This is a genomic window from Chromobacterium aquaticum (assembly GCF_021129195.1).
In the GTDB taxonomy this organism is placed as follows: Bacteria; Pseudomonadota; Gammaproteobacteria; order Burkholderiales; family Chromobacteriaceae; genus Chromobacterium; species Chromobacterium aquaticum.
Window position 1 is genome coordinate 1 of sequence record NZ_JAJOHW010000136.1, and the last position, 44,172, is coordinate 44,172.

At 60.7% G+C, this 44,172-nt stretch carries 60 protein-coding genes and 1 pseudogene; 43 read left to right on the plus strand and 18 right to left on the minus strand.

Going from position 1 to position 44,172, the window contains the following annotated elements:
* The 29 genes from LQT98_RS19260 to rplQ form a co-directional block, all read left to right on the plus strand.
* The coding region (locus LQT98_RS19260) for an EF-Tu C-terminal domain-related protein (protein WP_456237134.1) at positions 1 to 349 on the plus strand (349 nt) is incomplete at its 5' end.
* 15 nt (positions 350 to 364) lie between these two features.
* Entirely contained in the window at positions 365 to 676 is a 312-nt protein-coding gene (rpsJ, locus tag LQT98_RS19265; RefSeq protein WP_011137734.1) for a 30S ribosomal protein S10, read from the plus strand.
* 158 nt (positions 677 to 834) lie between these two features.
* Positions 835 to 1,479, plus strand: a complete 645-nt coding sequence (gene rplC, locus LQT98_RS19270) for a 50S ribosomal protein L3 (RefSeq protein WP_107797928.1) — start codon at positions 835 to 837, stop codon at positions 1,477 to 1,479.
* Positions 1,479 to 2,099, plus strand: coding sequence for a 50S ribosomal protein L4 (rplD, locus tag LQT98_RS19275; RefSeq protein WP_048413700.1), 621 nt, complete (start codon positions 1,479 to 1,481; stop codon positions 2,097 to 2,099). The genes rplC and rplD overlap by 1 nt, the downstream gene beginning before the upstream one ends.
* Positions 2,096 to 2,404, plus strand: coding sequence for a 50S ribosomal protein L23 (rplW, locus tag LQT98_RS19280; RefSeq protein WP_019100830.1), 309 nt, complete (start codon positions 2,096 to 2,098; stop codon positions 2,402 to 2,404). Before rplD ends, rplW begins: the two co-directional genes overlap by 4 nt.
* 11 nt (positions 2,405 to 2,415) lie before the next feature.
* Positions 2,416 to 3,249: a 50S ribosomal protein L2 gene (rplB, locus tag LQT98_RS19285; protein ID WP_231464410.1), complete on the plus strand. Its 834-nt coding sequence runs from the start codon at positions 2,416 to 2,418 to the stop codon at positions 3,247 to 3,249.
* A gap of 6 nt (positions 3,250 to 3,255) precedes the next feature.
* Positions 3,256 to 3,534 carry a 30S ribosomal protein S19 gene (gene rpsS / locus LQT98_RS19290; RefSeq protein ID WP_019099947.1) on the plus strand — a complete coding sequence of 93 codons (279 nt, stop codon included), beginning with the start codon at positions 3,256 to 3,258 and terminating at the stop codon, positions 3,532 to 3,534.
* A gap of 9 nt (positions 3,535 to 3,543) precedes the next feature.
* Positions 3,544 to 3,873 carry a 50S ribosomal protein L22 gene (gene rplV, locus LQT98_RS19295; protein WP_019099946.1) on the plus strand — a complete coding sequence of 110 codons (330 nt, stop codon included), beginning with the start codon at positions 3,544 to 3,546 and terminating at the stop codon, positions 3,871 to 3,873.
* 10 nt (positions 3,874 to 3,883) lie between these two features.
* Entirely contained in the window at positions 3,884 to 4,585 is a 702-nt protein-coding gene (gene rpsC, locus LQT98_RS19300) for a 30S ribosomal protein S3 (RefSeq protein ID WP_043594108.1), read from the plus strand.
* A complete protein-coding gene (gene rplP / locus LQT98_RS19305; protein WP_019101458.1) occupies positions 4,569 to 4,985 on the plus strand; it encodes a 50S ribosomal protein L16 in 417 nt (138 codons plus the stop codon). Before rpsC ends, rplP begins: the two co-directional genes overlap by 17 nt.
* A complete protein-coding gene (gene rpmC, locus LQT98_RS19310) occupies positions 4,985 to 5,173 on the plus strand; it encodes a 50S ribosomal protein L29 (protein ID WP_011137725.1) in 189 nt (62 codons plus the stop codon). Before rplP ends, rpmC begins: the two co-directional genes overlap by 1 nt.
* Position 5,174: 1 nt before the next feature.
* Complete coding sequence (gene rpsQ, locus LQT98_RS19315; protein WP_043594104.1) at positions 5,175 to 5,438, plus strand: 30S ribosomal protein S17; 264 nt, start codon at positions 5,175 to 5,177, stop codon at positions 5,436 to 5,438.
* A 203-nt stretch (positions 5,439 to 5,641) separates the two neighbouring features.
* The gene (gene rplN / locus LQT98_RS19320) at positions 5,642 to 6,010 is read left to right on the plus strand and encodes a 50S ribosomal protein L14 (RefSeq protein ID WP_019104491.1); all 369 of its coding nucleotides are present in this window, start codon (positions 5,642 to 5,644) and stop codon (positions 6,008 to 6,010) included.
* A gap of 9 nt (positions 6,011 to 6,019) precedes the next feature.
* A complete protein-coding gene (gene rplX / locus LQT98_RS19325) occupies positions 6,020 to 6,334 on the plus strand; it encodes a 50S ribosomal protein L24 (protein WP_043579388.1) in 315 nt (104 codons plus the stop codon).
* A gap of 10 nt (positions 6,335 to 6,344) precedes the next feature.
* Entirely contained in the window at positions 6,345 to 6,884 is a 540-nt protein-coding gene (gene rplE, locus LQT98_RS19330) for a 50S ribosomal protein L5 (RefSeq protein ID WP_019104493.1), read from the plus strand.
* A 4-nt stretch (positions 6,885 to 6,888) separates the two neighbouring features.
* Positions 6,889 to 7,194 carry a 30S ribosomal protein S14 gene (gene rpsN / locus LQT98_RS19335; RefSeq protein ID WP_081546296.1) on the plus strand — a complete coding sequence of 102 codons (306 nt, stop codon included), beginning with the start codon at positions 6,889 to 6,891 and terminating at the stop codon, positions 7,192 to 7,194.
* 14 nt (positions 7,195 to 7,208) lie between these two features.
* Positions 7,209 to 7,604, plus strand: coding sequence for a 30S ribosomal protein S8 (gene rpsH, locus LQT98_RS19340; protein WP_048411921.1), 396 nt, complete (start codon positions 7,209 to 7,211; stop codon positions 7,602 to 7,604).
* Between the two features lie 9 nt (positions 7,605 to 7,613).
* A complete protein-coding gene (gene rplF / locus LQT98_RS19345; RefSeq protein ID WP_048411920.1) occupies positions 7,614 to 8,147 on the plus strand; it encodes a 50S ribosomal protein L6 in 534 nt (177 codons plus the stop codon).
* A gap of 12 nt (positions 8,148 to 8,159) precedes the next feature.
* On the plus strand, positions 8,160 to 8,513 hold the full coding sequence (rplR, locus tag LQT98_RS19350; protein WP_048411919.1) for a 50S ribosomal protein L18: 354 nt from the start codon (positions 8,160 to 8,162) through the stop codon (positions 8,511 to 8,513).
* A 13-nt stretch (positions 8,514 to 8,526) separates the two neighbouring features.
* On the plus strand, positions 8,527 to 9,045 hold the full coding sequence (gene rpsE / locus LQT98_RS19355; RefSeq protein ID WP_043594101.1) for a 30S ribosomal protein S5: 519 nt from the start codon (positions 8,527 to 8,529) through the stop codon (positions 9,043 to 9,045).
* Positions 9,038 to 9,223, plus strand: coding sequence for a 50S ribosomal protein L30 (gene rpmD, locus LQT98_RS19360; RefSeq protein WP_011137715.1), 186 nt, complete (start codon positions 9,038 to 9,040; stop codon positions 9,221 to 9,223). Before rpsE ends, rpmD begins: the two co-directional genes overlap by 8 nt.
* A 3-nt stretch (positions 9,224 to 9,226) precedes the next feature.
* On the plus strand, positions 9,227 to 9,658 hold the full coding sequence (gene rplO, locus LQT98_RS19365; protein WP_019102768.1) for a 50S ribosomal protein L15: 432 nt from the start codon (positions 9,227 to 9,229) through the stop codon (positions 9,656 to 9,658).
* 11 nt (positions 9,659 to 9,669) lie between these two features.
* A complete protein-coding gene (gene secY / locus LQT98_RS19370; RefSeq protein ID WP_048411918.1) occupies positions 9,670 to 10,989 on the plus strand; it encodes a preprotein translocase subunit SecY in 1,320 nt (439 codons plus the stop codon).
* A 266-nt stretch (positions 10,990 to 11,255) separates the two neighbouring features.
* Entirely contained in the window at positions 11,256 to 11,369 is a 114-nt protein-coding gene (rpmJ, locus tag LQT98_RS19375; RefSeq protein ID WP_011137711.1) for a 50S ribosomal protein L36, read from the plus strand.
* A 70-nt stretch (positions 11,370 to 11,439) separates the two neighbouring features.
* Complete coding sequence (gene rpsM / locus LQT98_RS19380; RefSeq protein WP_048411917.1) at positions 11,440 to 11,802, plus strand: 30S ribosomal protein S13; 363 nt, start codon at positions 11,440 to 11,442, stop codon at positions 11,800 to 11,802.
* 19 nt (positions 11,803 to 11,821) lie between these two features.
* Positions 11,822 to 12,217: a 30S ribosomal protein S11 gene (gene rpsK, locus LQT98_RS19385; protein ID WP_008955659.1), complete on the plus strand. Its 396-nt coding sequence runs from the start codon at positions 11,822 to 11,824 to the stop codon at positions 12,215 to 12,217.
* 18 nt (positions 12,218 to 12,235) lie between these two features.
* Positions 12,236 to 12,856, plus strand: a complete 621-nt coding sequence (rpsD, locus tag LQT98_RS19390) for a 30S ribosomal protein S4 (RefSeq protein WP_043594097.1) — start codon at positions 12,236 to 12,238, stop codon at positions 12,854 to 12,856.
* A gap of 23 nt (positions 12,857 to 12,879) precedes the next feature.
* Positions 12,880 to 13,863 carry a DNA-directed RNA polymerase subunit alpha gene (locus LQT98_RS19395; protein ID WP_039755788.1) on the plus strand — a complete coding sequence of 328 codons (984 nt, stop codon included), beginning with the start codon at positions 12,880 to 12,882 and terminating at the stop codon, positions 13,861 to 13,863.
* Between the two features lie 25 nt (positions 13,864 to 13,888).
* On the plus strand, positions 13,889 to 14,284 hold the full coding sequence (gene rplQ, locus LQT98_RS19400; protein WP_048411916.1) for a 50S ribosomal protein L17: 396 nt from the start codon (positions 13,889 to 13,891) through the stop codon (positions 14,282 to 14,284).
* Positions 14,285 to 14,400: 116 nt separating this feature from the next.
* Here the strand turns inward: rplQ and LQT98_RS19405 are convergent, their stop codons facing one another.
* The 3 genes from LQT98_RS19405 to LQT98_RS19415 are packed head-to-tail and all read right to left on the minus strand — an operon-like array spanning position 14,401 to position 17,591.
* A complete protein-coding gene (locus tag LQT98_RS19405) occupies positions 14,401 to 15,312 on the minus strand; it encodes a glutaminase (RefSeq protein WP_048411915.1) in 912 nt (303 codons plus the stop codon).
* A 50-nt stretch (positions 15,313 to 15,362) separates the two neighbouring features.
* Positions 15,363 to 16,160 (minus strand): MOSC domain-containing protein, encoded by a 798-nt coding sequence (locus LQT98_RS19410; RefSeq protein WP_048411914.1) that lies wholly within the window; start codon positions 16,158 to 16,160, stop codon positions 15,363 to 15,365.
* A 33-nt stretch (positions 16,161 to 16,193) separates the two neighbouring features.
* A complete protein-coding gene (locus LQT98_RS19415) occupies positions 16,194 to 17,591 on the minus strand; it encodes an aminotransferase-like domain-containing protein (RefSeq protein WP_331282571.1) in 1,398 nt (465 codons plus the stop codon).
* A gap of 245 nt (positions 17,592 to 17,836) precedes the next feature.
* On the opposite strand from LQT98_RS19415, the gene LQT98_RS19420 reads away from it, so the two are divergent.
* The 4 genes from LQT98_RS19420 (at position 17,837) to LQT98_RS19435 (ending at position 24,567) form a co-directional block, all read left to right on the plus strand.
* Positions 17,837 to 19,714 carry a methyl-accepting chemotaxis protein gene (locus tag LQT98_RS19420; RefSeq protein WP_231464417.1) on the plus strand — a complete coding sequence of 626 codons (1,878 nt, stop codon included), beginning with the start codon at positions 17,837 to 17,839 and terminating at the stop codon, positions 19,712 to 19,714.
* A 184-nt stretch (positions 19,715 to 19,898) separates the two neighbouring features.
* Positions 19,899 to 21,215, plus strand: a complete 1,317-nt coding sequence (locus LQT98_RS19425) for an aspartate aminotransferase family protein (protein WP_231464420.1) — start codon at positions 19,899 to 19,901, stop codon at positions 21,213 to 21,215.
* Between the two features lie 41 nt (positions 21,216 to 21,256).
* Positions 21,257 to 22,744: a CoA-acylating methylmalonate-semialdehyde dehydrogenase gene (locus LQT98_RS19430; protein WP_231464423.1), complete on the plus strand. Its 1,488-nt coding sequence runs from the start codon at positions 21,257 to 21,259 to the stop codon at positions 22,742 to 22,744.
* 185 nt (positions 22,745 to 22,929) lie between these two features.
* Positions 22,930 to 24,567, plus strand: coding sequence for a methyl-accepting chemotaxis protein (locus tag LQT98_RS19435; protein ID WP_231464427.1), 1,638 nt, complete (start codon positions 22,930 to 22,932; stop codon positions 24,565 to 24,567).
* Positions 24,568 to 24,600: 33 nt separating this feature from the next.
* On the opposite strand, the gene kynA is transcribed toward LQT98_RS19435, so the two are convergent.
* The 9 genes from kynA to LQT98_RS19480 all read right to left on the minus strand — a co-directional run bounded on the left by kynA (position 24,601) and on the right by LQT98_RS19480 (position 32,388).
* The gene (gene kynA / locus LQT98_RS19440; RefSeq protein WP_048411908.1) at positions 24,601 to 25,443 is read right to left on the minus strand and encodes a tryptophan 2,3-dioxygenase; all 843 of its coding nucleotides are present in this window, start codon (positions 25,441 to 25,443) and stop codon (positions 24,601 to 24,603) included.
* A gap of 165 nt (positions 25,444 to 25,608) precedes the next feature.
* Positions 25,609 to 27,093 (minus strand): apolipoprotein N-acyltransferase, encoded by a 1,485-nt coding sequence (gene lnt / locus LQT98_RS19445; RefSeq protein ID WP_231464430.1) that lies wholly within the window; start codon positions 27,091 to 27,093, stop codon positions 25,609 to 25,611.
* Positions 27,094 to 27,224: 131 nt separating this feature from the next.
* Complete coding sequence (locus LQT98_RS19450) at positions 27,225 to 28,076, minus strand: HlyC/CorC family transporter (RefSeq protein ID WP_231464433.1); 852 nt, start codon at positions 28,074 to 28,076, stop codon at positions 27,225 to 27,227.
* Positions 28,077 to 28,079: 3 nt separating this feature from the next.
* Positions 28,080 to 28,586 (minus strand): rRNA maturation RNase YbeY, encoded by a 507-nt coding sequence (ybeY, locus tag LQT98_RS19455; protein ID WP_231464436.1) that lies wholly within the window; start codon positions 28,584 to 28,586, stop codon positions 28,080 to 28,082.
* Positions 28,567 to 29,553 carry a PhoH family protein gene (locus tag LQT98_RS19460; RefSeq protein ID WP_231464439.1) on the minus strand — a complete coding sequence of 329 codons (987 nt, stop codon included), beginning with the start codon at positions 29,551 to 29,553 and terminating at the stop codon, positions 28,567 to 28,569. The genes ybeY and LQT98_RS19460 overlap by 20 nt, the downstream gene beginning before the upstream one ends.
* Before the next feature lie 49 nt (positions 29,554 to 29,602).
* Positions 29,603 to 29,890: a YciI family protein gene (locus LQT98_RS19465; RefSeq protein WP_231464442.1), complete on the minus strand. Its 288-nt coding sequence runs from the start codon at positions 29,888 to 29,890 to the stop codon at positions 29,603 to 29,605.
* Between the two features lie 83 nt (positions 29,891 to 29,973).
* Complete coding sequence (gene miaB / locus LQT98_RS19470) at positions 29,974 to 31,308, minus strand: tRNA (N6-isopentenyl adenosine(37)-C2)-methylthiotransferase MiaB (RefSeq protein WP_048411904.1); 1,335 nt, start codon at positions 31,306 to 31,308, stop codon at positions 29,974 to 29,976.
* Between the two features lie 71 nt (positions 31,309 to 31,379).
* Complete coding sequence (locus LQT98_RS19475) at positions 31,380 to 31,772, minus strand: hypothetical protein (protein ID WP_048411903.1); 393 nt, start codon at positions 31,770 to 31,772, stop codon at positions 31,380 to 31,382.
* Positions 31,773 to 31,875: 103 nt separating this feature from the next.
* Complete coding sequence (locus tag LQT98_RS19480; protein ID WP_048411902.1) at positions 31,876 to 32,388, minus strand: GNAT family N-acetyltransferase; 513 nt, start codon at positions 32,386 to 32,388, stop codon at positions 31,876 to 31,878.
* 15 nt (positions 32,389 to 32,403) lie between these two features.
* Between LQT98_RS19480 and LQT98_RS19485 the strand changes: the two genes are divergently transcribed.
* Positions 32,404 to 32,619, plus strand: coding sequence for a hypothetical protein (locus LQT98_RS19485; RefSeq protein WP_231464444.1), 216 nt, complete (start codon positions 32,404 to 32,406; stop codon positions 32,617 to 32,619).
* A 10-nt stretch (positions 32,620 to 32,629) separates the two neighbouring features.
* Positions 32,630 to 33,850, plus strand: coding sequence for a DUF2399 domain-containing protein (locus tag LQT98_RS19490; RefSeq protein WP_231464447.1), 1,221 nt, complete (start codon positions 32,630 to 32,632; stop codon positions 33,848 to 33,850).
* Between the two features lie 186 nt (positions 33,851 to 34,036).
* Here LQT98_RS19490 and LQT98_RS19495 read toward each other — a convergent pair whose 3' ends face one another.
* The gene (locus LQT98_RS19495; RefSeq protein WP_231464450.1) at positions 34,037 to 34,438 is read right to left on the minus strand and encodes a hypothetical protein; all 402 of its coding nucleotides are present in this window, start codon (positions 34,436 to 34,438) and stop codon (positions 34,037 to 34,039) included.
* Between the two features lie 164 nt (positions 34,439 to 34,602).
* Here LQT98_RS19495 and LQT98_RS19500 point away from each other — a divergent pair, with 164 nt between their 5' ends.
* Both LQT98_RS19500 and LQT98_RS19505 read left to right on the plus strand, forming a co-directional pair.
* Positions 34,603 to 35,109: a WbuC family cupin fold metalloprotein gene (locus tag LQT98_RS19500; RefSeq protein ID WP_231464453.1), complete on the plus strand. Its 507-nt coding sequence runs from the start codon at positions 34,603 to 34,605 to the stop codon at positions 35,107 to 35,109.
* A complete protein-coding gene (locus LQT98_RS19505; protein WP_231464456.1) occupies positions 35,096 to 35,845 on the plus strand; it encodes a PAS domain-containing protein in 750 nt (249 codons plus the stop codon). Before LQT98_RS19500 ends, LQT98_RS19505 begins: the two co-directional genes overlap by 14 nt.
* Positions 35,846 to 35,993: 148 nt before the next feature.
* Here LQT98_RS19505 and LQT98_RS19510 read toward each other — a convergent pair whose 3' ends face one another.
* Positions 35,994 to 36,401 carry a hypothetical protein gene (locus LQT98_RS19510; RefSeq protein ID WP_231464459.1) on the minus strand — a complete coding sequence of 136 codons (408 nt, stop codon included), beginning with the start codon at positions 36,399 to 36,401 and terminating at the stop codon, positions 35,994 to 35,996.
* Positions 36,402 to 36,693: 292 nt separating this feature from the next.
* Between LQT98_RS19510 and LQT98_RS19515 the strand changes: the two genes are divergently transcribed.
* Positions 36,694 to 36,990 carry a hypothetical protein gene (locus LQT98_RS19515; protein ID WP_231464462.1) on the plus strand — a complete coding sequence of 99 codons (297 nt, stop codon included), beginning with the start codon at positions 36,694 to 36,696 and terminating at the stop codon, positions 36,988 to 36,990.
* 155 nt (positions 36,991 to 37,145) lie between these two features.
* Here LQT98_RS19515 and LQT98_RS19520 read toward each other — a convergent pair whose 3' ends face one another.
* The 3 genes from LQT98_RS19520 to LQT98_RS19530 all read right to left on the minus strand — a co-directional run bounded on the left by LQT98_RS19520 (position 37,146) and on the right by LQT98_RS19530 (position 38,934).
* Positions 37,146 to 37,613 (minus strand): DUF1842 domain-containing protein, encoded by a 468-nt coding sequence (locus LQT98_RS19520; RefSeq protein WP_231464465.1) that lies wholly within the window; start codon positions 37,611 to 37,613, stop codon positions 37,146 to 37,148.
* A gap of 245 nt (positions 37,614 to 37,858) precedes the next feature.
* On the minus strand, positions 37,859 to 38,389 hold the full coding sequence (locus LQT98_RS19525) for an RDD family protein (protein WP_231464469.1): 531 nt from the start codon (positions 38,387 to 38,389) through the stop codon (positions 37,859 to 37,861).
* Complete coding sequence (locus tag LQT98_RS19530) at positions 38,389 to 38,934, minus strand: gamma carbonic anhydrase family protein (protein ID WP_019104212.1); 546 nt, start codon at positions 38,932 to 38,934, stop codon at positions 38,389 to 38,391. The genes LQT98_RS19525 and LQT98_RS19530 overlap by 1 nt, the downstream gene beginning before the upstream one ends.
* Before the next feature lie 59 nt (positions 38,935 to 38,993).
* Here LQT98_RS19530 and LQT98_RS19535 point away from each other — a divergent pair, with 59 nt between their 5' ends.
* Positions 38,994 to 41,027 carry a M3 family metallopeptidase gene (locus LQT98_RS19535; RefSeq protein WP_231464472.1) on the plus strand — a complete coding sequence of 678 codons (2,034 nt, stop codon included), beginning with the start codon at positions 38,994 to 38,996 and terminating at the stop codon, positions 41,025 to 41,027.
* Positions 41,028 to 41,236: 209 nt separating this feature from the next.
* On the opposite strand, the gene LQT98_RS19540 is transcribed toward LQT98_RS19535, so the two are convergent.
* The gene (locus LQT98_RS19540) at positions 41,237 to 41,413 is read right to left on the minus strand and encodes a hypothetical protein (protein WP_156183916.1); all 177 of its coding nucleotides are present in this window, start codon (positions 41,411 to 41,413) and stop codon (positions 41,237 to 41,239) included.
* 219 nt (positions 41,414 to 41,632) lie between these two features.
* On the opposite strand from LQT98_RS19540, the gene xth reads away from it, so the two are divergent.
* From xth to LQT98_RS19560, 4 genes and pseudogenes are all read left to right on the plus strand, one after another.
* A complete protein-coding gene (gene xth / locus LQT98_RS19545; protein WP_231464475.1) occupies positions 41,633 to 42,406 on the plus strand; it encodes an exodeoxyribonuclease III in 774 nt (257 codons plus the stop codon).
* Between the two features lie 260 nt (positions 42,407 to 42,666).
* Complete coding sequence (locus LQT98_RS19550; RefSeq protein ID WP_048410857.1) at positions 42,667 to 42,921, plus strand: cytochrome C oxidase subunit IV family protein; 255 nt, start codon at positions 42,667 to 42,669, stop codon at positions 42,919 to 42,921.
* Positions 42,922 to 42,931: 10 nt separating this feature from the next.
* A complete protein-coding gene (locus tag LQT98_RS19555; protein ID WP_048410856.1) occupies positions 42,932 to 43,735 on the plus strand; it encodes a CbbQ/NirQ/NorQ/GpvN family protein in 804 nt (267 codons plus the stop codon).
* 5 nt (positions 43,736 to 43,740) lie between these two features.
* Positions 43,741 to 44,172 (plus strand): annotated as a pseudogene (locus tag LQT98_RS19560) (nitric oxide reductase); the annotation flags it as partial.

A 44,172-nucleotide genomic window follows, 5' to 3' on the forward strand; every position in this document is an offset into this window, starting at 1 on the left:
GCGCGGCACCAAGCGTGAAGATGTTGAGCGTGGCCAGGTACTGTCCAAGCCGGGCAGCATCACCCCGCACACCAAGTTCGGCGCTTCGGTATACGTGCTGAGCAAAGACGAAGGTGGTCGTCACACCCCGTTCTTCGCGAACTACCGTCCTCAGTTCTACTTCCGTACCACTGACGTAACGGGTGCCGTTACTCTGTCGGAAGGCGTGGAAATGGTAATGCCGGGCGACAACGTTGAAATCACCGTTGAGCTGATCGCACCGATCGCCATGGAAGAAGGTCTGCGTTTCGCCATCCGCGAAGGCGGTCGTACCGTCGGCGCCGGCGTTGTTGCCAAGATCATCGCTTAAGGATCGGAGAATCTAATGTCTAGCCAGAAAATCCGCATCCGCCTGAAAGCTTTCGATTACAACCTGATCGATCGCTCCGCTCAGGAAATCGTTGAAACCGCCAAGCGCACCGGCGCCGTTGTTAAAGGCCCGGTTCCGCTGCCGACCAAAATCGAGCGTTTCAACGTTCTGCGTTCCCCGCACGTGAACAAGACTTCCCGCGACCAGCTGGAAATCCGCACTCACCTGCGTCTGATGGACATCGTGGATCCGACCGACAAGACTGTTGATGCTCTGATGAAGCTCGACCTGCCGGCCGGTGTGGATGTGGAAATCAAGCTGCAGTAATCGCTTAAGTTCAAGGGTTTGCGAGCTAAGTGCTTGCGATTCTTGAATTTTCTGTGATACATTAGCGGACTCGCCATTTTGGCGAGTCCGTTTTTGTTTTTTCTGTCGTGTTTTTTATGCCGGTCAATCGTAATCGGCGCCTGAAAAAGGAAATAAACATGAGTTTAGGTCTTGTCGGTCGCAAAGTCGGCATGACCCGCATTTTTGCCGAAGATGGCGCAACCATCCCGGTAACTGTGCTGGACATGTCCGCTAACCGCGTCACGCAAATCAAAACTGCTGAAACCGACGGCTACAATGCCGTGCAGGTTACCTATGGCTCCAAAAAGGCCAGCCGTGTTGTTAAGGCTGCCGCGGGCCACTTCGCCAAGGCTGGCGTTGAAGCAGGTCTGGGTCTGGTCGAGTTTCCGCTGACCGCCTCCGATCTGTCCAACTTCAAGCCGGGCGATGCCATCGCTGTTGAGATCTTCACCGTTGGTCAACTGGTTGATGTAACCGGTACCTCCAAAGGTAAAGGCTTCTCCGGCGTGATCAAGCGTCACAACTTCTCTTCCAACCGTGCTTCCCATGGTAACTCGCGTTCGCATAACACGCCGGGTTCCATCGGTCAGGCGCAAGATCCGGGCCGCGTTTTCCCGGGTAAGCGCATGGCGGGCCAATACGGTAACGTCAAGAGCACCGTGCAGTGCCTGGAAATCGTTCGTGTCGATGCCGAGCGTCAACTGATTCTGGTTAAAGGTGCTGTTCCTGGCGCCAAGAACGGTGACGTTGTCGTTCGTCCTAGCGTGAAGGCAGGTGCGTGATGGAATTGAATGTAATCAATACCCAAGGCAAGGCTGTTGGCAGCCTGCAAGTGTCCGACTCTTTGTTCGGCCGCGAGTACAACGAAGCCCTGGTGCACCAGGTTGTTACCGCATTCCTGGCGAATGCTCGTAGCGCCAACCGCGCCCAGCTGACCCGTGCTGAAGTGAAGCACTCGACCAAGAAGCCTTTCCGTCAGAAAGGTACTGGTAACGCTCGTGCCGGTATGACTTCCACCCCGAACCGTCGTGGTGGTGGCCGTGCCTTCCCGAACAAGCCGGACGAGAACTTCACCCAGAAAGTTAACCGCAAGATGTTCCGTGCAGGCATGGCCGCGATTCTGTCGCAGCTGGTTCGCGACGAACGCCTGATCGTGGTTGACGAACTGAACGTTGAAAGCCCGAAGACCAAAGAATTCGTTGGCGCCGTTCAGCCCATGGGCCTGGAGCAGGCTTTGTTCATCACTAGCGAGCTGAGCGAAAACCTCTATCTCTCTTCGCGTAACCTGACGAACGTGCTGGTTATCGAAGCGGTTCAAGCTGACCCGTACAGCCTGTTGCGCTTCAAGAAGACCGTGATCACTCGCGACGCTGTGAAGCAACTTGAGGAGCAGTGGGCATGAACCAAGAACGTCTGTTGCAAGTAATTCTTGCTCCCATCGTTTCCGAAAAGAGCACCATGATTGCTGAGAAGAACCAGCAAATGGCGTTCCGCGTTGCTAAAGATGCGACCAAGCCGGAAATCAAGGCTGCTGTTGAAATGCTGTTCAATGTAAAAGTTGAAGGTGTTTCCACTGTCAATGTCAAGGGCAAGGTTAAGCGCTTTGGCCGTTCCATCGGTCGTCGCAGTGACTGGAAAAAGGCCTACGTTAGCCTGGTGGAAGGTCAAGAAATTGATCTGACCGCTACCCCGGCCGCAGCGGAGTAAGGAGATAGAGCATGCCTATCGTTAAGGTAAAACCGACTTCCGCGGGCCGCCGTGCCGTTGTCAAGGTAGTAAACCCTGACCTGCACAAAGGTGCTCCGCACGCCGCCCTGTTGGAAAAGAAATCTTCCACCGGTGGCCGTAATCACAATGGTCACATCACCACGCGTCATCGTGGCGGTGGCCATAAGAAGCACTACCGCATCATCGACTTCCGTCGCAACAAGGATGGCATCCCGGCTAAAGTGGAACGCATCGAATACGATCCGAACCGCACTGCCCACATCGCCCTCCTGTGCTACGCCGATGGCGAGCGTCGCTACATCATCGCCCCGCGCGGTGTGAAGGCCGGCGCTGAGCTGTTGTCCGGCGCGGAAGCTCCGATCAAGGCCGGTAACGCTCTGCCGATCCGCAACATCCCGGTGGGTACCACTATCCACTGCGTGGAAATGCAGCCTGGCAAGGGCGCCCAGATGGTTCGTTCCGCTGGTGCATCCGCAATGCTGCTGGCTCGCGAAGGCGCTTACGCTCAACTGCGTCTGCGCTCGGGCGAAATCCGCCTGGTGCATGTTGATTGCCGTGCAACTATTGGTGAAGTGGGTAACGAAGAGCACTCCCTGCGCAAGCTGGGTAAAGCTGGTGCTACCCGCTGGCGTGGTATCCGTCCGACCGTACGTGGCGTTGCCATGAACCCGGTTGACCACCCGCATGGTGGTGGTGAAGGCCGCACTGGTGAAGGCCGTGTGCCGGTTAGCCCGTGGGGTACTCCGACTAAGGGCTTCCGTACCCGTCGCAACAAGCGTACCGACAATATGATCGTACGCCGTCGCTATTCCAAAAAAGGGTAATTGACAATGGCACGTTCGCAGAAAAAAGGCCCGTTCGTTGATCTGCATCTGCTGAAAAAAGTAGATGCGGTGCGGGCAACCAGCGACAAGCGTCCGATCAAGACTTGGTCGCGTCGTTCGACCATCCTGCCGGATTTCATTGGTCTGACCATCGCTGTGCACAACGGTCGCACCCATGTGCCTGTTTATGTTTCCGAAAACATGGTCGGCCATAAACTGGGCGAATTCTCGCTGACTCGTACCTTCAAAGGCCACGCGGCCGATAAGAAGGCGAAGAAGAGATAAGGTGAAGCGATGAGAGTATCTGCAAATCTGAAAAGCGTTCGCCTGTCGGCACAAAAATGCCGCCTGGTGGCCGATCTGATCCGCGGCAAGTCCGTTGATCAGGCTCTGAATATCTTGGCCTTCTCCCCGAAGAAGGGCGCGGTAATCATCAAGAAAGTGCTGGAATCTGCCATCGCTAACGCCGAGCACAACGAAGGCGCCGACATTGACACCCTGCGTGTTACCGGCATCTTTGTTGACAAAGGCGCTAGTCTGAAGCGTTTCACTGCCCGTGCTAAGGGTCGTGGCAATCGCATCGAAAAGCAGACCTGCCACATCTCGTTGACCGTTGGCAATTAAGGGGTAAGAAATGGGTCAGAAGATTCATCCGACGGGATTCCGTCTTGCCGTTAACAAAAACTGGTCTTCCAAGTGGTTCGCGAATTCGCAGAACTTCCCGGAAATGCTGAAGCAGGATATCGAAGTTCGCGAATTCCTGAAAAAGCGTCTGGGTCACGCTTCGGTTGGCCGTGTGACCATCGAGCGCCCGGCTAAGTCCGCCCGCATCACCATCCACAGCGCCCGTCCGGGTGTTGTGATCGGTAAAAAAGGCGAAGACATCGAGCTGCTCAAGCAAGAACTGCAAAAGCGCCTGGGCGTTCCTGTGCATGTGAACATCGAAGAAGTTCGCAAGCCGGAACTGGACGCTCAAATCATCGCCGACGGCATCGCTTCCCAACTGGAGAAGCGCGTGATGTTCCGTCGCGCCATGAAACGCGCTATGCAAAACGCAATGCGCATGGGCGCTCAAGGCATCAAGATCATGAGCTCCGGCCGTCTGAACGGTATCGACATCGCTCGTAGCGAATGGTACCGCGAAGGCCGCGTGCCGCTGCATACCCTGCGCGCAGACGTAGACTACGCAACCTCCGAAGCCAAGACCACCTACGGGATCATCGGCATCAAGGTATGGGTATACAAGGGCGAGCTCAAGCCGGGTCAAGTTCAGCCGGCTCCGGTAGCGACCGAGAAGAAATCGAGAAAGGGTGCTCGAAATGCTGCAGCCAACTAGACTCAAGTACCGTAAACAGCATAAAGGCCGCAACACGGGTATCGCTACTCGTGGCAACAAAGTGAGCTTTGGTGATTTCGGTCTGAAGGCGGTTGGTCGTGGTCGTCTGACCGCGCGCCAGATCGAAGCTGCGCGTCGCGCGATGACCCGTCACATCAAACGTGGCGGCCGCATCTGGATCCGCATCTTCCCGGACAAGCCGATCACCTCCAAGCCTGCTGAAGTTCGTATGGGCGGGGGTAAAGGCTCTCCGGAGTACTACGTGGCCGAAATCCAGCCTGGCAAGATGCTGTATGAAATGGATGGTGTTTCCGAGGAACTCGCTCGCGAAGCTTTCCGTCTGGCCGCAGCCAAGTTGCCGATCGCCACTGTGTTTGTAACTAGACAGGTAGGTCAGTAATGAAAGCGTCCGAACTGAAAGCCAAAACTGTTGACGAGCTGAAGGCGGAACTGCTTAGCCTCTTGAAGGCCCAGTTTGCTCTGCGTATGCAGCACGCCACTCAGCAACTCGCCAAGACCTCTGAACTGAAGAAAGTACGTCGCGACATCGCTCGCGTGCGCACCGTTCTGAAAGAAAAGGCAGTTTAAGATGAGCGAAACCAAAGTGGTACGTACGCTGACCGGTACCGTAGTCAGCGACAAGATGGATAAGACCGTGACCGTGCTGGTCGAGCGCAAAGTAAAGCACCCGATCTACGGCAAAATTATCCGTCGTTCCAAGAAGTTCCACGCGCACGACGAGAACAACGAGTTCAAGGCCGGCGATATCGTTGTTATCAGCGAGTCCCGTCCGCTCTCGAAGACCAAGACGTGGGTGGTAACTGCCCTGGTAGAGAAGTCCCGCCAGGTGTAAAGACTTGCGGGGGGCGAAAGTCCCCTGTATAATGGCCATCTTCCTACTCCTATCGGGTAGGAGTTCCGCCCTTACGGGGTCCAAAACTGGCCGTTGGATACGCCACAGTTTCTGTGGCGTTTCGTCTGTTTGGTCTTGCTCTTATGCGAGAAACCGGCAGGTGAGAGTGACGGATAAAGTTGGATTAGAAAGGTAATCATCAAATGATCCAAATGCAGACCATGCTTGAGGTCGCTGACAATACAGGTGCGCGTCACGTTATGTGCATCAAGGTATTGGGCGGTTCCAAGCGTCGCTATGCAAGCGTAGGCGACATCATCAAGGTGACCATCAAGGATGCTGCTCCGCGCGGTCGCGTCAAAAAAGGCGACGTGTACAACGCGGTTGTGGTGCGCACTGCCAAAGGCGTGCGTCGTCCGGATGGCTCGTTGATCAAGTTCGACGGCAATGCCGCCGTCCTGCTCAACAACAAGCTTGAGCCTATCGGCACTCGTATCTTCGGGCCTGTTACGCGTGAACTGCGTACCGAGCGCTTCATGAAGATCGTTTCGCTGGCTCCTGAAGTACTGTAAGGAGATCGCATGCGTAAAATTCGCAAGGGTGATGAAGTCGTAGTAATCACCGGCAAAGACAAGGGTAAGCGCGGCACCGTACTGCGCGTTCTGGACGAGAAACTGGTTGTTGAAGGCGTGAATGTCGCCAAGAAACACCAGAAACCGAATCCGGTGCGTGGTGTTGCCGGCGGCATCGTTGAAAAGACCATGCCTGTTGACGCATCGAACGTCGCCATTTTCAATCCGGCAAGCCAAAAGGCTGACCGCGTAGGCTTCAAGGTTCTTGAAGACGGCCGCAAGGTACGCGTGTTCAAGTCCAGCGGCGAAGTCATTGGCGCGTAAGGAACAAAACATGGCACGTCTCTACGATTTCTACAAAGACACCGTAGTGCCTGAACTGATGAAACAGTTCGGCTACAAGTCGATCATGCAAGTCCCGCGCATTGAGAAGATCACTGTGAACATGGGTGTGGGCGAAGCCGTTGCCGATAAAAAGGTAATGGATTTTGCCGTGGGCGACCTGGAAAAGATCGCCGGCCAGAAGCCGGTTGTCACCACCGCTCGCAAATCCATCGCAGGCTTCAAGATTCGTGATCACTATCCGGTAGGTTGCAAGGTAACTCTGCGTCGCGAACGCATGTACGAGTTCCTGGACCGCCTGGTGACGATCGCGCTGCCGCGCGTTCGCGACTTCCGTGGTGTTTCCGCCAAGTCTTTCGACGGCCGCGGCAACTACAACATGGGCGTTAAAGAACAGATCATCTTCCCGGAAATCGAGTACGACAAGATCGATGCTCTGCGTGGTATGAACATTACTGTTACCACCACCGCGAAGACTGACGAAGAGGCCCGCGCTCTGCTGGCCGCGTTCAAGTTCCCGTTCAAGGGTTAAGCACATGGCAAAACTTGCACTGATTCAGCGCGAAGAGAAGCGTGTCAAGCTGGCTGCAAAATTTGCTGCCAAGCGCGAAGCCCTTATCGCGACTATCAACAATCAAAGCCTCTCGGAAGAAGAGCGCTTTGCAGCCCGCCTGCAACTGCAGCAGCTGCCGCGCAATGCTTCCCCGGTTCGCCAGCGTCGTCGCTGCGCCATCACCGGTCGTCCGCGTGGCGTATTCCGCAAATTCGGTCTGGGTCGTAACAAGCTCCGTGAAATCGCTCTGAAGGGCGAAATTCCGGGGGTTGTGAAGGCCAGCTGGTAATAGGAGACACATAAATGAGCATGCACGATCCTATTTCCGATATGTTGACCCGCATCCGCAACGGCCAAATGGCTTCCAAGGTGGCAGTTTCCATGCCGTCTTCCAAGCTGAAAATTGCGCTGGCGCAGGTGCTGAAAGACGAAGGCTACATCGAAGACTTCGCCGTTGCCGGCGAAGAGAAGAAGCCTGTTCTCGATATCCAGCTCAAGTACTATGCTGGCCGTCCGGTGATTGAGCGCATTGACCGCGTTTCCCGCCCTGGCCTGCGTGTGTACAAGGGCTCCACCGAAATCCCGAAAGTCATGAATGGCTTGGGCGTGGCTATCCTGTCCACCTCCAAAGGCGTTATGACTGATCGTAAAGCACGCGCAGCCGGTATCGGCGGCGAGTTGCTGTGCGTCGTGGCTTAAGGGGGTCAAATGTCTCGCGTAGCTAAGAATCCCGTAGCCATTCCGGCTGGCGTCGAAGTGAAATTCGGCGCTGCAGAAGTGACTGTCAAGGGCGCCCTGGGCACCCTGAGCACCGCTCTGTGCGAAGAGGTAGATGTCAAGCTGGACAACGGCCAACTGACATTCGCCGCCAAGAACGACAGCAAGTTCGCACGTGCCATGTCCGGCACCCTGCGCGCGCTGCTGAACAATATGGTGACCGGCGTGTCCAAAGGCTTCGAGAAGAAGCTGCAGCTGGTAGGCGTGGGCTATCGTGCCCAGGCTCAAGGCGACACCCTGAACCTGTCTCTGGGTTTCTCTCACCCGGTGGCTCACCAAATGCCGGAAGGTATTAAGGCCGAGACCCCGACTCAGACCGAGATCCTGATCAAAGGCGCCGACAAGCAGCGCGTTGGCCAGGTCGCAGCCGAAATCCGCGCTTACCGCGCTCCCGAGCCGTATAAAGGCAAGGGCGTTCGTTACGCCGATGAGGTTGTGGTTCTGAAAGAAACCAAGAAGAAGTAAAGAGGCACTGATATGGACAAGAAACAAGCTCGACTCCGCCGCGCACGTAAAACCCGTGCCCGGATCGCGGAGCTCAAGATGGTGCGTCTCACTGTGTATCGCACCAATAGCCACATTTATGCCCAGATCGTTGATGAGACCGGCAGCAAAGTACTGGCCAGCGCTTCTTCGCTGGAAGCCGATGTACGCGCTGATCTCAAAAATGGCGGCAACGTGGCAACTGCAGCCGTGATCGGCAAGCGCATTGCTGAAAAAGCAAAAGCTGCTGGCATCGAGAAAGTTGCTTTCGACCGCTCTGGTTTCAAATACCACGGTCGCATGAAAGCGCTGGCTGACGCCGCTCGCGAACACGGTCTCGTATTCTAATTCGGAGTGAAGAATGGCTAAGCACGAAACGGAAGATCGTGGCGACGGTCTGGTCGAGAAAATGATCAGCGTCAACCGCGTCACCAAAGTGGTTAAAGGCGGCCGTATTATGGCTTTCTCCGCCTTGACCGTGGTTGGTGATGGCGATGGCGGAATCGGCATGGGTAAGGGCCGTTCCAAGGAAGTTCCGGTTGCCGTTCAAAAGGCAATGGAACAGGCTCGCCACAATATGGTTAAGGTTCCGTTGAAAAACGGCACTTTCCACCACACTGTGGTTGGCAAGCACGGTGCTACCACCGTATTCATCCAGCCCGCTAAAGAAGGTACCGGTGTGAAAGCCGGCGGCCCGATGCGCGCTATCTTTGATGCTATGGGTGTTCATAACGTCTCGGCCAAGATTCATGGTTCCACCAACCCGTACAACGTGGTGCGTGCAACCCTGGATGGTCTGAGCAACATCAACACCCCGGCGCAAATCGCCTCCAAGCGTGGCCTGAGCGTCGAGGACATCCTGGGGGTGAGCCATGAGTAACGCCAAGACTGTAAAGGTCACTCTGGTAAAGAGCCTGATCGGTCGCCTGGAGTCTCACAAGGCTTGCGCCCGTGGTCTGGGTCTGAAGAAAATTCGCCAGACTGTTGAAGTGCTCGATACCCCTGAAAACCGTGGCATGATCAACAAGATCAGCTACTTGTTGAAATTCGAGGGCTAAGAGATGCTGCTGAACACTGTACAGCCGGGTGCCGGCGCCAAGCATGCCAAGCGCCGTGTAGGCCGTGGCATCGGCAGCGGCCTGGGCAAGACTTGTGGCCGCGGTCACAAAGGTCAGAAGAGCCGTGCAGGTGGTTTCCACAAGGTTGGTTTCGAAGGCGGTCAAATGCCGCTGCAACGTCGTCTGCCGAAGCGCGGCTTCAAGTCGCTGAACGCAGGCAAGGTTGCCGAGATTCGCCTGTCCGAACTGAACCTGCTGCCGGTTGATGAAATCGACCTGCTCTCTCTCAAGCAAGCTGGTCTGGCTTCCATCCAGGCGACTTCCGCCAAGGTGGTTCTGTCCGGCAAGATTGAGCGCGCAGTAAAACTGCGCGGCGTTGGCGTAACTGCCGGCGCGCGCGCCGCCATCGAAGCTGCCGGCGGCAGCGTAGAATAAGGCAATAATCTGTGGCGAATACTTCTCTAGTGGCAAATGCCAATAAGTTTGGTGATCTCAAGCGTCGAATCTGGTTCCTGATTGGTGCCCTGATCGTTTATCGCATCGGTGCTCACATTCCGGTTCCGGGTATCAACCCTGCCGAGCTAGCGAAGTTGTTCCACTCATCGCAGACGGGCCTGCTCGACATGTTCAACATGTTCTCGGGCGGCGCCCTCTCGAGATTCACGGTGTTTGCCATTGGCATCATGCCGTATATCTCGGCCTCCATCATTCTTCAGCTTGCCTCCGAGGTTCTTCCGAGCCTCAAGCAGCTGAAGAAGGAGGGCGATGCGGGACGTCGTAAGATAACCCAGTACACACGTTACGCCACCGTTCTGCTCGCGACTTTCCAAAGTTTCGGCATTGCGGTGATGCTGTACAAGCAGCCTAACCTGGTGGTGACTCCGCAGTGGGAGTTCTACCTGACGACAGTCGTATCGCTGGTAACCGGCACCATGTTCCTCATGTGGCTGGGCGAGCAGATCACCGAGCGCGGGATCGGCAATGGTATTTCGCTGATCATCTGCGCGGGTATCGCCGCTGGCGTTCCGGCTGCGATAGGCAAGACCTTGACTCTGACCAGTCAGGGTTCTTTGCCCATCCTGTTTGCCGTCGTGCTGTTTGTCGGAGTGATCCTGGTGACCTATGTGGTGGTCTACGCTGAGCGTGGCCAACGCAAGGTCCTGGTGAACTACGCCAAGCGCCAGGTCGGTAATCGCGTCATGCAGGGCCAGAGCACGCATCTGCCGCTCAAGCTCAACATGGCGGGGGTGATTCCGCCGATTTTCGCGTCCAGCATCATCCTGTTCCCGGCCACCGTTCTCGGCTGGTTTGGTCAGGGCGAGCACATGGGCTGGTTGAAGGGCATCGCAGACAAACTGCATCCCGGTCAGCCTATCTATGTGCTGCTGTATGCGGCGGCCATCGTCTTCTTCTGCTATTTCTACACGGCGTTGGTTTTCAACCCGAAGGAAACGGCGGACAACTTGAAGAAGAGCGGTGCCTTCATCCCGGGTATTCGTCCAGGTGAGCAGACTTCCCGTTATATCGAGAAGATCATTCTGCGGCTGACGCTGATTGGTGCGATCTATATCACACTGGTCTGCTTGCTGCCGGAGTTCCTGATCCTGAAGTGGAACGTTCCGTTCTACTTTGGTGGCACATCGCTGCTGATCATCGTGGTGGTGACCATGGACTTCATGGCGCAGGTACAGTCTTACGTGTTGTCGCATCAGTACGAGAGCTTGCTGAAGAAGGCCAACTTCAAAGGCAATGCGCTCACGCGCTGACAACTTGAGCTCGCGCTGGGTTATTGGCTAAGGAAGACACCATCCAGATGCATTGCAAGATTCCGGAGTCCGCTTCGGAGTTTTGCTTGTGAATGGACACGTGGTAACCGGGTAGTTCAGGCGGGATGCGCTTGCGAAGGCAGGCGCGCCCGGTCTGGATAGCGGTCAGGAGCTAAGGGGCTGAGCCCCGGAAGTCCGGCCGGTGCCCGATAGTGTTCCGTGCGAAATAACGCACTTGCTCTTTTAGAGGATTGAAAGGAACTGACATGCGAGTACAGCCTTCGGTAAAGAAGATTTGCCGCAACTGCAAAATCATTCGTCGCAATCGCGTAGTTCGCGTGATCTGCACGGATCCGCGTCACAAGCAAAAACAAGGCTAACATTTGTTAGACCTGGATTTGCGTGATACAATCGCAAACTTTTCAAGGTCTTAAGGCTTAAGGAAAGAGTATGGCCCGTATTGCAGGGGTAAACATCCCCAATCATGCGCATGCCGTTATCGGCCTGCAGGCAATTTTCGGCATCGGTCAGACTCGCGCCCAGCAGATTTGTGCTGCTGCCAGCGTGAACCCTTCCACGAAAGTGAAGGATCTGACTGACGCTGAAATGGAAACTCTGCGTGATGAAGTGGCTAAGTTCACCGTTGAAGGTGATCTGCGCCGTGAAGTCACCATGAGCATCAAGCGTCTGATGGACATGGGCTGCTATCGCGGCTTCCGCCATCGTCGTGGCCTGCCGTGCCGCGGTCAGCGCACTCGCACTAACGCTCGTACCCGTAAGGGACCGCGTAAGGCGATCGCCGGCAAGAAGTAATTAATAGGAACAACAGATAATGGCTAAAGCAAACACAGCAGTTCGTGTACGCAAGAAAGTGCGCAAGTCTGTTAGCGAAGGCATCGTGCACGTGCACGCTTCGTTCAACAACACCATCATCACGATCACCGACCGTCAAGGCAATGCATTGTCTTGGGCTACCTCTGGCGGCGCTGGTTTCAAGGGCTCGCGCAAGAGTACACCCTTTGCTGCTCAGGTAGCAGCAGAGCACGCTGGTAAAGTTGCCCAAGAATACGGTGTGAAGAACCTCGAAGTTCGTATCAAGGGCCCGGGTCCGGGTCGTGAATCCGCTGTTCGCGCACTCAACGCGCTGGGTTTCAAGATCACCAGCATCTCCGACGTGACGCCGGTACCGCACAACGGTTGCCGTCCGCCCAAAAAACGTCGTATCTAATTCGGAGAGTGTGAGAACATGGCACGTTATATCGGCCCTAAGTGTAAGCTCGCTCGTCGTGAAGGCACCGACCTTTTCCTGAAGAGCGCGCGTCGTGCACTGGATTCCAAGTGCAAACTGGATAGCCCTCCGGGCCAGCATGGCGCTCGTAAGAGCCGCCTGTCTGACTACGGTGTGCAACTGCGTGAAAAGCAGAAAATCCGTCGTATTTACGGTGTACTCGAGCGTCAGTTCCGCAATTACTTTGCGGAAGCTGTGCGTCGCAAGGGCTCCACGGGTGAAAACCTGCTGAAGCTGCTCGAGGCCCGCCTGGACAACGTTGTATATCGCATGGGCTTTGGCTCCACTCGCGCCGAAGCGCGCCAGCTGGTTAGCCACAAGGCTATCGTTGTGAACGGCCAGGTTGTGAACATTCCGTCCTACCAGGTTAAAGCCGGTGACGTAGTGTCCGTCCGTGAAAAAGCCAAGAAACAGGCCCGTATCGTAGAAGGTCTGGCTCTGGCCGAGCAGGGTGGTTTCCCGTCTTGGGTCCTGGTTGACTCCAAGAAAATGGAAGGCACTTTCAAATCCGCTCCGGAACGTTCCGAACTGTCTAGCGATATCAACGAACAACTCGTTGTGGAATTCTACTCCAAGTAATCGCTAGCTCTTAGGGAATGACTATGCAAAACAGCGCTTCGGAATTTCTGAAACCTCGTCTTATCGACGTTCAGCCGGTTTCCGCCACTCACGCTCGTGTGTCGATGGAGCCGTTCGAGCGCGGCTACGCTCATACTCTGGGTAACTCGCTGCGCCGTATCCTGCTGTCGTCGATGCCGGGCTATGCTCCGACCGAAGTGACTATCGCTGGCGTTTTGCATGAGTATTCCGCACTTGATGGCGTGCGCGAGGATGTCGTTGACATCCTCCTCAACCTCAAGGGCGTAGTGCTTAAGCTGCATGGTCGTGACAGTGTTGTGCTGTCCTTGAAAAAGGACGGCGAAGGCGCTGTCTTGGCTGGCGATATCGAACTGCCGCACGATGTGGAAGTGATCAATCCGGACCACGTGATTTGTCACATCTCCTCTGGCGGTAAGATCGACATGGAGATCAAGATCGAAAAAGGCCGCGGCTATCAGCCGGTGTCGGTTCGATCCAATCATGAAGACAACCGTTCCATCGGTACCATTCAACTGGATGCTTCCTTCTCGCCGGTTCGCCGCGTGAGCTTTGCTGTGGAAAGCGCCCGTGTTGAGCAGCGTACCGACCTCGACCGCCTGGTTCTCGATATCGAGACCAATGGCGTGATCGAGCCGGAACAGGCAGTGCGCAACGCTGCCCGTATTCTGATGGATCAACTGTCGATCTTTGCCGATCTCCAAGGCACAGCGGTTGAAGAAGTCGTTGAAAAGGCGCCGCCGATCGATCCGATCCTGCTGCGTCCGGTAGACGATCTTGAACTGACGGTTCGTTCGGCCAACTGCCTGAAAGCTGAGAACATTTATTACATCGGCGATCTGATCCAGCGTACTGAAACCGAGCTTCTGAAGACTCCGAACCTCGGCCGCAAGTCGCTGAACGAGATCAAGGAAGTTCTCGCTTCCAAAGGCCTGACTCTCGGCATGAAGCTCGAGAATTGGCCGCCTGCTGGCCTCGAAAAGCCGTAAGGTTTGAGATAAAAGGACATTAACAATGCGTCATCGTTACAGTAATCGTAAACTGAACCGCACGACCAGCCATCGTCTGGCGATGCTGCGCAACATGGCGAACTCGCTGCTGAAGCACGAAGTTATCGTGACCACGCTGCCGAAAGCCAAGGAACTGCGTCGTGTGGCCGAGCCGCTGATCACGCTCGGCAAAAAGCCGTCTCTCGCCAACCGTCGTCTGGCGTTTGACCGCACTCGTGACCGCGATATCGTGGTTAAACTCTTCGACGTTCTCGGCCCGCGCTTCTCCGCCCGCAATGGTGGTTATGTGCGTATCCTGAAGTACGGTTTCCGCAAGGGCGACAACGCCCCGATGGCTCTGGTAGAGCTGGTGGACCGTCCGGAAGATGCCGTAGCGGTTGAAGACAACTCCGCCGAGTAATCGACGAAGTTGAGAAAAAAGCCAGGCGCAAGCCTGGCTTTTTTCATTGCCGGAAAAGAAAAGACCCGCCTTGAGCGGGTTTTTTCTTTTGGCGGCGCCCAGCGGAGCCGGCGTGCTTAAAAGATCGACAAACCGGTACGCGTGGTGAAACGATCCAGCGCTTCCAGGCCCAACACCGAATTGCCCTTGCCATCCAGCTCCGGGCTCCATACCGCGATGCTCATCTTGCCGGGGATGATGGCGAGCATGCCGCCGCCAACGCCGCTTTTCACCGGCAGGCCGACGCGGTAGGCGAACTCGCCGGCGGCATCGTAAGTGCCGCAAGTCAGCATGACCGCGTTGATCTGTTTGGCCTGACTGCGGCTCAGCGTTTGCCGGCCGTCTCGGGTAACGCCGCGGTTGGCCAGAAACAGGCCGGCATTGGCCAGTTCCACGCAGTTCATCACGATGCTGCAGCTGTTGAAATACTGCTGCAGCACGGTTTCGACGTCGTTGTCGAGGTTGTGATAGCTCTTCATGAAGTGAGCCAGCGCCGCGTTGCGGTGGCCGTGCGCGCGCTCGGATTCGGCTACGCGGGCATTGCCGCACAGGGTGGCATTGCCGGATTCCTGGCGCAGGCGGGCCAATAAGGCGCCATGAGCGTCGCCGAAGTGGCTGATCGCTCGGTCGGTGACCACCAGGGCGCCGGCATTGATGAAGGGGTTGCGCGGCACCCCGTCCTCGTACTCCAGCTGCACCAGGGAATTGAAGGGATTGCCGGAAGGTTCCTTGCCGACATGACGCCACAGCGTATCGCCCTCGGCCTCCAGTGTCAGCGCCAACATGAAGGCCTTGGAAATGCTCTGGATGGAAAAGGGGGTGGCCGCATCGCCGCAGCGATAATGCCGACCGTCCAGCGTGGTGATGGCCATGCCGAATTGGCGCGGCGCCACTTCGGCCAGCGCCGGGATGTAGTCGGCGACGCGGCCCTGGCCGTAATAGGCGGCGACTTCGCGTTGGATTTGATCAATGATGACTTGCAAATTCATGAATCTATTCAGCATAAAGCGGTAACAACGCCGGCGAACCGGCGTCGGGGTCAAAACTCGTAGCGGCTTTCCAGCACGCGGAACTCCGCGCCCAGCTCCAGCGCGCCTTCATTGCGCGGCACCAGGTTGACGCCGAAACAGACGCCTTCCGGCAAGGTGCGGATGCTGACCAGGGTGCGTAGTGGCTGCTGTTCCGGCGATTTGATCCCGGTATCCGGGTCCACCGTGGTCAGTACGCAGCGGCTACAGGGCTTGGCCACGTCGAACACCACATCGCCGATCTGAATCACCTTCCAATCATCCTCTTCCCAGGCGTACTCGCCGCTTACCACCAGATTGGGACGGAAGTGGCGCAGCGATACCGGCTGGTCCAGCTCATCGTTCAGCGCGTCCAGCGAGGCCTGGTTCACCAGTAGATAAGGATAGCCATCGGCGAAGGACATCGCATGCTCGCTGTCCTTTAGCCGGCGCTGCGACTGCATGCCCAGCCACAGCAATTGGCAGGGCTCGCCCAGCAGCTCGCTGAACCAGTGGTCGACGGCCCGGTCGCCATGGTAGGCGGTAAAGCTGTCCTTCCATACCGTGGCCGCGGCTTCTTGCTGGTACTGGGTACTCATTGCCAGGATGGGGGGCTTGCCGGGATATTTGAACAGCGCGCCGCCGGGAATCAGGTCCACTTCCACGCGCACCAGCTGCGGATGCGAGCGTGCGGTGAAAAAGCGGCCGTTATCGCCGGCGAGCAGCCATTCGCGGTCATGCAGCAAACCCTGCTTGCTGGCGTAGGCTCGGCTATAAGAGATGCCACGGCAGGACTTCAATGGATGGACGAACATTTCTACGAGTTGCATAGGGGCTCCGCTAAGCTGGATGTCCACATCTTATCACTGTGGCCGGAGAGTCAGAAAATCCCACAGTCGACGATCCTGGCTGAAAGCAACGTTGAAGCGCAGCCAGTCGGAACGCATGCCGTGAGCGCGGAATAAATGGCCGGGCGCCAGCAGGATCTGCCGCAGCTGCGCCTGCTCGGCCAGGCTGGTCGCGTCCAGCTCGCTGGGCGGACGCGCCAGGATGAACAGGCCGTTGGCCGGGCGAGCGAACAACTGCCAGCCGTGCTCGGTGAATAGTTGCTGACATTGGGCCTGGGCTTCGGCCAGCCGCGAGCGCAGGCGCTCCAGCTGGCGGCGGTAACGGCCCTCGCTGATCAGCTCCAGTGCCAGCCGTTCATTCAACTCCGGCGAGGTCAGCCCCGACATCATCTTGTAGTGAACGACGCGCTCCAGTAGTTCGGCCGGCCCAGTCAGATAACCGACGCGCAGGCCGGGGGACAGCGATTTGGAAAAACTGTCGATGTAGAGCACGCGCTTGAGTCCGTCCAGCGCCGCCAATGTTTGTTGACGGCCGGCGGTGAAATCGCCGGAGACATTGTCCTCCACGATCAGGAAATCGTGTTCCTCGGCCAGCCGCAGCACTTGGTGGGCAACGGACGGCGCGTAGCTGGCGCCGGTGGGGTTTTGCAGCCAGGGATTGGTGAAGAAGGCCCGTGGCCGATGCTGGCGCAGCAACGCGCGCAGTTGTTCCAGATCGGGGCCGTGCTCGGTCCACGGCACCGGCACCAGCTTGAACTCGCGGAAGGCCAGGCAGGACAGCAGATTGCAATAGCCGGGATCGTCGACCAGCACGGTGTCGCCGGCCTGCAGCAGCGCGCAGGCGGCCATGTCCAGCGCGCGGCTGGCGCCCTGGGTCAGCACGATATCGTCGGCGCGCGCGGCGATGCCGCGTTCCGCCAGACGCTCGGCCAATTGCTCGCGCAGCGGCAGATAACCCTTGGGGTCGCCGTAGCCGGGCGCGGCAATGGCGTCGCGCGCCAGTTGGCGCAAGGCTTTTTGCTGGGCCTCGGCGTCGTACCAATGCGAAGGCAGCCAGCCGCAGCCGGCGAACAAGGTATTGGCGTCCTGCTGATAGATCTTGCGCAGCAGCCAGTATTCGTCCACCGGCCACACGCGCGGCGGCGGCGCCTGCCGCGGTGTCAGGGCTTCGCGCCGCGCTTCGACGTAGAAACCGGAACCGCGCCGCGCTGTGAGATAGCCCAGGGTGACCAGCCGGTCGTAAGCCTCGACAACGGTGAAGGGGCTGACGTCAAGTTCCCTGGCCATGCTGCGAATAGATGGGATTTTTGCGCCATTGCGCCATTGTCCGCATTGGATGGCCGAAATAGCTGAATTGACGATGTTTTCAACCAAGGTAATGCCATCTTCAGGCATAAGACGAAAATTGGCCATGGCGCATTATTTCGACAGCATTGAGATAGGGTCTGTCCGTTGGGAACAGCTTGTGATAAATATCACGTCATAAACCGGATGGCATGACCGGCTTGCCGAGTACACAGTTTTTTATTGAGCTTTAAGTACTGAACGGCTAAGACAAGGGAAGGACATCCGGTATCGAGAATGATCATAACAGTGCTTGGCCGGACATTGATAATCAATCAGGGCAAGCCAAGTCGAATTGGGGATGGAGGTCGGAAATGCGCTCCTTGCGGGTCAAATTGATTGTATTCATCGCGGTGCTGCTGGTTTTGCTGGGCGCCATTATCACGACGCTGGTCTATACCCAGATGCGCAATGAAATTGTCCAGGGCGTGGACAATGAGCTATCCAGCACCTCGCGCGGCTACGCCAACCTGGTCAAGGATTGGTATGGCAGCAAGGTCAAGGTGGTGATTGCCGGCAACCCGGTGGTGGGCACCCCGGAACCGATGCCGACGCTGGCGCGCCTGAGCCAGGCCGGCGGCTACGACATGACCTATATCGGCACCGCCGATCACAAGATGATACGTTCCGATTTCAAACCGCAGCCGGCGGGTTACGATCCGGTGGCGCGGCCCTGGTATCAGCAGGCCCAGGCCAGCGGCAAGCCGGGCGTGTCCGATCCCTATGTCGACTTCGACACCAAGAAACTGGTGGTGACCTTTGTATCCCCGGTGTTCGACGGCTCCACGCTGAAGGCGGTGGTGGGCGGCGACATCTTCATCGACGACCTGGTCAAGACCGTGTTGTCCGCCAAACTGCGCGGCAATGGCTACGCCTTCCTGGTGGACAAGAGTGGCAAGGTGATCGCCCACCCGGACACCACGCTGACGCTTAAGCCGCTGGCGGAAAAAGTGCCGGCGCTGACCGGCGAGAAGCTGGTGCAGCTGTCCACCAGCAGCGCGATGGAGGAGATCGAAGTCAACGGAGAAGCCAAGCTGGTGCAAGTGGATCCGGTGGAAGGCACCAACTGGCTGCTGGGGGTGATGATAGATAAGTCCGTGGTCAGCGAACCGCTGGAAAAGCTGCTGCTGACCGTGGTGGGTCTGGGGGCATTGTGCGTGGTGGTGCTGATCCCGGTGGCCAGCGTGATGCTGAGCAAGATGTTGGCCGGCCTGGGTCGCCTGCGTAACGCAATGCTGGAAATCTCCAAGGGCGAGGGCGACCTGACCCGCCGCATCGAAGTGCAGGGCCAGGATGAGATCGCCGAAACCGCGACCGCGTTCAACAGCTTCATCCAGCGTTTGCAAAGCATGTTCATCGCGGTGCGCACCGAGGCGGAAAACGTCACCAGCGGCGTGCAGAGCGTGGCCACCACGGTGGATCAGGTGGCGCGCGATTCACGGCAGATTTCCGACGTGTCCAGTTCCAACGCCGCGACGCTGGAAGAGATCACCGTCAGCATCTCCCATATCGCCGATGCCGCGCGCGAAGCGGATTCGCTGGTCAATCACACCGGCACCGTGTCCAGCGAAAGCGCCAACGAAATGCAGCGCATCTCCCGCGAGATGAACAGCACGGTGGAAGCGGTGAAGGGCTTGTCCGGCATGTTGGTGTCGCTGGACCAGCGTTCGCAGCAGATCAGCGGCATCACCAATGTGATCAAGGACATTGCCGATCAGACCAACCTGCTGGCCTTGAACGCGGCGATCGAGGCGGCGCGCGCCGGCGAGATGGGCCGCGGCTTCGCGGTGGTGGCGGACGAGGTGCGCAAGCTGGCCGAGCGCACCGGCCAGGCCACGGTGGAAATCTCCGGCATGGTCAGCACCATCCGCGAGGAAACCAGCCAGGCGGTGACCAATATGCAGCGCACCGTCAGCTCGGTGGACGATGGCGTGGAGCTGACCGGCAGCGCGGTGCAGCGCATCGAGCAGATCCAGCTGGCGATGCAGGAAGTGATGGCCAAGATGAACGAGATCACCTTGTCCACCAGCGAACAGCACAAGGCCACCACCGTGATCGCGCAGAGCACCGAGCAGATCAACGGCCGCATCGTCGACAGCGACGGCGCGCTGCAGACCGTGCACGACACCTTGAACGATCTGGCGCAGACGGCGAAGGATATGCGACAGCTGTTCTCCAGCTTCCGCGTTTAAGCGAGCTGACACGACACAGGAAACCCGGCTGCGGCCGGGTTTTTTCATGGCTGGCGGCGGTAACCGTATTGGTGTTTTCGCCGATACGGGATGCTGAAAAACAGCACAAACTGTACCTGTAATTGTATTGGTCGCGCGGCTAGATTAGTTGTCATCATTCGGCAGAAAGCCAGGGGAGACAACGATGGAGCAGCTGCAGATGGACGCGTACTGGATGCCGTTCACCGCCAATCGCCAGTTCAAGAGCGCGCCGCGCATGCTGGTGAGCGCCGACGGCATGTATTACACCGACGACCAGGGCCGCCAGATCCTGGACGGCAGCGCCGGCCTGTGGTGCGTGACTGCCGGCCACAACCGCAAGCCCATCGTCGAGGCGGTGCAGCGCCAGGTGGCGACGCTGGATTACGCGCCGCCGTTCCAGATGGCCCACCCCAAGGCTTTCGAGGCCGCCGACAAGCTGGTGGCGATGGCGCCCAAGGGCTTGAGCAAGGCCTTCTTCGTCGGCTCCGGTTCGGAGGCGGTGGACACCGCGTTGAAGATGGCGGTGGCTTACCACCGCGTGCGCGGCGACGCCGCCCGCGTCAAGCTGATCGGCCGCGAGCGCGGCTATCACGGTGTCAACTTCGGTGGCATCTCGGTGGGCGGCATGGCCGGCAACCGCAAGCATTTTCCGGTGTCCTTGCCGGCGGTGGACCATCTGCGCAGCACCCATGATCTGGCGCGCAACGCCTTCAGCCGCGGCGAGCCGGAGCATGGCGCCGAGTTCGCCGACGAACTGGAGGCGCGTATCCTGACCCTGCACGACCCATCCACCATCGCCGCCGTCATCGTCGAGCCGATGGCCGGCTCCACCGGCGTGCTGATCCCGCCCAAGGGCTATTTGCGGCGCTTGCGCGAAATCTGCGACCGCTACGGCATCCTGCTGATCTTCGACGAGGTGATCACCGGCTTCGGCCGCCTGGGCGCGGACTGGGCGGCCAACAAGTTCGGCGTGCTGCCGGACATCATCACCTGCGCCAAGGGTCTGACCAACGGCGTGGTGCCTATGGGCGCGCTGCTGCTGAAGCCGGAGATCCACGACGCCTTCATGGCCGCCGCCGGCGAACGCATGATCGAGTTTCCGCACGGCTACACTTATTCCGCCCACCCGCTGGCCTGCGCCGCTGCGATCGCCTCGCTGGATCTGTACCGCGAGGAGCAGTTGTTCGAGCGCGCCGCCGGCCTGTCCGCTTATTTCGAGGAGCGCGCGCACGCCTTGCGCGGTCAGCCCTATGTCAAGGACATCCGCAATCTGGGCCTGGTGGCCGGCATCGAGCTGGACAGCCGCCCCGGCGCCGCTGGGCAGCGCGGTTTCGACGTCTTCCTCAAGTGCTGGGAGCAAGGCGTGCTGCTGCGCTTCACCGGCGACATCCTGGCGGTATCGCCGCCCTTGATCATCGAAAAGCATGAGATCGACCGGCTGTTCGACACCATCGCCACCGCCTTGCGCGCCTGCGAATAAGCGCGGCGCCGAACACTCAACCCATACCCATCGGAACTAGCATGCAGAACATTCCTCATTACATCGGCGGCGAGCGCTGCGAAGGCCAGAGCGGCCGCTTTGGCGATGTCTACAACCCAGCGCTGGGCCGTGTCGCCGCCCGCGTGCCGCTGGCGGGCCCGGACGAGGTGCAGGCCGCGGTGGCGGCGGCGCGCAAGGCCTTTCCGGCCTGGGCGGAAACCTCGCCGCTGAAGCGGGCGCGGGTGATGTTCAAGTTCAAGGAACTGCTGGAGCAGAACCAGCAGCGCTTGGCGGCGCTGATTTCCAGCGAGCACGGCAAGGTGGTGTCCGACGCCATTGGCGAAGTCACTCGTGGGCTGGAGGTGGTGGAATTCGCCTGCGGCATTCCGCAGTTGCTGAAGGGCGAGTTCACCGAACAGGTGGGCGGCGGCATCGACAGCCATTCCATGCGTCAGCCGCTGGGCGTGGTGGCCGGCATCACTCCGTTCAACTTCCCGGCCATGGTGCCGCTGTGGATGTTCCCGGTGGCGCTGGCCTGCGGCAACTGCTTCATCCTCAAGCCGTCGGAGCGTGACCCCTCCGCCGCGCTGCTGCTGGCTGAACTGCTGCAGCAGGCCGGCTTGCCGGCCGGCGTATTCAATGTGGTGCACGGCGACAAGCAGGCGGTGGACGCCTTGCTCACCCATCCCGACATCGCCGCGCTCAGCTTCGTCGGCTCCACGCCGATTGCCCAGTACATCTATGAAACCGGCGCGCGCCACGGCAAGCGGGTGCAGGCGCTGGGCGGCGCCAAGAACCACCTGGTGGTGATGCCGGACGCGGACCTGGACGGCGCGGTGGAAGCGCTGATCGGCGCCGCCTACGGTTCGGCCGGCGAGCGCTGCATGGCGATCTCGGTGGTGCTGGCGGTGGGTGATATCGGCGATGAACTGGTGGCGCGGCTGGCCGAGCGCGCGCGCAATCTGAAGATAGGCGTGGGCGACGACGCGGTGGCGGAAATGGGGCCGCTGGTGACGCGCCAGCATCTGGACAAGGTGACGGGCTATGTCGCACAGGGCGTGGCCGAAGGCGCGCGGCTGGTGGTGGATGGTCGCGGCTACAGCCATCCCGGCCACGAGGACGGCTTTTTCCTTGGCGGCTGCCTGTTCGACCACGTGACGCCGGAGATGACCATCTACAAGGAGGAAATCTTCGGGCCGGTGCTGGCGGTGGTGCGGGTGCCGGACTTCGACAGCGCGGTGAGCCTGATCAATGCCCACCCCTTCGCCAACGGCACCAGCATCTTCACTCGCTCCGGCGGCGCCGCGCGCGAATTCAGCCACCGCATCCAGGTGGGCATGGTGGGCATCAATGTGCCGATTCCGGTGCCGATGGCCTTCCACAGCTTTGGCGGCTGGAAGGCCTCGCTGTTCGGCGATCACCATATGCATGGTCCGGAGGGCGTGCGCTTCTATACCCGGATGAAGACGGTGACCAGCCGCTGGCCGGCCAAGATGACCGCCGAGTTCGTGATGCCGACGATGAAGTGAGGCGTGTGGAATGACGACCCTGGACGCGGGTATGACCGCTTGCGTTCAGTCTGGCCCGGAGCGATCCGGGCCTTTTTTATATGCTGTTGATATTTTTTGTTGAAATGCCTCAAACTAGGACTAATCGCGCAAAAAGAGCGATCAGCGCTGTCTAGAATAAGTGAACAAGGTGTGGGGAGATGGAAATGAACAAAACAACAATGAGCCTGCGCGGCCGTCTGCTGCTGCTGTTGGTGGCGATGGCCTTGCTGGTGGCGGCGATAGGCGTGCTGTCGGTGATGCGCGAGCGCGACACCATGCTGCAGGACCGCAAGGACAAGACGCGCAATCTGGTGGAGTCGGCGGCGGCGCTGGTGGTGTCCTACGAAAAGATGGCGGCGGACGGTAAGATGAGCGAGCCGCAAGCCAAGCAGCAGGCCGCGGCGGCGCTCAACAGCATGCGCTACGACCAGCGCGAGTATTTCTTCGCCTTCGACAAGAGCCTGACCTATGTCGCCCACGGCGTGAAGCCTGCCTTGATCGGCAAGAACCTGCACGGGGTCAAGGAAGGCAGCGGCCAGGACATGGGTCAGCTGTTCGATCAGGCCTTGAGCAGCGGCGGCGGCAAGGGCTATGCCAGCTACGTGTGGGACAAGCCGGGCTTCGACGCGCCGCAGCCCAAGATTTCCTATTTGATGACTTCGCCCGGCTGGGGCTGGGTGTTGGGCACCGGCATCTATCTGGATGATGTGGCCGCCGCCTATCACAAATCGCTGTTCAACCTGGCGCTGGAGGTCGGCGTGATCCTGCTGCTGCTGGCCGGCCTGGGCGGCTACATCATGCGCAGCGTGCTGGGCCAGTTGGGCGGCGAGCCGGCGGTCACCGTGGACATCGTCAAACGCATCGCCGCCGGGCAACTGGACATGGCGGTGCCGGTGAAAACCGGCGATCAGGACAGCTTGCTGGCCAATGTGGCCGGCATGCAGGCACAGCTGCGGCAGCTGGTGGGAGAAATCGCCGCCGCGGCCAATCGGGTGTCTGAAATGAGCGACGACGTCAGCGGTCATGCCGCCGCCGTTGCCAGCGGTTCCGAGCAGCAAAGCGAGGCGGCCACCTCGATGGCGGCCTCGATAGAGGAGCTGACCGTCAGCATCAACCATATTTCCGACCGCGCCCAGGACGCCCGCAGCCTGTCCGAGCAGTCCGGCGAATCGTCGCAGCAGGGCAGCGAGGTGATCTCGCGAGCGGTGGCGGAAATGCGCCGCATCAATGAATCGGTGGAATTGGCGGCCGGCACCATCAATGAACTGGTGGACAAGGCGCAGGTGATCTCCGGCATCATGCAGGTGATCAAGGACATCGCCGATCAGACCAATCTCCTGGCCTTGAACGCGGCGATCGAGGCGGCGCGCGCCGGTGAGCAGGGCCGTGGCTTCGCGGTGGTGGCGGACGAGGTGCGCAAGCTGTCCGAGCGCACCGCCCAGGCCACCGAGGAGATCGCCGGCATGATCGCCGAGATCCAGCAAAGCTCCACCCAGTCGCACGGCTCGATGGAAGAAGCGGTGCGGCGTGCCAAGAACGGCCTGGAACTGGCCGAGCAGGGCGGCGCGGCGGTGGGCGAAATCAGCCACAGCGCCAGCGGCGTGCTGGGCGTGGTCAACGATATTTCCCACGCGCTGAAGGAGCAGGGCACCGCCAGCCAGGACATCGCCCAGTACGTCGAGCAAATCGCGATGAGCTCCAGCAAGAACGCGCAGGCGGCGTCCACCGCCTCGGCGGCGCTGGTGGACATGCGCCAGCTGGCCGGCAATCTGCGCGGGCTGGTGTCGCGCTTCCGCTGTTGAGCCGGCGGCGCGGGGGCCCGTGCCGCCGCCGCGTCAGCGGCCGATTTCTGTACGCACGTCCAGCAACTCCGGGAAGAAAGTCAGCTCCAGCGCCTGCTTGAGGAAACGCACGCCGCTGGAGCCGCCGGTGCCTTGCTTGAAGCCGATGACCCGTTCTACGGTTTTCATATGGCGGAAGCGCCACAGGTGGAAGTATTCCTCCACGTCCACCAGCTTTTCCGCCATCTCATAGGCTTCCCAGTGCTGCTGGGGCTGATCGTAGATCAGCTTGAACAGCGGGATCAGCTCCGGATTGCGCTGATAGGGCTGCGACCAGTCGCGCTCCAGGCTGGAGGCCGGCACCGGCAGGCCGCGCCGCGCCAGGTGGCGCAGGAATTCATCGTACAAGCTGGGCGCTTCCAGGATGGCTTGCAGCGAGGCGTGTTTGTCCGCCTCGTGGGCGAACACATTGAGCATCGCCTGGTTCTTGTTGCCCAGCAGGAATTCGATGGAGCGGTATTGATGCGATTGGAAGCCGGAGGAGTTGCCCAGCACATCGCGGAACTCCATGTATTCCGACGGCGTCAGCGTCTCCAATACCGCCCATTGTTCGAACAGCAGGCGCTGGATCTGCTTGACCCGCGCCAGGCATTTGAAGCTGGGGCCCAGCGTATCCTGCTGGACGAAACGCACCGCGGCCTGCAGCTCATGCAGCATCAGCTTCATCCACAGTTCGGAGGTCTGATGCTGGATCACGAACAGCAGCTCGTCGTGGTGCGGCGGATCGGACAGCGGTTTCTGACAGGCCAGCAGCTGGTCCAGGCATAGATAACCGCCGTAGCTCATGCGCTCGGAAAAGTTGGTGACGATCCCGGCTTCCAGTTTTCTCTCGTTCATCTTGATTCCCTTGTAGAGGCGGCGCGGCGTTTCTTGGTGTGATTTCGGCGCAGGGCCGGTTCGCGTCGCCGGCGAGTGATGATCGGGAATCCGGGGCCGAATGTCAAAACGCGCGATGTTCGGGAGTGGAAACATCGCGCGTTCGCTGGGTGGAGCCGGCAACGCTCAAGGACGGTGCTTGCGCCCCAGCAACATGGCCAGCAGCAGCAGCGCCGCGCAGCCTATCAAGACCGGCGCGTTGCCGTGCCGCATATAGGGGGTCAGCCCCTGGCGGCCCTGGGCGAAGCCTTGCAACACCTGGCGGGTATAGGGTGCCGCCACCGAGGCGATCTCGCCGTCCGGGCGGATGATGGCGGTCATGCCGTTATTGGTGGCGCGCAGCATGTAGCGTCCATTTTCCAGCGCCCGCGTTTGCGACAACTGCAAGTGTTGGCTCATCGCCACGCTCTTGCCGAACCAGGCCAGGTTGCTGACGTTGGCCATGATGCTGGCCTGGGCCGCCGGGCCTATCAGCTCCTCGCCGAAGCTGTCCTCGTAGCAGACGTTGAAGGCGATCTTCTCGCCGGCCAGCGGCAGCGGCGGCTGGTTGGCGCCGCCGCTGCTGAAGCCGGACATCGGCATATTCATGAACTGGTAAATCCAGCCTATCAGCCCCGGCACCGGGATGAATTCGCCAAACGGCACCAGGTGGTCCTTGGCGAAATAGGGCCGGCCCGGCGTGGTCAGCGCCACCACCGCGTTCAGATAACCGCGGCCGTCGTTGGTGCGGCGCGGCACCCCGGTGGCCAGCGCCATGCCGGCGCGCTGGGCCTGGCCCTCCATCATGCTCAGGTAGCCGGAGGGCAGGTCGTCCAGGAACAGCGGCAGCGCGGTTTCCGGCAGCAGCATCAGGTCGGCGCGGGTGGTGGCCACTTGCTGGTAATACACGCGCAGCGATTCTTCCAGGTTTTCCGGCGACCATTTCAGCTCCTGGGCGATATTGCCTTGCGCCAGCGCCACGCTGATGGGCTTGCCCAGCGGCTGGGTCCATTCGATGCTCTTCAGCCCTTGGCCGTTGCCCCATACCGCCAGCGCGGCGAGCAGCAAGCCGGCGCGCAGCCGCCAGGAACTGTGCACCATCAGCGCCAGCGCGCCGGCGGACAGCGCCACCAGATAGCTGATCAGATGGACGCCGCCCAGCGGCGCGTAGCCGGCCAGCGGGCTTTCGGTGATTTGCGAGTAGCCGGCGGCGGCCCAGGGGAAGCCGGTCAACACCCAGCCGCGCAGCCATTCGCCCAGCTCCCACAGCGCGGGGAAGGCCAGCAGCCAGCGCTGCCACGGCTTGGCGCTGACGCGCGCGCTCAGCCACATCGCCAGGCCGGGATAGAGCGCCAGATAGGCCGGCAGCAGCAGCACCAGCGGCAAGGCGATCCAGACCGGCAGTCCGGCCACATCGTGCAGGCTGTTGTAGATCCAGTTGAAATTGCTGGTGTAGGCGGCCAGGCCCCAGACATAGCCGATCCAGAACGCGCGCTGCGGGTGACGCTGGGTCAGGTCCGCCAGCGCCGCCAGCGACAGCGGCATGATCCAGAACAGCCGGTAAGGGGCGAAGGCGAACAGTGTGAGGCTGCCAGCCAAGGCGGCTGCCAGCAGGACCAATAAAGTGCGCATGGTAGGCATCAGGCGAAGCCGGCCAGCAAGCGCTGGCCGACGGATTATCGAATGGCTGATATTCATCATAGGAACTCGCGGGCGGAGGCAACAGCCGCGATCGCGACGCGAGTCCGGATGAGGATGGCGGATTACACGGTGGAGGTTTCCCCGTCCTGTATCCGCTCCACCAGCAAGGTATCGACGCGGCGGTTGTCGGCGCGCAACACGGTGAAGCGCAGGCCGGCGGCTTCCACCGCTTCGCCGCGCTTGGGCAGGTGGCCGGTCAGCGAGATCACCAGGCCGCCGACGGTGTCGACATCGTCGTCTTCGAAATCGGTTTCAAAGTAATGGTTGAAGTCCTCGATCTCGGTCAGCGCCTTGACCCGGTAGCGCTGATGGCCGCGCACCGGCAGGATGTCTTCCTCGTCGTCCTCGGTGTCGTATTCGTCCTCGATGTCGCCGACGATCTGCTCGATCACGTCCTCGATGGTCACCAGGCCGGACACGCCGCCGTATTCGTCCACCACCACCGCCATGTGGTTGTGAGTGGCGCGGAAATCGCGCAGCAGCACATTCAGCGGCTTGGATTCCGGCACGAACACCGCCGGGCGCAGCACCGCCTTCAAGTCGAAGCTGGCCGGCGCGTGGAAATAGCGCAACAGTTCCTTGGCCAACAGAATGCCCAGCACGTCGTCCTTGCTGTCGCCTATCACCGGAAAACGCGAGTGTCCGGAATCGATCACCATAGGCAGGAAGCGGGTGATCGGATCGTCGCAGCTGATCACGTTCATCTGGCTGCGCGGAATCATCACGTCGCGCACGGTCAGCTCGCTGACTTCCAGCACGCCCTCGATCATGCCGAGCGCTTCCGCGTCCAGCAGATTGCGCTCGAAGGCGTTGTGCAAGAGTTCGATCAACTCTTCGCGATCTTCCGGCTCGCGCAGCAACATGGTGGACAGGCGTTCCAGCCAAGTCGGCCGCGGTTTACTGGGGTCTTCCATTTCTTAGAACTGCTCCTCTCGATACGGGTCGGGATATCCTAGCCTCTGCATGATGACGGTTTCAAGCGCCTCCATGGTTTCGGCTTCGTCGTCTTGCTCATGGTCAAAGCCCTGCAGGTGCAGCATGCCGTGCACCAACAGGTGGGCGTAATGCGCTTGCAGCGGCTTGTTTTGCTCGGCGGCCTCTTTTTCCACCACCGGCGCGCACAGCACCAGATCGCCGATCAGCGGCAGGCCCGGCACCGGCTCGCCCTCGTTGAGCGCGAAGCTCAGCACATTGGTGGCGTAGTCCTTGCCGCGGTAGTCATGGTTCAATTGGCGGCCTTCGTCGGCATCCACGATCAGGATGCTGACCTGGGCCTGCTTGACGCCGGCCTGCAGCGCCGCCTGGCTCCAGCGGCGCAGATCGGCCGGCCGCGGCAGCACGGCGGTCTGGCTGCGCACCTCCAGGCTCAGTTCCAGGCGCGCGGCCAGCCGCGCCAGCAGCGGGTTACGCTTGGCTCTTTTCATCTTGCTTGCTTTGATATTGGTCGTAGGCGTCGACGATTTTCTGCACCAGCGGATGGCGCACCACGTCGTCGCTCTGGAAATGATGGAAATGAATGCCGCGCACCGTGCCCAGGATGCGCTCCACCTCGACCAGGCCGCTCTTCTGATGGCGGGCCAGGTCGATCTGGGTCACGTCGCCGGTGATCACCGCCCTGGAGCCGAAGCCGATGCGGGTCAGGAACATCTTCATCTGTTCCGGTGTGGTGTTCTGCGCCTCATCCAGAATGATGAAGGCGTTGTTCAGCGTGCGGCCGCGCATATAGGCCAGCGGCGCGATCTCGATCAGGTTCTTCTCGAACAGCCGGGTCACGCGGTCGAAGCCCATCAGATCGTACAGCGCGTCGTACAGCGGCCGCAGATAGGGGTCGACCTTCTGCGCCAGGTCGCCGGGCAGGAAGCCCAGCTTCTCGCCGGCTTCCACCGCCGGGCGCACCAGCACGATGCGCTTGACCGCGTCGCGCTCCATCGCGTCCACCGCGCAGCCCACCGCCAGATAGGTCTTGCCGGTGCCGGCCGGGCCGATGCCGAAGGTGATGTCGTGCTGCTGGATGGCCTTGATGTAGCGGCTTTGACGCGGGGTGCGGCCGCGCAGATCTCCGCGGCGGGTCACCAGCACCGGCACGTCTTCGTCGTCGGCTGCGGTCTCGACGCCATTGGCCGCGTGGCGGCGCAGCTCCACCAGGCACAGTTGCACGTCGTCTATCGACAGCTCCTGCTTTTCCGCCAGCAGGTAGAGCCGGGTCAGCGCTTCCACCGCGGCCTTGGCCTGCTCGCCCTGCACGCGGAAGCTTTCGCCGCGGCGCTGCACCGTCACGTCCAGGCCGGTTTCGATCTGTTTCAGGTTTTCGTCCAGCGGGCCGCACAGGCGGGCCAGCCGTTCATTGTCTACGGGATTGAAGCTTAGCGGTTCGGAATGCGAGGTCGTCATGCGGCTTGTATGGTCTGGAGCGTGGCTGGTGTTAAGGCTGCGGCGAGCATCAAATGTTCCGCAGGCAATCCAGTTCCGGCGCGGTCATGCTTGCGTGGAACTCGGTGATTTCGTAGCGGGCGACATTGGCGACGGCGAAGGGGTCGCGCGCCAGCAGCGCTTCCAGCTCGGCGCGTTCGCCGCGGGCCAGGATCACGCCGCCGGTGCGCGGCGATTTGCGGCCGGAGGCCAGCAGCAGGCCGGCGGCATAGCCTTGCTGCAGCCAGACAATATGCTGGTCCAGCAAGGCGTCGATATCGGACAGCGGGGCGGTGTAGCTCAGCGAAACGATGAACATGGCGGCTCAGTGGGGATGAAAAGCTTCAAGCATACGCCCGCCGGCGGCGACGGGCGCAAAAAAATGGCGGGCGGGCGTCATGCTCAAGCGGTTTCCGTGATCAGCGCCTCGCCCACCAGCGAGTGCGGGCGGGCTTCAGTGATGCGCACGTCCATCATCTGGTTCAGCAGGCGCGGATGGCCGACGAAGTTGACCACGCGGTTGTTGGCGGTGCGCGCCGCCAGCATGGTGGCGTCCTTCTTGGACACGCTTTCCACCAGCACGCGCTGCACCGTGCCCACCATCGCCTGGTTGATGGCGAAGCCCTTGGCCTCGATCACCTCGTTCAGGGCTTCCAGGCGGCGCACTTTCTCCGCGTGCGGGGTGTCGTCCGGCAGATTGGACGCCGGCGTGCCCGGGCGCGGGCTGTAGATGAACACATAGCTGAAGTCGACTTCCATGTCCTTGACCAGCTTCAGCGTCTGTTCGAAGTCGGCCTCGGTCTCGCCGGGGAAGCCGACGATGAAGTCCGACGACAGGCACAGATCCGGCCGCAGCGCGCGCAGCTTGCGGATGATGGACTTGTACTCCAGGCCGGTGTAGCCGCGCTTCATCGCCGCCAGCACGCGGTCGGCGCCGCTTTGCACCGGCAGGTGCAGATGAGACACCAGCTTGGGCAGCTTGCCGTAGCAATCGATGATGCGCTGGCTGAATTCGCGCGGGTGGCTGGTGGTGAAGCGGATGCGCTCCACGCCCGGCACTTCGTGCACGTATTCCAGCAGCAGCGCGAAATCGGCGATTTCGCCGTCGGACATCGCGCCGCGGTAGGCGTTGACGTTCTGGCCCAGCAGGGTGATTTCCTTCACGCCCTGCGCGGCCAGGCCGGCGATCTCGGTCAGCACGTCGTCGAAGGGGCGGCTGACCTCCTCGCCGCGGGTATAGGGCACCACGCAGAAGGAACAGTACTTGGAACAGCCTTCCATGATGGATACGTAAGCCGCGCCGCCGTCCACCTTGGCCGGCGGGATGTGGTCGAATTTTTCGATTTCCGGGAAGGAAATATCCACCTGCGAGCTGCCGCTGGACTGGCGCGATTTGATCAGGTCCGGCAAGCGATGCAGCGTCTGCGGGCCGAACACCACGTCGACATAGGGCGCGCGCTTGACGATGGTTTCGCCTTCCTGCGACGCCACGCAGCCGCCGACGCCGATGATCAGATTGGGGTTGGCTTCCTTCAGCGGGCGGATGCGGCCCAGGTCGGAGAACACCTTTTCCTGCGCTTTCTCGCGCACGCTACAGGTGTTGAAAAGGATGACGTCGGCGTCTTCCGGCTTGTCGGTCTGAATCATGCCCTCGGCGTCGGACAGCACGTCGGCCATCTTGTCCGAGTCGTACTCGTTCATTTGGCAGCCGAAAGTCTTGATGTATACCTTTTTCATTGCAGCTTGATTCCAGCGTGTTTCCGTCGGTTCGTCGCGGCCTGCTTGGCAGGCGCGCGCCGCGCGCGGGATTATTGGGATGGCTGGGAGGCGGCCTCGGCCTCCCTTTGCTTCAGCAATTCCACTTCCTCGGGACGCAGCACCCAGATGCGGTTGATCTGGCCCTGCATATTGAAAGTCACGGCCACTGGCTTGCCCTCCAGGGTATCCAGTTGGCCGCGCAGCAGGAAGCGGTTGCTCTCATCGAAGATGCGCAGGCCGGGCGCCAGCGGAAACTGGCGGTTGGAGCGGATGAAAATGCCGAGCAGGCTTTCCAGCAGCGAGCGGTCTTTCTTGACGAACTCGATGGTGGCGTCATCCACGGCGCGGACGGTGCCGGCCTTCAGATCCAAGGGCAGCAGGCGGCCGGCCAGGGCGGGGGCGGCGAGCGATGCCGCGAGCAGGGCGACGATGAGTATTTTCATAAGGAATTGAATGCGTTGCGCGCGATTCTATCATAGCTTGGCCGGCGGCCAGGCCAAATCTTCCTGTGAGCATGGGCGCGTCGGCGCGGCAAAGCAGCTCGTTTTACAATGAACGCTGCATGCACACCGCGCCTTCGCCATAGGCGGCATTGGCCTCATTGTCCCGGCTGGCCTGGTAGCCAAAGCGCTGCCAATAACGGGCGGCGCCCAGCACCGCCACCAGCCGCGCCTGGCGCAGGCCGCGGCGGCGGCCCTGGCCCAGCACGGTTTGCACCAGCCGCGGCCCCAGGCCGTGACCGCGCGCGTCCGGATGCAGCGCCAGATCGTGGATGAACAGGGTGTCGGCGGCGGTTGGCAGCTGTTCCAGCTTATGGCCCAGCTTGGGCGGGCGGCTGCCGGCCCAGGGGTGGGCAAACAGATAACCCAGCAACTGGCCGGGACGTTCCGCCACCCAGCAGGTGTCCGGCGACAAACGCTGGCGCGAGGCCAGCGCATCGCGGCTTTCCAGCATCTCGGCAGGGTAGCAGTGCTGCTGCACTTGCAGCACCGCGGGTAAATCTCGAACTTGCATCGGGCGCAGGACGATGGCGTCCTGGCGACTACTGACTGCGGACATCGGTACGGCCTATCCATGAAAAACGACAAAAGCAAAGAGCGCGGCGACCGCCGCGCTCTGTTCGAATACGAATGGCATTATAGCGCGCCAGCCGCGCGCGCGGCCAGCCGGCAGGCCCCGCTGAACCGCTACCGCAAGGAGCTTTTCCTGGTCTTGGACGCGCCGGCGCCGCACGCGGCATTGAATTTCTGGCGGAATAATGGTCTATTCCTGATCCGCCCCATTCCTTGAGTCGCCGTTTATGTCGCACTGGCTGTCCCTGATCGACCCCGACAAGATTCGCCGCACCCCGCTGGGCGCGCGTGGCCATAATCTGCTGCTGACGCCGCAGACGACGCCGCAAGCGTTGCTGCTGAGCCTGGAAGAGCAGGAACTGGTGGGCGGCTGGCTCAAATCGCGGCGCAACCGCGTGCGCTGGAGCAGCCTGCTGGCGTTGGCGGACAGCCCCACGCTGGCGGAGAACCTGCTGCGCCGGCTATTGGAGGCCGGCTGGTGCGAAGTGGAACTGCATGCCGAAACCGGCTTGCGCTTTAATCAGCTGGAACCGTTCTGGGTGCAATGGCTGGACATGTACGGCCTGCGCCACCTGTTGGGCATGGGCGATCCACGGCCGCAGGCGGAAGTGGTGGAGCTGTGGCGCGGCTGGCAGCCGCGCCATCCGCTGCTGCTGGGCTTGGCGGAAAGCCTGAGCCCGCATCTGCAATCCTCCACGCTGGAGCGCCGCCTCAAGCTGGCCCAGGCGCTGGATCAATGGCTGCTGGACGGCAGCTGGGGCACCGAGCGCCAGTTCTCGCAACGCGCGCTGGGGCGCAGCAAGGCCTTCGGCGCGGCGGATCGGCAGTGGCTGGCGGAGTTCGGCATTGATCTGGAAGCTTGCGGCATCGCCCGCCACACCCCGCACGTGTTCCTGTCCGGGCCGCTGGGGCTGTGGGCCGGACAGCAATGCCTGTTGTCCGCGGCCTTGCTGCAGCAAGGCGTGGCCTTGGGGCCGGAGGCTTTGCTGGGCGTGAGCGCGGTGGAGGGGGCGATCCGCAGCGTGCGCATCGTGGAAAACCTCAGCGTGTTTCAAACCCTCAGCCAGCAGGCGCTGCCGGTGCTGACCATCTGGGTGCCGGGCCAGCCGCACCAGCGTTGGCGCGAGGCGGTGCGCCATCTGCTGTCCTTGCTGCGGGTGCCGGTGCAGATCGCCTGCGACCTAGACCCGTCCGGCATCGCCATCGCGATGGCCGTGGGCAAGGTGGCGGAGCAGGCTGGCCGGCCGTGGGAGCCGTGGCGGATGCTGCCGGAGCAACTGACGCTGGCCAATGGCGCGCAGCCCTTGAGCGAGGTGGACCAGGCGCAGCTGGCGCGCTTGATGGGCGGCGGCCTGCCGCCCTTGCTGCACAGCCTGGCGATGGAGATGCAGGAGCGGCAGTGCAAGGTGGAGCAGGAGGCGCTGTTCATCGATGAATGGGGGGATTGAAACCCATATTGGGCCTTGCATCATATTGTTTTAGATTTCTAAAAGCGACGCATGGGATGCGCCGCTTTTTTCAATAGCTGGCCTTTGATTGGTTTGTTCACTATTTTTGATATGGCTGGCTGATTAAATAGTATGCATTTGATGCCGGGTTGCCGGGTAAGATGACAGATTAATGCTGTCGTAGTGCTAGTCAATTTCCCAACCTGGTGGACAGGTCGGGTAAGATATCCAGTAACTCAGAGAGCGGCGCTCTGCCGAATCCCCCCATTGGTAAATGCCTGAGCCGTTGAAATAAAAAACGGGTTTGTGTGCGACATATCCAACAACCGAGGCTTTGCAGTAAAAAAATGGGGATGTCAAAAAATCGATGACCGATAGCTCATCTATACATGTTAGTTGTGCGACGCGGTCTTCTATTGATGCGTAATTGGCGATGCACTTGGTCCGGTCGCCAGTTTTCGACAAGCTGTCCAGCATGTCGAATTCTTCATTTGGCAATGCTCGTACATGCTCCGAAACAACACGCACGAAATCGGCTCTGAACGGAATTAACCCTTCCATCCGGTAGCTGGATAGGTTTTTATGCATATAGTTAACATTATCCATGGTGGTCAAATTTTAAGAGGGTGCAGGGAGCCGATCATATAGATACAGCAGCAGGACATCTCCGAAAAAATGATAATTCACGATGTCAGCTTTAAGTGTTATGATGTGATCATTGCGTTCATTTTGTTCTAGAAAGAACATTTCAGATGAGTGTAGTTGATGCGAAAAAATCAAAGTTGATCAGCAGCGCGGATGTCGAAGCGGTGATACGCGAAAGCAAGGCACTGCCTAGAAAACGTGTGCCTATCCTGGTTCATGACAGTTACGATGAGATGCCGCAGCGCTTTGTCAATTGCATGTCGGCCAATTCCTATATCAGACCGCATCTGCATGAGAATAATAATCAGTGGGAACTGGTGATCTGGGTTTCTGGGGAAATGCTGGTGCTGATCTTTAATGAAGATGGCTCCATCTCAAAAAGAATCGAGTTTGGCCAGGACAAGAATCGGATCGTTGAAATTCGGCAGAACCAATACCATGCCTTTGTTCCCATGTCGGACTGTGCCTATTTTGAGGTTAGAAACTGTAAATTTGACCCTGATAGTGATAGACGGTATGCGGCCTGGGCTCCGGATGAGGCCAGTGCAGGCGTGGATGATTTCTTCGCTTGGATGAAAAGCGCTGAAGTTGGACAGCGGTATGCAGAATCTTAGTCTGTATTTGCAAATCATAGACAGTAGCCCGGTACCTACTTTCTGGAAAGATGCCGCCCTGAACTTTGTCGGTTGCAATGATGCTTTTCTGGACATGGTTGGTGCCATGCAGCGCTCCGAATTCATCGGCAAAAAAGATATCGACTTGCCATGGAGCCCGAATTGGGAGGAGTACGAGCGAGATGACCGCCATGTGTTGCAGACAGGGACGCCGATTTCCAGGCTGGAAGGCATCCCATCCAGTGATGGCAGCATAGTCCTGTCACAAACCACCAAGCATCCCCTGATCAAGAATGGCAAGGTCGTCGGCATCGTTGGCTACTGCAAAGACGTCACCTTGGAAAAAAAACTCAAAGACGCCGAAGCAGAGAAACAGATTGAGAAGATCAATTCCAAGTTGATCGCGCTAGTGGAGAAATTCGTTAACGATGCCCGGCTATGCCAGGTTGAGATCGTGAATGAACGGATAGGTCTGAAAAGTCCGAACAACAAGCTGGTGATTGCTGCGCCCTTGAGCAAGCGCGAAACCGAAATCCTGTATTGCCTGTCCCTGCATAAGACACCAAAGGAGATTTCCCGAATTCTGTCGCTGGCGCATGGCAGAGAGGTGTCGATTCGCTCGGTGCAAACCATCATCAATGAAAAGTTGTACTCCAAGCTGGATGTGCACTCCACCAGCCACCTCATAGAACGGGCAGCCGCCCTGAATCTGATTCCGCTGCACATGCCGAAGTAGAGTGGCTGTGTGTCACGTTCTTCTCGGCCAAGGCTCGGCACTTACGCTTTGCCGCGGCCCCCGTCTATCCCAAAACGGAAGCACATTGCCAGACCGTACGAGCTGAAGTGGCATCAGTTCGTACGGCCTATGGCCTCATCGGTCTAGCTCAAGGCTGGTTATAGCTGTATTCGATGCCGTTGATCGTGGATTTGAAGCCGTAGCGTGGGAAGGCCGGGTTCGGCTTCTTGGCGAGGTAGGCATCCGCCAGCGCCTCGGCCGCCTGGCGGTAGAACTTGCCCTGATTCTTGTTGTACCAGGGGTCGTCGTGCGGGTTGGGGCTGAATTTATAGCTTTGATCGCGGCCGCCGGCGATATAAATGCGGATGCCGCGCGCGCCGGGGCCGGAACCGCCGCTTTTCTGCTCCACATAATTGAAGGTGATGCCGCTTTTTTTGTAATCGGGCAGGCTGCCGCTGATATTGGCGGCCAGCGCGCCGCCGGCGGTCAGTGTCAGCGCGCTGACCGCGAGCAAGGCCGCAACGCGGCGAAACAGGAAGTGGAGGGGTGGATGCATGGGACACCTTTCTGAAATGGTTGAGAGCGCTTGGCCGGTAACGGCTGCGTTCAATGCCATCGGGATGGATGGGGAGGCGTTAGCGTCGTGAATGGCGCTTAAATGTCGCCTATTTATACAAATGGCAATTAACGTACAACTTTGAATGCCATTTGGATTTAGACGATAGGCGAGCCCACGGCGCGCAGCAAGTCTTGCATGCCAGTCCTTAAGGCCGGGCTGGCGAAACCCCGGAGCCGGCGATGTTTACCGATTGCGGCCGACGAGTGCTGGCCTATGCTGAGAAGGTGGCATGGCGTGGTTGGAAAGCAGGTTTGAGATGGAAGAACGGGACTTGGTGGGCGGCGGCATTCCGATGGCGCAGCTCAAGCTGGAGTTGCTCGCCACTGGCGTATTGCTTATCTCGGTGTACGAGGTAGACGATGAGGAGGCGTTTTTCGTTTACGAGGCCCGCAACGATTTCGACCCGGATGCGGTGCTGGCCGCCGCCGAGGCGAGTTTGGATCCGGTGCGGCTGAGCGTGTTCAAGCATGTGTTTTTTCCGGCCACGGACGATGTCGAAGATGGATCGGAAGAGGGCGACGGCTAAGCCGCCGGCGCTGTGTGGATAAGATGCCAACCCCGCGGATGCGGGGTTTTGCTTTTTCGCAGTGGCGGCCGCCGCGCGCGGCATGCGCAAAGCCCGCCTGGGGGCGGGCTTCGGGTGCTGATGGATGGCCCGGTCCCGGAACCGGGCGCATGCGCTTAGCGCAGGTTCAGCGCCTTGATCGCGCTATTGATCTCCTCCGCCAGGCGCACTTCCTGACCCAGCTGCTCGTGCCATTGCTGGTTCTGGAAGAAGGCGTAGCGCGCCTTGGAGCCGTTGCCGGCTTGCCAGCCGTCTTTCAGTTGGCCGTCGAAGAAGAACTGCTCCAGCAGCGCATGGCCGGCCGCGTGGGCCTGGTTTTGCGCGTGCTGCTCGTGCAGGCGCGGCGCGCCGATCAGATGCAGCTCGATGTCGCGGCCCTGCTCTTCATAGCGGCCCTGGATCGGATGTTCGAACACCAGCGGCTGCAGCGTGGCGTGAGTGATGGTGGCGCGGCCGGTGATGTGGCGCGACGGTGTGTACACGGTCAGGTCCAGCCGCAGGTTCAGGCCGCCCGCCTGGCCGGGTTTGTTGACGTTGTAGCTGATGATGAACAGGCCGGATTTTTGATCGCGATCGATAGTCATGTTTGGACTCCTTGAGATCAATGACATCAGAAAAGTTTGGACATCCGGTAGGACGTCCAGGCCCAATGGCGATGTGCGAACCGTGGCGGTAACCGCGGCTGCCCTGTAGTTATATAACTTTTGTTTTTATTTTCTGCCGTACTTAATGGCAGTTGGAAATAAAGAGGCGATGGGGCTTGCGCGCGGGATTAGGGAACAAGGAGGAGGGAAAGCGCGCCGCCGGAGCTTGGCGGCGCGAGGGAAAATCAGGCTTGTTGCTCGAAGCGCACAGGCTGTTTGCCCAGGCGCTTGGCCCGCACCACCACGGTGCCGGCGATCTTGTCGTGCCAGCCCTGCTTGCGGGCGTCCAGGCCCACCCAGATCAGGCCCAGCAGGAAGGGGAAGCAGGACACGAAGTAGCCGAGATAGCGCAGCGCCGCCTGCATCGGCGTCATCGGCGCGCCGGTCTTGGCGTCCACGATGCGCGCGCCCAGCAGCATCTTGCCCGGCGTGCTGCTTCTGAACCACCAGAACGCCAGCACCGCCGCCGCCGGCAATATCCAGTTGATCAGCAGGCTGGCCAACGGGCTCAGCTCGAAACCGCCTTGCAGCATGAAGGCCTGCATCATCCTGCCGTCGCCGCTTTCCGCCATGCGGCTGGTTTCGCCGCCGCCGCGGGCCAGCAGCCAGATCACCGGCGCCAGCACCAGGCACAGCAGCAGGGTGTCGACCAGGCTGGCCAGCACCCGCAGCCAGAAGCCGACGTATTCCAGTTCTTCCGCGCCGTCTTGCATCATCAATCCTCCAGATTGGGCTTGTGCTTGGCCGCCACGCGCAGGTAGTGCTCGGCGGAGTATTGGAAATAGGCCAGTTCCTTCTCGGTCAGCGGCCGCGCCTGCTTGACCGGGTTGCCCAGGTAGAGATAGCCGGATTCCAGCCGCTTGCCGGGCGGCACCAGGCTGCCGGCGCCGATCAGCACCCGCGGTTCGATCACCGCGCGGTCCAGCACGATGCTGCCGATGCCGACCAGCACCTCGTCGCCTATGGTGCAGCCGTGCAGGGTGACGTGGTGGCCGATGGTGACGTTGCGGCCTATCACCAGCGGCGCGCCGGCCGGGTCCGCGGCGCTGCGGTGGCTGACGTGCAGCATGGCGAAATCCTGGATATTGGAATTCTCGCCTATGCTGATGGCGTTGACGTCGCCGCGGATCACCGCACAGGGCCAGACCGACGCGCCCTCCGCCAACGAGACCTCGCCGATGACCACCGCCGCAGGGTCGATGTAGCAGCTGTCGTGGATCTGCGGCTGATGCCCGTCATAAGGGCGGATATTGCTTTTCATCGGTCTGTCCTCATCTGAAATCGGGTAAAGTTCCTATCATACCCCCACAGGATGCCAATATGAGCCAGAACCCCTTGCTGGACTTTTCCGGGCTGACCCGTTTCGCGGAGATCAAGCCGGAGCACATTTCCCCCGCCATCGACGAATTGCTGTCCGCCGCGCGCGCCGCGGTGAAGCGGCTGACCGCGGAGCAGGGCGCGCCCAGCTGGGAAAGCTTTGTCGATCCGCTGACCGACGCCACCGAGCATCTGGGCCGCGCCTGGGGCGTGGTGGGCCACCTGAACGCGGTGGTGAACACGCCGGAACTGCGCGAAGCCTACAACGCCAACATCCCGCGCATTTCCGAGTTCTGGACCGAGATGGGCCAGAACCTGGAACTGTACGCCCGCTTCAAGGCGCTGGCGGCCAGCCCGGAGCACGCGGATTACAGCGCGGCGCGCAAGAAAATCGTGTCCAATGATCTGCGCGATTTCCGCCTGTCCGGCGCGGAATTGCCGCAGGCGGAAAAAGAGCGCTTCGCCGCCATCCAGACGCGGCTGGCCGAGTTGTCCGCCAAGTTCGAGCAAAACGTGTTGGACGCCACCGACGCCTTCAGCCTGTACATCGAGGACAAGGCCGAACTGTCCGGCGTGCCCGAGGATTCGCTGGAACTGTTCGCCGCCGCCGCGGCCGGCGACGACAAGAGCGGCTACAAGATCACGCTGCAATTCCCGTTCTACTTCCCGGTGCTGCAGTACGCGGACAACCGCGCGCTGCGCGAAAAGCTGTATCAGGCCAATGTGCAACGCGCATCGGAGTTCGGCCCGTCCGACCGCGACAACAGCCCCATCATCCGCGAAAAGCTGAAGCTGGCGCGCGAGGAAGCTCAGCTGCTGGGCTTCGCCAACTTCGCCGAACTGTCCTTGTTCACCAAGATGGCGGAAAGCCCGGAACAAGTGATCGCCTTCCTGCGCGACCTGGCCGCGCGCGCCAAGCCGTTCGCGGTCAAGGACCGCCAGGAACTGGAAGCCTTCGCCGCCGACGAACTGGGCCTGGCCAAGCTGGAAGCCTGGGACCTGGCCTATGCCGCGGAAAAACTGCGGGTGGCGCGCTACGCCTTCTCCGAGCAAGAAGTGAAGCAATACTTCCCGGAAAGCAAGGTGCTGCCTGGCCTGTTCGGCGTGGTGTCGACGCTGTTCGGCATCGAGGTGCGCCCGAGCAGCGCGCCGGTCTGGCATCAGGACGTGCGCTTCTTCGACATCCACAAAGACGGGCAACTGGTCGGCAGCTTCTACTTCGACCTGTACGCCCGCGACGGCAAGCGCTCCGGCGCCTGGATGGACGACGCGCGCGGCCGTCGCAGCAAGAGCGGCCAGGTGCAGACGCCGATTGCCTACCTGACCTGCAACTTCACCCGCCCGGTGGGCGACAAGCCGGCGCTATTCACCCATGACGAAGTGATCACCTTGTTCCATGAGTTCGGCCATGGTCTGCACCATATGCTGACCCGCGTCGACGAACTGGGCGTGGCCGGCATCAACGGCGTGGAATGGGACGCGGTGGAGCTGCCCAGCCAGTTCCTGGAAAACTTCGCCTGGGAATGGGACGTGGTGCAAGGCATGACCAGCCACGTGGATAGCGGCGCGACCTTGCCGCGCGAGCTGTTCGACAAGATGCTGGCGGCCAAGAACTTCCAGAGCGGCATGGCCACGGTGCGTCAGCTGGAATTCGCCTTGTTCGACCTACAGCTGTATAGCGGCTTCGACGCCGACAAGGGCAACTGGCTGACCTTGCTGGACGAAGTGCGCCGCGAAGTGGCGGTGAACTTCCCGCCGGCTTACAACCGCTTCCCCAACAGCTTCAGCCACATCTTTGCTGGCGGCTACTCGGCCGGCTACTACAGCTACAAATGGGCGGAAGTGCTGTCCGCGGACGCCTACGCGGCTTTCGAAGAAGCCGGCGGCGCCAATCCGGACACCGGCAAGCGCTTCTGGGATGAAATCCTGGCGGTGGGCGGCAGCCGCCCGGCCTTGGAATCCTTCCGCGCCTTCCGTGGCCGCGACCCGCAGATCGACGCGCTGCTGCGCCACTCCGGCATGGTGGAGACGGCTTGAAACGAGCGTTTTATGCCGAGGGAAAAATAATCCGGTTTGCGCCGGAACTCTTGTGAAGCGCCGTGGCTCTAATTTTTTGCTCAGTGGGTTATCTCCAGAGCAGCAAGCGAGCCAGACGCATATCAGGGTAGATTGATATAGTGTCTATTGTGCGCCTCCGTGCAGACGGAGGCGCCTTTTTTTTGCCGCGGATCGCGCGGCTAAAAGGTTCAGTCGTCCCGCTCTGGTTTGGCGGACGGCGGCAGCGGCTGCAGGGTGTGGCGGTGCTGGAAGGTGGGGGTCCGCATCGAGAACGGCGGCGTCAACGGCGCCAGACGAGGACGGTTGGGGTTGCGCGTCGGGCACAATGCCTGTTGCGCGTCGTGCTGCTTGTGCTTGATAGTCAAGAACTTGCTCCGGTTACGACGACATTTCGATCATAGGCCGGCGTTTCCGGCGTTGGCAAATCAGCCGCGCCGGGGTGTTGTTTATTTGTTTAAACGAATCTGTTTAATTTGGCGTCAAATAATCAACATTGGCGCCGCTTGCAGGCCAAGGCTTGGCAGTGCCGCGCGCTGCGGTTATGGTGTCGGCCTTTGCCTGAAAAACTATTGGAGAGCCCGCTGATGCGTTTTGCCACCTGGAACGTCAATTCCCTCAAGGTCCGCCTGCCGCAAGTGATCCAGTGGCTGTCCGACAGCCCGGTGGACGTGCTCTGCCTGCAAGAATTGAAGATGGATCAGGACGTGTTCCCGCTGGCCGAGATCGAAGCGGCCGGCTATCGCGCCGCCTGGTTCGGCCAGAAAACCTATAACGGCGTGGCCATCCTGGTGCGCGCGCCGCTGGAGCTGGAAGACGTGGTGCTCGGCATTCCCGATTACGGCGACGAGCAGCGCCGGGTGATCGCCGCCACGGTGAACGGCATCCGCGTGATCTGCGGCTACTTCGTCAACGGCGAGGCGGTGGATTCGCCCAAGTATCCGTACAAGCTGGAATGGCTGGCCAATCTGGAGCGCTACGTCACCGCCGAACTGCAGCGCCACCCGCAGTTGCTGCTGCTGGGCGACTACAATATCGCGCCGGAAGACCGCGACGTGTACGACCCGGAAAGCTGGCACGAACAAGTGCTGTGCAGCACGCCGGAGCGCGAGGCTTTCCGCCGCCTGATCGCGCTGGGCCTGAGCGACAGCTTCCGCCTGTTCAATCAGGAAGAGAAGCAATACAGCTGGTGGGACTACCGCGCGATGATGTTCCGCCGCAACAAGGGCGTGCGCATCGACCACATCCTGGTCAGCGACGCCTTGAAGCCGCGCGCGCGGGAATGCGTGATCGACAAGGCGCCGCGCAAATGGGAACGCCCGTCCGACCACACCCCGGTGGTGCTGACCCTGGCCGACTGAGCACCGCCCAAGCTTGGCCCGACGCGCCCGTGCCAAAGGCAGGGGCGCGCTTCCTTCCCTAACAACCTGTTCAAAGTCTGCTGCGCGTCGTGAAGCGTTGCACGGTGAGTACGAGCTCAAAATGCTCATGTACCACGAGTACATTCCGCTTTCTCCGCTGTTTTCGCCTCGCCCCGCCCTTGCCCGCGAGCCTTTGAACAGGCGCTAAAGCCTTATTTCGCATCAAGGCGGCCGCCGCACCGCGCCGGCATCATGCCGTCATGACTCATCCCACCCCATCTGTGCAAATCGGCCTGTGGCTGCTGCTGTCCGGGCTGACCCTGCTGGCGGCCTGGCTGGCCGAAGGCGGCCGGCTGCCGTCTCTGGCGCTGATCGCGCTGGGCCTGGCCTGGTTCAAGGGCGTGCTGCTGGTGGAACACTATATGGGCCTGCGCCATGCGCCGCGCTGGCTGCGCGCGCTGGTGCAGGGCTGGCTGGCGCTGGTGTCGGCCGCGCTGCTGCTCAGCTTTATCTGAAGGAATGCCGATGAACGCGCCAGAAATCCTCGATATCCCCGTGCCTTTTTACCAGCCGCAGGGCGCCGAGTGCGAACTGTTCGAAGCCGCCTGGCGCCAGCAACTGCCGGTGCTGATCAAGGGGCCCACCGGCTGCGGCAAGACCCGCTTCGTCGCCCATATGGCGGCCAGGCTGGGCCTGCCGCTGATCACCGTCTCCTGCCACGACGACCTGAGCGCCGCCGACCTGGTGGGCCGCCACCTGATCGCCGACGGCGCCACCGTCTGGTGCGACGGCCCGCTGACCCGCGCGGTGCGGATAGGCGGCATCTGTTACCTGGACGAAGTGGTGGAAGCGCGCAAAGACACCACCGTGGTGCTGCATCCGCTGACCGACGACCGCCGCATCCTGCCGGTGGAACGCACCGGCGAAGTGCTGCAAGCGCCGCCGGGCTTCATGCTGGTGGTGTCCTACAACCCCGGCTACCAACACGTGCTGAAAACGCTGAAGCCCAGCACCCGCCAGCGTTTTGTCGCCATGAGCTTCGATTTTCCGCCGCCGGAAGTGGAAATCGGCGTGCTGACGCGGGAAAGCGGCGTCAGCGAAGCGCTGGCGCGCCAACTGGTGACGCTGGCCGGCCAGTTGCGGCGCTTGTCCGGCTATGACCTGGAAGAAGCCGCCAGCACGCGGCTGCTGGTGTACGCCGCCAAGCTGATCCAGGCCGGCCTGCCGCCCTGGCAAGCCTGCCGCACCGCGCTGGCGGAACCGCTGAGCGACGACGCCGACACCGTGGCGGCGCTGCTGGCGGTGATCCAGACCCAATTCCCCGGCTGAGCGGCATGGAAGACATCGTCGGCGGCTGGTGGGACAAACTGGCGCGGCGCGCGGCGCGGCGCGGCTTTCCGGAATACGCGGCGGAGCTGGCGCAAGTGACGGCGCAGGCGCCGCTGTTCTTCCGCGCCATGGGCGGCGATCCGGCATTGGCGCTGCGCTCCACCGTGGGCACCGAACACGGCGCGCGCCGTGGCTGGCTGCAGCGGCTGGCCGGCACCGGCGCGCGGATGGAATTGGCCTGGCAGGACAGCCAGGCGCTCTACCTGCCGGAACGCATCGACTGTTTCCCCAGCGCCGCGCTCAACCGCGACTGCTACTTCTGGCTGCTGGCCCAGGCCGCCTATGCGGCCGACAGCGACGGCGACTGGCTGAGCCGCAACCGCCTGGCCGCGGCGCGCGCCTTGGCGGCCATGCCCGGCCTGGCCGCCCTCTACCGC

Coding starts and splice junctions, on each gene's coding strand:
- LQT98_RS19460 (WP_231464439.1), bottom strand. CDS start 29,553: ATGACGACCTCGCATTCCGAACCGCTAAGCTTCAATCCCGTAGACAAT.
- xth (WP_231464475.1), top strand. CDS start 41,633: ATGCGTTTTGCCACCTGGAACGTCAATTCCCTCAAGGTCCGCCTGCCG.
- LQT98_RS19420 (WP_231464417.1), top strand. CDS start 17,837: ATGCGCTCCTTGCGGGTCAAATTGATTGTATTCATCGCGGTGCTGCTG.
- rplQ (WP_048411916.1), top strand. CDS start 13,889: ATGCGTCATCGTTACAGTAATCGTAAACTGAACCGCACGACCAGCCAT.
- rpsM (WP_048411917.1), top strand. CDS start 11,440: ATGGCCCGTATTGCAGGGGTAAACATCCCCAATCATGCGCATGCCGTT.
- LQT98_RS19415 (WP_331282571.1), bottom strand. CDS start 17,591: ATGGCCAATTTTCGTCTTATGCCTGAAGATGGCATTACCTTGGTTGAA.
- rpmJ (WP_011137711.1), top strand. CDS start 11,256: ATGCGAGTACAGCCTTCGGTAAAGAAGATTTGCCGCAACTGCAAAATC.
- LQT98_RS19495 (WP_231464450.1), bottom strand. CDS start 34,438: ATGCATAAAAACCTATCCAGCTACCGGATGGAAGGGTTAATTCCGTTC.
- rplX (WP_043579388.1), top strand. CDS start 6,020: ATGCGTAAAATTCGCAAGGGTGATGAAGTCGTAGTAATCACCGGCAAA.
- LQT98_RS19520 (WP_231464465.1), bottom strand. CDS start 37,613: ATGACTATCGATCGCGATCAAAAATCCGGCCTGTTCATCATCAGCTAC.
- rpsD (WP_043594097.1), top strand. CDS start 12,236: ATGGCACGTTATATCGGCCCTAAGTGTAAGCTCGCTCGTCGTGAAGGC.
- LQT98_RS19410 (WP_048411914.1), bottom strand. CDS start 16,160: ATGCAACTCGTAGAAATGTTCGTCCATCCATTGAAGTCCTGCCGTGGC.
- LQT98_RS19510 (WP_231464459.1), bottom strand. CDS start 36,401: ATGCATCCACCCCTCCACTTCCTGTTTCGCCGCGTTGCGGCCTTGCTC.
- rpsJ (WP_011137734.1), top strand. CDS start 365: ATGTCTAGCCAGAAAATCCGCATCCGCCTGAAAGCTTTCGATTACAAC.
- rplD (WP_048413700.1), top strand. CDS start 1,479: ATGGAATTGAATGTAATCAATACCCAAGGCAAGGCTGTTGGCAGCCTG.
- rpsQ (WP_043594104.1), top strand. CDS start 5,175: ATGAGCGAAACCAAAGTGGTACGTACGCTGACCGGTACCGTAGTCAGC.
- rpsC (WP_043594108.1), top strand. CDS start 3,884: ATGGGTCAGAAGATTCATCCGACGGGATTCCGTCTTGCCGTTAACAAA.
- LQT98_RS19395 (WP_039755788.1), top strand. CDS start 12,880: ATGCAAAACAGCGCTTCGGAATTTCTGAAACCTCGTCTTATCGACGTT.
- LQT98_RS19525 (WP_231464469.1), bottom strand. CDS start 38,389: ATGATGCAAGACGGCGCGGAAGAACTGGAATACGTCGGCTTCTGGCTG.
- rplN (WP_019104491.1), top strand. CDS start 5,642: ATGATCCAAATGCAGACCATGCTTGAGGTCGCTGACAATACAGGTGCG.
- rpmC (WP_011137725.1), top strand. CDS start 4,985: ATGAAAGCGTCCGAACTGAAAGCCAAAACTGTTGACGAGCTGAAGGCG.
- LQT98_RS19505 (WP_231464456.1), top strand. CDS start 35,096: ATGCAGAATCTTAGTCTGTATTTGCAAATCATAGACAGTAGCCCGGTA.
- miaB (WP_048411904.1), bottom strand. CDS start 31,308: ATGAAAAAGGTATACATCAAGACTTTCGGCTGCCAAATGAACGAGTAC.
- rplC (WP_107797928.1), top strand. CDS start 835: ATGAGTTTAGGTCTTGTCGGTCGCAAAGTCGGCATGACCCGCATTTTT.
- rplE (WP_019104493.1), top strand. CDS start 6,345: ATGGCACGTCTCTACGATTTCTACAAAGACACCGTAGTGCCTGAACTG.
- rplV (WP_019099946.1), top strand. CDS start 3,544: ATGAGAGTATCTGCAAATCTGAAAAGCGTTCGCCTGTCGGCACAAAAA.
- rpsE (WP_043594101.1), top strand. CDS start 8,527: ATGGCTAAGCACGAAACGGAAGATCGTGGCGACGGTCTGGTCGAGAAA.
- LQT98_RS19555 (WP_048410856.1), top strand. CDS start 42,932: ATGAACGCGCCAGAAATCCTCGATATCCCCGTGCCTTTTTACCAGCCG.
- LQT98_RS19480 (WP_048411902.1), bottom strand. CDS start 32,388: ATGTCCGCAGTCAGTAGTCGCCAGGACGCCATCGTCCTGCGCCCGATG.
- LQT98_RS19500 (WP_231464453.1), top strand. CDS start 34,603: ATGAGTGTAGTTGATGCGAAAAAATCAAAGTTGATCAGCAGCGCGGAT.
- rplF (WP_048411920.1), top strand. CDS start 7,614: ATGTCTCGCGTAGCTAAGAATCCCGTAGCCATTCCGGCTGGCGTCGAA.
- LQT98_RS19475 (WP_048411903.1), bottom strand. CDS start 31,772: ATGAAAATACTCATCGTCGCCCTGCTCGCGGCATCGCTCGCCGCCCCC.
- rpsN (WP_081546296.1), top strand. CDS start 6,889: ATGGCAAAACTTGCACTGATTCAGCGCGAAGAGAAGCGTGTCAAGCTG.
- LQT98_RS19550 (WP_048410857.1), top strand. CDS start 42,667: ATGACTCATCCCACCCCATCTGTGCAAATCGGCCTGTGGCTGCTGCTG.
- rpsK (WP_008955659.1), top strand. CDS start 11,822: ATGGCTAAAGCAAACACAGCAGTTCGTGTACGCAAGAAAGTGCGCAAG.
- LQT98_RS19530 (WP_019104212.1), bottom strand. CDS start 38,934: ATGAAAAGCAATATCCGCCCTTATGACGGGCATCAGCCGCAGATCCAC.
- rpmD (WP_011137715.1), top strand. CDS start 9,038: ATGAGTAACGCCAAGACTGTAAAGGTCACTCTGGTAAAGAGCCTGATC.
- rplO (WP_019102768.1), top strand. CDS start 9,227: ATGCTGCTGAACACTGTACAGCCGGGTGCCGGCGCCAAGCATGCCAAG.
- ybeY (WP_231464436.1), bottom strand. CDS start 28,586: ATGAAAAGAGCCAAGCGTAACCCGCTGCTGGCGCGGCTGGCCGCGCGC.
- LQT98_RS19405 (WP_048411915.1), bottom strand. CDS start 15,312: ATGAATTTGCAAGTCATCATTGATCAAATCCAACGCGAAGTCGCCGCC.
- lnt (WP_231464430.1), bottom strand. CDS start 27,093: ATGCGCACTTTATTGGTCCTGCTGGCAGCCGCCTTGGCTGGCAGCCTC.
- rpsH (WP_048411921.1), top strand. CDS start 7,209: ATGAGCATGCACGATCCTATTTCCGATATGTTGACCCGCATCCGCAAC.
- rplW (WP_019100830.1), top strand. CDS start 2,096: ATGAACCAAGAACGTCTGTTGCAAGTAATTCTTGCTCCCATCGTTTCC.
- rplR (WP_048411919.1), top strand. CDS start 8,160: ATGGACAAGAAACAAGCTCGACTCCGCCGCGCACGTAAAACCCGTGCC.
- LQT98_RS19535 (WP_231464472.1), top strand. CDS start 38,994: ATGAGCCAGAACCCCTTGCTGGACTTTTCCGGGCTGACCCGTTTCGCG.
- rplP (WP_019101458.1), top strand. CDS start 4,569: ATGCTGCAGCCAACTAGACTCAAGTACCGTAAACAGCATAAAGGCCGC.
- rpsS (WP_019099947.1), top strand. CDS start 3,256: ATGGCACGTTCGCAGAAAAAAGGCCCGTTCGTTGATCTGCATCTGCTG.
- LQT98_RS19450 (WP_231464433.1), bottom strand. CDS start 28,076: ATGGAAGACCCCAGTAAACCGCGGCCGACTTGGCTGGAACGCCTGTCC.
- LQT98_RS19425 (WP_231464420.1), top strand. CDS start 19,899: ATGGAGCAGCTGCAGATGGACGCGTACTGGATGCCGTTCACCGCCAAT.
- kynA (WP_048411908.1), bottom strand. CDS start 25,443: ATGAACGAGAGAAAACTGGAAGCCGGGATCGTCACCAACTTTTCCGAG.
- LQT98_RS19435 (WP_231464427.1), top strand. CDS start 22,930: ATGAACAAAACAACAATGAGCCTGCGCGGCCGTCTGCTGCTGCTGTTG.
- LQT98_RS19485 (WP_231464444.1), top strand. CDS start 32,404: ATGAAAAACGACAAAAGCAAAGAGCGCGGCGACCGCCGCGCTCTGTTC.
- LQT98_RS19465 (WP_231464442.1), bottom strand. CDS start 29,890: ATGTTCATCGTTTCGCTGAGCTACACCGCCCCGCTGTCCGATATCGAC.
- LQT98_RS19490 (WP_231464447.1), top strand. CDS start 32,630: ATGTCGCACTGGCTGTCCCTGATCGACCCCGACAAGATTCGCCGCACC.
- LQT98_RS19515 (WP_231464462.1), top strand. CDS start 36,694: ATGGCGTGGTTGGAAAGCAGGTTTGAGATGGAAGAACGGGACTTGGTG.
- rplB (WP_231464410.1), top strand. CDS start 2,416: ATGCCTATCGTTAAGGTAAAACCGACTTCCGCGGGCCGCCGTGCCGTT.
- LQT98_RS19430 (WP_231464423.1), top strand. CDS start 21,257: ATGCAGAACATTCCTCATTACATCGGCGGCGAGCGCTGCGAAGGCCAG.